The sequence below is a fragment of the Sediminibacterium roseum genome, assembly GCF_009939005.1.
In the GTDB taxonomy this organism is placed as follows: domain Bacteria; phylum Bacteroidota; class Bacteroidia; order Chitinophagales; family Chitinophagaceae; genus Sediminibacterium; species Sediminibacterium roseum.
In genome coordinates, this window is the sequence record NZ_JAACJS010000002.1 from 30646 (window position 1) to 88316 (window position 57671).

The window sequence follows — 57671 nt, forward strand, 5'->3', positions numbered from 1 at the left end:
CAATGTTGGTTGTGGCAACATCTCCTGTTGCGGTTAAGTTGCCTCCAATGTTGGCGCCGGTTGTTACAGACAATGATCCGTTCGCAACAAGATTATTGGCAGTAATGTTTCCTGTTGCCGTAAGATTCGTTCCAATGTTTGCATAGGTAACAGAAAGCCCGCCCGTAGCTGCAATGTTAGCGGCTGCAACATCACCGGTAGTGGTTAAGTTCGTAAGTACATTAGCAAAGCCAACTGAGAGACCTCTTGTTATGGCGATGTTTGTTGTAGCAATATCACCTGTTGCTGTTAAGTTGCCTCCGATGTTTGCACCATTGGTTACAGACAAAGATCCCATTGCCGCAATGTTGCGCGCGGTGATATCCCCGGTTGCAGTAAGGTTTGTTCCAATGTTTGCATAGGTAACAGATAAGCCACCTGTGCCCGCAATATTAGTTGCAGAAATGTTTCCCGTAACCGTTAAGTTCGTTCCGATATTGGCGTAGGTAACTGACAAACCACCTGTTGCCGCAATATTACTTGCCGCAATGTTTCCTGTTGTGGTAAGGTTGGTTCCAATGTTCGCATAAGTTACGGACAAACCTCCTGTGGCTGCAATGTTTGCGGCCGCTACATCACCAGTGGTAGTTAAGTTCGTAAGTACATTGGCAAAGCCAACAGAGAGTCCTCTTGTTATGGCAACATTCGTTGTAGCAATATCACCCGTTGCTGTTAAATTACCTCCGATATTTGCACCATTTGTTACAGACAAAGATCCCATTGCCGCAATGTTGCGCGCTGTGATATCCCCGGTTGCTGTAAGGTTCGTTCCAATGTTTGCATAAGTAACAGAAAGCCCACCCGTAGCTGCAATATTATTTGCCGAAATGTTCCCTGTAGCGGTTAGGTTCGTTCCGATATTCGCATAGGTAACAGACAAACCACCCGTTGCCGCAATATTTGTTGCCGCAACATTTCCCGTAGCCGTGAGGTTTCCACCGATGTTTGCGCCATTGGTTACAGACAACGATCCGGCTGCGGCAATATTGTTCGCCATCAGGTTGCCCGTAGCGGTTATGTTTCCACCTGCAGTTATATTGTTGGCTACATCAAGCGCAGACGATTGAATATGGCCCGTAACCGTTAAGTTGCTTCCCACGGTTGCATTGTTGGTCACCGCCAGGTCGGTGGTGGTTGTATTGCCGCTCACCGTAAGCATCTGCACTTTGCCCAGTAAGGTAATGCTGTTCATCGCCGTAAGGCTCAATGTTCCGCTGAACAATCCGCCCGTTAATGTTGCAGGAACATACAGGTTGGTGATCACTCCATTGGATGCGCTCAAAGCCGCCGATGTAATGTTGCCGGTTACCGTGATGTTGCTTCCAAAAGCCGCACCCCTTACAACAGACAATGTATTGGTGGTAATGTTTCCCGTTAATGAAATATTGCTGAGGTTCCCAAGATTGGTGATCGTGTTCATCGCCGTCTGGCTCAACGTTCCGCTGAAGGTTCCACCGGTAATCGTTCCTGGAACATACAGGTCATCGATCTTTCCACTCACTATACTGATGGTGGCGGCTGTAATATTTCCGGTGAGGGTTATGTTGCTTAAATTACCAAGATTGGTGATCGTGTTCATCGCCGTCTGGCTCAATGTTCCGCTGAAGGTTCCGCCCCTGATGGTTCCTGGAACATACAGGTTGCCGATCACCCCGCTTACCGCGCTGATCGTTCCCGTTGTTGTATTTCCTGTTACCGTTATACCCGTCAGGTTCCCGAGGTTGGTGATGGAGTTCATTGCCGTCTGGCTCAATATCCCGCTAAAAATCCCACCCCTGATCATACCCGTTACCGATATGTCTGTGATATTGGCCAGCACGGCACTCAGGCTCCCTGCGGTAACAGACCCCGCCACGGTTAACGAAGCAAGCGTTCCTACTGCTGTAATATTGGGTTGAACCGCCACCGTAACCGGGTTTCCGCTTCGCTGGTAACCGGAGAGCATTGCAAGTGTATCGTTTTTACGGAGAAGGTTGGAGAAGAGAAGCGTTGTATCTGTTATACTGCCATTGCCAAGATTGATCAGGCTGCGCACCGTGGCCTCGCTCAGCAATTCGTTCCACCGCCCATCCTGGCGGATGAAAACACGGCGCGGCGTTTTCAGGAAAACGAGCATGCCATCCGGCGGATTGAACCTGTTGATGAGCACAGTATCCTGTAGGCGTGGTAACAGAATGCCCAAACTATCACTCTCCAGTTCGAGAATGGAAGACCTGTTAATGGTGGTTGGATTGTTGCCTATCTTAACCTGCGCAGTTACAGGCAAGGCTAAACACAGCCAAAAAACGGCTGTCAGGATTCTCTTTAGCATGGTTCTCCTTAGGAAATTTATAAACCTAATTTTCGAAAATAGTTTTGGGCTGCAAAATTTGCTCTTATATCTCATAATCAATCGCCGCCTATACTCTGAATTTTGCCACAGACAGAAATAAAGCACAAACCATATTCGGATCGATAAGCGCACCAGTTGCTTCAATACAGCCAACAGTTTCACCTAAGCTCCTGGAATATGAATTCGGCCAGCAGACAATACGTTCATTACTACGCCATTGCGGCGCGTAATAACGGAAAAATAATAGTTTTTATTTTCCGGTAAAAAGATTCTACGTACTATTTCTGTTATCTATTACAGATAGCCTTTCTTTTTCGTTTTAGTGTAGTTTTCCTCAAAATGAGGATGTAAATATTTTCCTACAAAAACAGTCCGGTCAACGGCAACTTTTACACTTGAGGTTTATTTAAAATCCGTCCGTCCGCCGGGAGAAGAGCGTCCGGCAACTTATTTCGCAGCTTGTAATTTCTTTTCTTTTTGTGTAGGATGATCATTTGTAATCGCCAACATTTTCGACAATCGTTCCGTAGTCGATCAGCAATTCTTCGCCCGCTTTGATCTCGCATGTTGTTTCAAAAAACAATCCGTCGCTGATAGAAACAAGGTTGGGTGTATTTGAATGATTGAGGTAACTGGCCATATCCATCACCTTGCACCCGTGTGAGGGAATAAAATAATGATCGTTGTCGTACAGGTAATAGGTTTCAATAAAATTTCTCGAATGCGCCGGGAGTTGTTCTACCTCCTCCATCGTCAGCAAGATCCAGTTACCCGTATCTTCCGAAAAAATGCTGCGGCACCCTTTTGGGATATCTCGTATCGCAAACACGCCGATACCATGCAGCGGCGATGGCTGCAATGCAACATAGGTTTCGTGTTGCAGCTGGTGAAGAAGTTCGGTCCTGGTCATGAAATTCATTTAAACGTTACTGCGCCGGCAATTCATTCCGCTGCAAAGGGTCACGCGCCTCGCGCCTGATGAGCCTGGCTGTTTTGTGCTCGCCCGTATGGCTCCAGCCCGGTGGCATAAAAACATAAAGCAGTTTGTTCCTGATGCCCGGCGCATTTTTCACATCGCGCGCGAGGAAAACGATCTCGCCAAAATATACATCCCAGAAATTTTTAGGGTTGATCTTCCGCGTGATGCCATATTCCACCGGCACTGTGCGGTCTTCGGTCTGAAGCGTTCCGAAAACCTTATCCCATATGTTGAGCAGGTTACAAAAATTCGTATCCATATACAACGGGTTCTTTGCATGGTGCACGCGGTGGTGCGATGGCGTTAAAATATACCTGTTGAGCACGCCCATCCGCGCATCCTTCATAATATTATCGCCGATGTGTATGAATGTGCCCCAGGTACCATCAATAAACATGATAAAAAACAACAGCGGCGGATCGAGCCCCGCGAGCACACAGATCGTTGTCCTGATCACATTCGCATACGGCCCCTCCAGGAAAAAATGGGCGTATGAAACACTCAGGTTCATGTTTTGCGGCGCATGGTGGCTCGAGTGCAGGCACCAGAACAACCGCACTTTGTGCGCCAGGTAATGATAGATGAAATGCGCAAACTCCCAAACAATATACCCATAGATCAGCCAATACCAGGTAAACCTGGTTTTGATAACAGCATATTCCGAAAAGAAACCTATGCAAAACGAAACCGCCGCAATGGAAATATAAGCGCCTAGCACACGGTTGAAAACAAAAATAAAAAACGGGACCTTGTAGTCTTCGATCCTGAACCGCTTGTAAAAAACCGCGCGCAGGATCTCAAAGAGCAATAAAAAAGGGATGATGGGTTTTACAAAAGACAAAACACCGTCCAGCGTGCGCAGCTTATCGTAATTACCTGAAGCAATGATATCGTACGCTTCGCCCAGTTGCCAGAAAGAGGTAAACTCATGCCAGGCGGCAGTGAAAAAATCTTGGATCATGTGCCGGGGTTGATCCTTAAATATAAGCATGATTTATAGGATTTGAGAACGTTGTTGTGCGGTTTTAAGTTGCCACAGATTTCACAGAAGAACACAGATTGGTTTCGCGTGATCCCGACACCCCGACGATTAATCTGTGTTCTTCTGTGAAATCTGTGGCAAAAAAGCTTCTCGAAATACGTAAATTGCTTCCAACACTTTCCGCCATGAAAAAAAGATCTGTCGCCGTTCTGCTCGTTTTTTGTTTTTCGTACATGCCTGTGAAAAAGAAACCCGTGGTGGTTTGGCAGCCGTCGCACCAGACGGATACGGGTGTCAACTTCAGTGAGGCCGAGGTAAGCAATGCCATTGCGGAAGCCGCTATGGCCGCCGATCCTTCGTTCGAAGAATACAAGGTGTGGAGCCATGGCCGAACCGATGTTCACGATGCCAACAACGGAAGCAACACCGTTGTTGCGCATACCACCGCTGTTATCGACGGAAAGATCTCGGGTTATGCCTGGGAGCTGCAGCAATCCAACAAACACAAACCCGATGTGTTCATCGCACTGCACAACAATGGCGGATCAAAACGGCACGCCATATGGGGTTATATACATTACGGCGATACATACGAAGCCGAGAACAGGAGCCTCGCCGCCGCACTCGTGAGCGCCGTTGCCTCGGTAACCAACCTGGAGAACCGCGGCGTGCTGCTCGACAGCACCACCGGCCGCAACGATTACAAATGTGCATCAACCGGTAAACTTACTTTTTACAGCCTCGATGAAAACGTGAACAGCGCACCGTACCGTGTGCTGCTCGAGATCGGCGACAACAAAGAGAGTTATGATTTCCTGCGCGACAAAGACAACCAGGTAAAAATGGGCCGCGCCATCAAAAAGGCGCTTGGCGAATGGCTGGCCCGCAAAGAGAAATGATATCTGCATTAACCCACTCAACCGGATCAAATGTTCTTCAAAAAAAACCTGCTCTGCTTAGTACTGTTTGTTGTCGCTTCGGCCGGCTTTTCGCAATCCACGTTTACCAATCCCCTGCTCCCCGCCGGCGCAGATCCCTTCAGTTTTTACAAAGACGGCTTTTACTACTACACGCACACAACCGGGAAAAACATTACGCTCTGGAAAACAGACAATCTTGCCGGCTTAAAAACGGCGGAGAAAAAAATTGTATTCACACCCCCGCCAAAAGGACCGTACTCCAAACAGTTGTGGGCGCCGGAAATACATTTCCTGCAGAACAAATGGTACATCTATTTTGCGGCCGACAGCGGTAACAACAACGATCACCGTTTGTGGGTTCTTGAGAACAGCTCGCGCGATCCCTTGAAAGGCGATTGGGTGATGAAAGGAAAACTGCAAACGCCCGATGACAAATGGGCAATAGACGGATCGGTATTTGAAAACAAAGGGCAGCTCTATTGCATCTGGTCAGGTTGGGAGGGCGATCACAACGGCCAACAAAACATCTACATCGCCAAAATGAAAAACCCGTGGACCATCGAAGGCCAACGCGCACTCATCTCTGCGCCCGAACTCGATTGGGAAATGCACGGCGATCTCAACAGCAAAAACGATCCGCCGCATGTAAATGTGAACGAAGGACCGGAAGTGCTGGAACACGACGGAAAACTCTTTCTCATTTATTCGGCCAGCGGATGCTGGACAGAATACTACGCACTGGGCATGTTGCACACTTCTGCCAACAGCGACCTGATGGATGCAAAGGCCTGGACAAAACTGCCACAACCTGTTTTCAAGGCATCACCCGAAAACAAGGTGTATGCGCCGGGGCACAACTCGTTCTTCAGATCGCCCGATGGGAAAGAAGACTGGATCCTTTACCACGCCAACAGTTCACCGGGCCAGGGCTGCGGAGGTTTCCGTTCGCCGCGCGCACAGAAATTCAGCTGGGATAAAAATGGGTTTCCTGTTTTTGGAACACCGGTGAGCGAGCAAATGTTGCTCAACGTTCCTTCAAAATAAAACGCGTGGCTTATTGATCGGTTGATCATTGAATGGATAAAAAATAGAACTGCCAACAACGCGCAAACAAAACAAACTGATAAACAACCCTAAACCCATACACATGAGAATTGCTTCGTTCTGTATTGCACTCTTTTTTTGCCTCGGCGCAATGGCGCAGGTGAAGAAAGCGCCGGCCTACCCGTTGATCACGCACGATCCGTATTTCAGCATCTGGTCGTTCACAGACGAACTGAATGCCTCGCCAACCAAACACTGGTCGGGCGCCAACCAACCTTTATTGGGCATGATCAGGGTAGATGGCAAGCTCTACCGTTTTATCGGGAACGAAGAAAAAATATACCGAACGGTATTATCTGCTGCAGATGAAAGTTCATACGAAGTAAAATACACCGAGACCGAGCCGGCGGAAGGCTGGATGAATAAAAACTTCAACGATGCCCAATGGAAAACCGGCACCGCTCCTTTTGGCTCGAGCAGGAGCCGCTCAAAAACTTTCTGGAACGGTAAGCATTTATGGGTAAGAAGGCAGTTTGTGTTGAATGATCTCAACATCAACCAGCTTAACCTGAAACTGCACCACGACGACAACGTACAGGTTTTCCTCAATGGTGAACTGGTTTACACCTGTAACTGCTGGAACGACAAGGCGCAACTTTTTCCTTTGACCGATGCCATCAAAAGCAACCTTGTAAAAGGCGAGAACATCATTGCCGTTCACGTTGAAAACACGGCCGGCGGCGCCTGGCTTGATCTGGGTTTGTCTGATGAGGTTAAACTTGCCCCCAGCAATGTAACCGCTGCCATTCAGAAAAGCGTAAACGTAAAAGCCACGCAAACGGTTTACGAATTTACCTGCGGTGCGGTTGATGTTCAGCTCACCTTTACATCGCCTTTGCTGATGGGCGATCTGCGGATGATATCGCGGCCGGTATCTTATGTTTCTTTTCTCACAAGATCAAACGACAACAAACCGCACGATGCACAGTTGTATTTCGGGGCATCTACTGTTTTATCTGCCAACAATGTTTACCAGCAAACCGAAACCGCCTCGGGCACCTATAAAAACACGTTGAAATACCTGCAGGCCGGCACCAGGGAACAACCCGTGCTCGCAAAAAAAGGAGACGATCTTCGGATCGACTGGGGCCATGTGTATGTTGTTGCTGCCGCATCGCCAAGGATCGCGCAGAGTGTAACTGCGCCTGGCAGATATCCCGATGCTTTTTCATCAACCCAACCAACAGCGCCCGGATCAGAAAAACAATTTATGCTCAACACCGTTTTCGACCTTGGCAAACAAGGGCCCGCGGCGCAGGAAAATATTTTGATGCTGGGATATGATGATGGGTACGCCATCCAGTATTTCGGAAAAAACTTGAAAGCCTGGTGGAAAAAAGAGGTTCCTGAAAATGTTGGCGAAATAAAGGAAATGATGCTTGATGAGTTTATACAGGCACAAAAGGGTTATGCAAAAATCATACGTCAATGCGACTCTGCCAACAAACGCGTGTACAGCGATGCATTGAGCGCCGGTGGCAATGCCTATGCAGAGTTGTGTGTGCTCGCTTACCGGCAATCCATCGCCGCGCATAAACCGGTTCAGAGTCCGCAGGGAGATCTTTTGTTTTTGTCGAAAGAAAATTTCAGCAACGGTTCTATCAATACGGTTGACATTACCTATCCCTCGGCGCCCATGTTTCTCGCCTACAACCCCGAGTTGTTGAAAGGAATGATGAACGGAATTTTTTACTACAGCGAGAGTGGCAAATGGGCCAAGCCTTTTGCGGCGCACGACCTGGGCACCTATCCACAGGCCAATGGACAAACCTATGGAGAAGACATGCCTGTGGAAGAATCGGGCAACATGCTTATCCTCGCCGCAGCCATCGCCAAAGCAGAAAAAAATGCAAAGTATGCGGAGAAGCACTGGCAAACACTTACCACATGGGCCGAGTACCTGAGCAAAGAAGGGTTTGACCCCGCAAACCAGTTGTGTACCGATGACTTTGCAGGCCATCTTGCGCGCAATGCCAACCTATCGGTAAAAGCGATCGTAGCGCTTGGCGGTTATGCGATGCTCGCCGCGCAGCTTGGCAAGAACGACATCGCCGTTAAATACAACACGATGGCCAAAGACATGGCCACACGCTGGACGCAGATGGCAGACGCAGGAGATCACTACGCACTTACGTTTGACAACAAAAACAGCTGGAGCCAGAAGTACAATCTTGTTTGGGACAAACTGCTGAACCTTCACCTGTTTCCTGAAACGGTATACAGCAAGGAGATCGCTTACTACCTCACAAAGCAGAACGAGTTTGGGCTGCCGCTCGACAGCAGGAAAACCTATACCAAATCAGACTGGATCACCTGGACCGCAACGCTCACCAAAAATCAAAACGATTTCCAGGCGTTTATCAAACCGCTGCACAAGTTTGCGCAGGAAACGCCATCGCGTGTACCGCTGAACGATTGGCACGAGACAACAAACGGCAAGCAGGTTGGTTTCCAGGCGCGGAGTGTTGTGGCAGGATATTTTATCAAGGTGTTGGCAGACAAATGGGGCGCGAGATAATTTGGATCCAAATAACTGAAAATAAAAAACCCGCCATTGGAGCGGGTTTTTTATTTGATTTTGTTCGCCGCATCAATGCGCCTCGAGCCAGTTTTCGCCGGCGCCCACTTCTGCTTCAACCGGCACATCATTGGGCAGTACCATCGCGGTTGTCATGTTTTTGATGATCAGTTTTTTGAGATCGTCTACTTCTTCTTTCACGGCATCAAACACAAGCTCATCGTGTACCTGTAATATCATTTTCGATTTCCAGGTTCCTTTTTTCATTTCGTTGTGGATCTTGATCATGGCGAGTTTGATCATATCGGCAGCGGTTCCCTGTATCGGCGAGTTGATGGCGTTTCGCTCGGCGTAACCGCGTACGGTAAAGTTGGAGGAGTTGATGTCTTTCAACCACCGCTTTCTTCCCATCAATGTTTCAACATAACCATTTGCCTGCGCAAATTTTATGGTATCGTCCATGTAAGAGGTAATGCCTACAAATTCTTTTTTGTAATTGTCGATGATCTCTTTCGCTTCCGATCTCGGGATGCCCAGGTTGTCTGCAAGCCCGAATGCGCCCTGCCCGTAAATGATCCCGAAGTTCACGCTCTTTGCCTTGTAGCGCATTTCTTTGGTTACATCGGCTTCCGCAACATTGTACACTTTAGCCGCAGTGGCTGTGTGAATGTCTTTGCCCTGTTTGAAAGCATCGCACATATTCGGATCGCCGCTGATGGCCGCAACAATACGCAATTCTATCTGCGAGTAATCGGCGCTGATGAGCACATGGTTCTCATCGCGGGGAACAAATGCTTTCCTGATCTCCCTTCCCCTGTCGCTCCTGATCGGTATATTCTGGAGATTCGGGTTGTTGCTGCTGAGCCTGCCTGTTACCGCAACGGCCTGCGCATAAGAAGTGTGCACGCGGCCGGTTTTGCTGTTGATGATCTGCGGCAGCGCATCCACATAGGTACTCTTCAGTTTTGTAAGCTCCCTGAAACCGAGGATGTCTGCAACGATCGGATTGTTGGCGGCCAGCTTCTGCAGCACATCTTCTCCTGTTGCATACTGGCCCGTTTTTGTTTTTTTTGCTTTGGGATCGATCTTCAGGATCTCAAACAACACTTCTCCCAATTGTTTTGGCGATGCAAGGTTAAAGCGAACACCTGCCTGCGCATAAACATTCTCTTCGCATTTTTTGGCTTCGGTCTCGAGGAGTTTGCTGTAATCGTTCAGGAAGTTCACGTCTATTTTCACACCCTCAAATTCCATATCGGTAAGCACGCGCACCAACGGGTTCTCCACTTCGTTAAAAACCCTTTCTACTTCTCTTGCTGCAAGCAAGGGCTCGAATGCGTGTTTTAACTGGAGCGTGATGTCGGCATCTTCTGCTGCGTATTCTTTCACTTTCTCTATCTCCACATCGCGCATCGTTCCCTGTGTTTTTCCTTTTTTGCCGATGAGCTCTTCTATGTGCACGGGTTCGTACCGTAAATATTGTGCGCTCAACAGGTCCATACTGCGTCTGCCCTCTGGCTCGATGAGGTAATGCGCAAGCATGGTGTCGAAGATTTTCCCTTTGATGGATACGCCATACCATTTAAGCACGAGCATATCGTATTTCAGGTTCTGCCCCACCCAGTTGATCGTCTCCGAGTCAAATACCGGCGCAAACAAGGCAAGTATGGCGCGGGTCTCGTTTTGATCGGCCGGACAGGGAACGTAATATCCCTCTGCTTTTTTGAATGAGAAGCTGAGCCCCACAAGTTCCGCTTCATTGGCGTCTATGTGCGTGGTTTCTGTATCGAAACAGATCTCCGGCTGTTGCAAGAGCGCTTGAACAAATTGCTCGATCGCTTCTTTACCCTGCACCAGTTCGTATTTGTGCGGGGTGTTGTGGATGTTGTGTTCGGTAAGCAAACCAACGCTTTCTTCGCCCGTGATCACCGGCGCCGCTTCTTTTTTTGCGATCGGTGTTTTGGTGGCCACCGAATTTCCAAACAGGTCTGTCTGCACACTTTGCGGCGCAGCGTTGAATGCATTGAACTCATCGCCCAGGATCCTTTTGCCGAGTGTTTTGAATTCGAGCTCGGTAAACACTTCCACGAGTGCGTCTTTGTTCCATTCTTTGAGGCGGTAATCCTCTTCGTGAAACTCAACAGGAACATTGGTAATGATGGTTGCGAGTTTTTTACTCATGATGGCCGCTTCCTTCCCGTTGCGGATCTTTTCTCCCAATGCTCCTTTTATGTTATCTGCATTGGCAAGGATGTTTTCGAGCGTATCGTATTCTTTCAACAGCTTTGCCGCCGTTTTTTCTCCAACGCCCGCAATGCCGGGTATGTTGTCTACCGCATCGCCCATCAATCCCAACATATCAATTACCTGGTCCACGCGCTTGATGTCCCATTTGGTGCAGATCTTTTCCGCGGTCAGGATTTCAGAATCGTTGCCGAAAGACCCGGGTTTGTAAATGTAGATGCAGGGTTGGGTAAGCAGCTGGCCATAGTCTTTATCAGGCGTTACCATATACACATCGTATCCCTTTGCGCAGGCCTGCCACGCAACGGTACCGATCACATCATCGGCTTCGTAGCCATCGAGTTCAACAACGGGGATATTGAATCCTTCGATGATCTTTTTGATATCGGGAATAGAATCCAGCAGATCCTCGGGCGCTTCCTGCCGGTTGGCCTTGTAATCTGCAAAATCGGTATGGCGCTCCGTGGGCGCGTGCGTATCAAAACAAACCGCGAGGTGCGTTGGTTTTTCTTTGTTGATGAGATCGAACAGGGTATTGGTAAATCCAAACTGTGCATTGGTGTTTCTTCCTTTGGAAGTAATGCGCGGACTGCGGATCAATGCATAATACGCCCGGTAGATGAGCGCCATGGCATCGAGAAGGAAAAGTTTTTTCTGCATTCAGCTAAGGTAGGATTTTAGCGCCGAGCTATGAGCGGTGAGCCCGGGGCTTTTTTGTTGCCGGTGCAGAACCGGGCCGGAAAATATTGAACATGCCGTTTTCGCATTGCCCAGGCATCGGGCGGGTAGAATGTTGAAGCTGCAGGCATTCGGTGTATGCCTGCAGCTGAAATCCTGTTGTTTATTTCTTTTTCAGGGACAGATAATCCAGGAAATAGATGATCCTTACCGATAAACTGTTCAATGCCGGTGCATCAAAGGTATTGTCGGCGTTTTTGAAGTAGCCCTGGCTGATCAGTTTGTCTGAGGTGCCTATCGAATTCTTCCACACAATATTCACGAAACTGCCGAGTGCAAACTGCCAGGTGTAAACCATGTCTATGTTAAAGAAGTTTACATTGTTGTTTGCCGAAAGGAATTTTGCCTGTGTTGGTACAGGTGTCAGGTAGCCATCCTGTTTCAGCACAAAGAACTCGCGGTTGTCTACGCTGCCCCAATAATGCCGGGCGCGGAAGCTGAGCCCCATCTTGTTGTTGAAATTGTATTTTGCAGTAAAAATATTCTCTACGGTATTTCTTTTGCGCAACGCAAATATGACACTGTCTGCGCCCGTTTTTGTTGCGTAGCCGGTGTTGTTGGTAAAGATCGAAATATTGGTGTTGGTGCTCAGCGTGAGTCTTTTATTGAACCGGTACTGGTGGCGGAAATAGATCTCGTTGCTTCTCGAGGTATACTTGCCGGAGCGGCTGAAATCAAATTCCACCGATACGGAATATTTTTTTGCGTTGTTCGATTCGAACCAGAAACCATATACCCAGTTTGAAGGACGTTTAAAAACACGACCACCGGTGCGTGGCTCGTAAAAATCATTTTGCTCCGGCAGTATGTTCTGAAACACGCCCACATACCAAAGGCTTTTCAACTGGCCGTTCACATTGGTGTTCACACGCGCCATCTGGTAGTCCCACGGTTTGTAGCGCATCGACAAATAGCCATTGAAATTCATATACAGGTTGTTGAACAGCCCTTTGGGTTTTACCTGTTTGTAACCCATCCACAAATAATGGTCGGCATAGTTGTAATTGGTAGAATAACCCAGGTCGTCTGCATTGTATTTATGATCCGTCAGCTCCTGCGAAAAATTCATGTTGAAACGCCCGCCTGTTTTCCCGATGCCGAGGGTATGCGAATAACCTACCGTATTTTTACCCGGCGCCTCGTAACCGATCAGCTGGCTCGCGCCCACTTTTCCGTAAAGGTTCCAGTCGTTCTTTTTGTCGTAGAGATCCCAGAGAAAAGCGCTCACATTGGCATCGTAATCGGCGCCCGCCCTTGTAACATTGGTGTTGATGAATGAAATGCTCGAGTTGCGTTTTAAAGACTGGTCAAAAACAATGATGTTGTAATTGGTAAGCGGGCTCGTTTCTATTTTACGCACTTCTTTGCCGCCCGATTCAATGGTGGCATACTGGGGATTGGTGATCGCATTCAGAAAGCCGATACCCAGTCCCGAAGAGGTTCTTCCGCTTACTTTGGTTGCGTTGATCAACCTTGTTTCCGTGGGGTTCTTTGCAATGCTCTCGCCGGCTTTCAGTTGTGCAGACACATCATACAAATGGATCGGTTCCCCGCCGATGCGGCGGCTGTAGAATAAATTTCCTTTGCCAAACAGCTCGGTACCTTCTGTAAAGAAGCTGCGGTTCTCATTGTATTTTACTTCGAAGGGCGTGGTGTTGAGCACCTGGTTATCACTCTGCACCTGTCCAAAATCGGGAATGAGCGTCATGTCTAAAGTGAATGCCTGGTTGATGCCGTATTTCACATCCATCCCGCCGTTGATGGAGGTGGCGGTGTTCTTTATGCTGGGATCGTTGTAGGGATAATGCGTTACGTAAGTTGACAAATAAGGCGAGAACGATAACCGCACAGGCGGTTTGATGTCTTCGATCCCGGTCCACAAACCAAACTGCGCAAAAAAGTTTCCACCGATGGTGGGGTCGGTAGGGTTCCACATGTATTGCTTCCCGCTTTTTGAATTTCTGCGGGTGATGTTGATGCCCCAGTCCTGTTTCTTCACGTTACTGAATCGGATGGCTGAGTAGGGGATGCGCATTTCAAACACCCATCCACCCGGAACGATCTTCGCCTGCGACTCGTATACGCTGCTCCAGGAGCCGTCTTCCCCGTTCGAAGAATACTTGGCATCGAACTGCTCGCCCAATGGCGTTACATAATAGCCGAACCCGTTGATCTTGTCGTTATAGGTATCAAAGATCACACCTACAAAATCATTCACACCAACCACATCACGTCCAACCAGTTCGGTGGAGATGCTGTCGTTGCTGCGTTCGTGGCAAAACCCACTGATGTAAATGGCGGTGTTATCGTATAAGATATGGATGTCTGTGCGGTTGTCGTGGTCCTCGATTTTACCATAAGTGGGTCTCCACTCAACCATATCTGTTATCAGGGGTGCGGATTTCCAGGCCTCATCGGAAAGGTCTGCGTCGATCACAATTTTGGCGGCTGTTCTTACGGCTGGAACTTTTTTGATCACGCGGTCCTTCATCGGGTCTTTTGATGCGGGGGCCTGGACCTGTGCGCACAGACTTAATGCAGTAAACGTAATAAATACAGAAAACAGTAGTTTTTTCATAACAGCTTTTTACAGTCGGTGCGGGTCAACCGCCGATTTACGAAGGTTAACGTAGTAAAAATAAAAAGGTTACAATTCCGCCACAGATAAATGATGGATGGCGGAAAAAAAGGAGGACAAGCGGTAGTGTCCGGTTATAAAGGGGTTGGCGATCTACGAACATTTCGTAGTTTTTGCGCTTTCCGGGAGTGGGTTCGGGTACTATTCGGTGCGATGTGGTATAACAAAAAGGCTGGTGAATCATCACCAGCCTTTAAGCCTGTTTCTATTTCTAAGCAGGAACGCTTTCGGTTATGCGCCGTATGGGCTATTTGATCCCGTACTTATGCTTATATCTTTCATACAATTGTTTCTGCTTGTTATCCAGGCTCACATGGCGGCCCTGGATAAAGGCTTCGGAAACATTGCTGCTTTTCATGTCGAGGATATCGCCGTCGGAGATCACGATATTGGCATCCTTGCCCACTTCGAGTGATCCCGTTTTATCGGCGATGCCGAGAATTTTCGCCGCATTCAGCGTGATCGCCTGCAGCGCCTCTTCTTTCGTCAAACCATACGTAGCCGCTGTTCCCGCATTGAATGAAAGGTTGCGGTAGCGGGTTTCTTCGTTGTTATCGTTCAGCGCGTAAAGAACGCCGGCTTTTTGCAGCGCCGCTGGTGTTTTGTATGGCTGGTCCACATCATCGTCTTCCATTGCCGGCAATGCATGTTCAGGGCCGAGGATCACGGCGATGTTGTTTTGTTTGAGCAGGTCAGCGATCTGGTAGCTCTCGCTTCCGCCAACGATCACCACATCAAAACCAAATTCTTTTACAAAGTCGATGGCAAACAACATTTGTTTTGCCTGGTCGCCATGTACAAACAGTTTTTGTGTTTTGTTGAAGAGGCCCTTAACTGCTTCGAGTTTCAGGTTTCTTTCTGTATGTGTTGTTTCTTCGTTGTACGATTTTGCCTGGCGGAAGAACGATTTGATCTCTTCCAGCCGGTCGAACGCTGCTTTGGTCGGGTCTGCCGCGCCGCCGCCAAATCCGCCCGGGAAACCTCCCGGGAATCCACCACCGCCACCGCGGCGTCCGCCTCTTGCGAGGAAGCTTGGCATGTTTACGTGTATGCCCTGGTCCATTTTATAGGCTGCGTCTTCCCAGTTCCATCCATCCAGCTGCACCACAGAAGATGAGCCGCTGATGATGCCACCCTCTGGTGTAACGCCTGCGAGCAGGATGCCGTTTGATTTCAGTACGTTGATGAACTTGGAGTCGGTATTGTAGGCTACGATCGAACGTACGTTGGGGTTGTAGTCTCCGATCTCCTGGAAATCGTTAGAGCCCCTTACGCCAGCGCCGATCTCTTTCAGACCAAGATCGGAAGAGGGAAGGATGAGGCCCGGGTACACGTGTTTTCCTTTTGCATCATAAGTAGCATCGGCTTTAACGGTTGCGCCGCCGGTGCCTACTTTGGTTATTTTTCCGTTTACAACTTCTACCGTACCGTTTTCAATCACCTGGCCGTTGCCGATGTGAACGGTTCCGCCGGTGATCACGAACGATCCGCGGTTCTGTGCAGCCGGGTATACTGTTTCCTGCGCCTGTGCAACGCCGGCCATCAGTAACAGGGCTGATATATTGCTGAATATTTTTTTCATCGTTAATTAGTTTTGATCGTTATAGTTTGAGAGCAATTCTTCCAGTTCAAAAGTGATGAGCCCTTCGCGGTGTGCATGGTCGCCGCAGCTCATCAGCACCTGGTAAGAAGGTTCTGCTGCGCGTGTTGGTGCGCCGCCTCTTTTTTCTCCCTGTAATTTGTTTACCAGGCGGAAGCGTTCTGCCGCAATCTTCCTGCGTTGCTCCGCATCTTTTTCCCTGTCGAAATAAACGATACCATCAACGATTGTTTTTTCTGACATTGCATAAATGCTGAGCGGGTGGTTGCTCCAGATCACGAGATCCGCGTCTTTGCCCGCTTTGATGCTTCCTACTTTATCGTCTACATGCAATGCTTTTGCCGGGTTGAGGGTTACCATCTTCAATGCATCTTCTTCCGGAACGCCGCCGTATTTCACGGTTTTGCCGGCTTCCTGGTTCAAACGGCGCGCCATCTCTGCATCGTCTGAATTGATACAAACATTAAGGCCCATTTTGTACATCACCGCTGCATTGTATGCCATCGCATCCTGTACCTCCATTTTGTAACCCCACCAGTCTGAGAAGGTTGATGCGCTTGATCCGTGCGTTTTCATTTTATCCGCCACCTTGTATCCTTCGAGAATATGCGTGAAGGTGTTGAAGCGTACGCCGTATTTATCACCTACACGCATGGCTGCGGTGATCTCGCTTTGTACGTAAGAGTGGCAGGTAATGAAACGTTTTTTGTTCATGATCTCTACCAATGCATCAAGCTCCAGGTCGCGGCGTGTTTTCGGATCTGCTTTCATGGCATTCTGGTAATCGGTGGCGCGGGCAAATGCATCGTTCAACACTTCTTCAACACCCATCCTTGTATCAGGGAAACGGTTGTTGTTGGTTGAGGTGGTCCGTTTTACGTTCTCACCCAATGCAAATTTGATGAAGCCATCCGACCCTTTGAATTTAAGATCGTTGTCGTTTGCACCCCAGCGCAGTTTGATCAGCTGTGTTTGACCGCCGATCGTATTTGCCGATCCGTGAAGGATGTGTGATGTGGTAACACCACCGCTCAGCTGGCGGTAAATATTGATATCTTCGGGGTTCAGGTTATCTGCAATGCGAACCTCTGATGTAACCGACTGCCCGCCTTCGTTGATGGAAGCCGCCGCAATGTGCGAGTGTTCGTCAATGATGCCCGCGGTTACGTGTTTGCCGGTTGCGTCGATCACCTTTGCACCGTCTGCGCTCAGGTTCTTGCCTACTTTTGCAATTTTACCGTTCTGAACAAGTACATCCGCGTTTTCGATCTTGCCTTCTTTTTCGTTGGTCCAAACCGTTGCGTTTTTGATCAGCATGGTTTCCTGTTTGGGCGCTTCCTCCCATCCATATCCATCGAATGGATACACTACTTTCCCGAGACGTTGCGGAGGGGTTGGCCTTCTTCTCAGGGCTGTATCTGTAGTAATTCCTTTTGAAGTGAGGCTGGCAGACCAGGTGAGTTTGTTTCCTGCAGTGTCTTCGCCAACACCGGTCCAGAGGTCGCCGTTAGAAACACCGCTCAAACGGAAACGAGGTCCGGCCGGGGCTGCGCCACCACCGCCGGCGCCACGGCCGCCGAAGCCGCCGCCGCCAAATCCACCACCGCCACCAGGGCCGCCACGGCGGGCCGGTGTTGTAGAGAAGCTGAGTTTTACGAGTTTGCCATCGTGAGAGAAGGTTCCGGTGAGGGTATCTTTCCCGATCACATTGGCTGTGTTTGCGCTTTTTACATCAAGTGTATAGTTGCTGGTTCCTGCAGCAGAAGAGATGGTAAGGTTATAGGTTCCTTTTACATCGTTCCATGATTCTTCTTTAACGTTGAATTTATCGCCCTGCACCCAGTTTTGTAAAACCACGGCGCGGTCGGAGAAGATGTTGTCTGAAGCGATCACAAAATTTGCCATTTTACCAGCTTCAATGCTTCCCACTTTATCGTATACACCCAGGAGGGTTGCAGGTGTTTTTGTAAGGGCGTCGAAAGCTTTGCTTTCGGAGAGGCCATACTCTATTGCTTTGCGGAGGTTGGCCATAAATTGTTTTACATCGCGCAGGTCTGCCGTTGTTAAACAGAAAGGAATGTTTGCTTTTTCAAATGCCGCGGGGTTTGTTGGGGCGAGCTCCCAGTGTTTCATATCAGACAATGCCACGAAACGTGCATCGTTCGGGTCGTCAACATCCATTGCGGTAGGATAGTTGAGTGATAATATATAAGTAGACTTTGTATCAGCGATCTCTTTGATGCGCTGGTACTCGTTGCCACCGCCTTTGATGATGTATTTCACGCCAAATTCGTCGGCAATGCGCGCCGCGCGAACATCGTTCCATTTGTCGTTCGCGTCAAAGATCTGCGGGAGGTTCTGGTTCTCGTTCCATGCCTGGAGCGAAAGGTTCACACCTTCTTTGGCGGGTTTTGTTTTGTACCATTGCGCGTCGAGGTACGACTGGCGCAGCAAAGCGATCACACCCATCATACTGCTTGGATAAGATTGCGTTGATGTTCCGCGGTTGAAAGAATAATGCGCAGAGGCCCTTTCTTTAAGTATAGCCAGGTTGTCTTTGTCTTTTGAAAGCGTAACCACCGTACCCGTTCCGCGTGCGATGCCATCTTTTACGTGTGAGAGGACCGTACCAAAACCAATATCCCTGAGGTTTTTTGCAGCGGTTTCGTCTACGTTGAACATTTTGTATGCATCCACTTCAGACCGGATCGCCTGGTTCCATCCGGCCGGTCCCTTTGCCGCCGAAGTGATCTGTGCCGGCTGGCCGAAGCCAAAACCGCCGCCGCCGCGACCGGCCTGGCCGCCTTGCTGGCCAGAGGCCGCAGGTGCAACGCCGTAGTCGGTATAAATATCAATGAAGGAAGGATAGATGAATTTATCCTTGCAATCGATCACCACCGCGTCTTTCGGGATGGCCGCGCCCACGCCAACCGAAACGATTTTTCCATCGCGGATAACGAGTGTGGCTTTCTGTAAAGTGCTTTGTGAGTTCTGAACGATCGTGGCATTCGTAAAGGCATAACAACCCTCACGTTTGTCGGCCACGCCGTTTACCGGGAATGTTTCCTGGGCCTGCAGCAACGATGCAAACAGCAGCCCGGAAAGCAGGAGCTTGAATTTTCTCATGTTTGGTTTGGTTTTGGAAGAGCTTAAAACTACTGAAAACGCGCCACTGTAAAAATCATTCGCACGATTGATTCAGCGGTTTTCGGTAAAGTGCGTTTGAGATCGGGTGAACCCTATTTTTTAAACGTACCGGCATCCACATCCTTGATGAAAGAAATAAGGCCCGGGAAATAATTGGGTTGATCGTCCCACATAGAACAATGGCTACCATTCGGACAGGTCAGGCTGCGCCCGTTCTGTACCTGGCCGGCCATCCATTTCATGTGTTCGGGGTCCATCGTATCGTGTTTGCCACCGATGGTGAGCGTTGGGGGTTTTATTTTGGGAAGGTCTTTGCTGCGGTCCCATTTTGCCAGGCTTCCGCCCACACCAAACTCGGATGGGCCCTGCATCATAACATATATAGACTGGTTAAGGTGCGGCATTGCGCGGTTGAACATTTCGGGCCAGGGGTTTACGCGGCAGAAATGCTGCGCATAAAAATTAGGCATCAGAAGTTCCATGTATTTGGGATTGTTGAAATCGCCCCTGGCTTCGAGGGTGCGGATGGTGTCCAGCACTTTCGGATCCATCTGCTTCGCAAGCACTTCTTCGGCGTATTTACCGTAAAGTGGTGCGCTGCTCATCATGTTGCTGATGATGAGTCCCTTCAGGTTGTCCTGGTATTTCAGCGCATATTCCATGGCAAGAATACCACCCCAACTGTGGCCGAGCAGGTAAAAATTGTCTTTGTTGAGGCCGAGGGCTTTTCTTACCTGTTCCACTTCTTCAACAAACCGGGCGGTTACCCAAAGGCTGGTGTCTTTGGGTTGATCACTGAAATAGGAGCCGAGCTGGTCGTATTCATAAAACTCAATTCCTTCCTGCGGCAGGAAGCTTTCGAAGCTTTCAAAAAACTCATGGGTTCCTCCCGGGCCGCCGTGCAGCAGCAACACTTTTATTTTTGGATTGTTGCCAAAACGCTTGGTCCATACATTGAATGTACCGGCCGGCGTTTTAATAGGGATCATTCTAACACCACCGGTCTGTACGCCGCTGTCTGTTAGGGCATGGTAGTCTTTTAGTGATGTTGTGTTTTGATCCCCGCGGCAGGAAAATAAAAAAAGGATGGATGCAAAAAGAATGATCCGTTTCATGATTGCAGTAGTTTGAGGGAAGTTACTCAAACTAATCGAACACAAATCAAAGATTTAAGCGCTCATCGCCCCATGTATACCATCAATATCTGCACATCGCTGGGGTTTACACCGCTGATTCGGCTGGCTTGTCCCAATGTACCGGGTTTGATCTTTTTGAATTTCTGCAATGCCTCGTTGGATAAGGCGGGAACCTTATCATAATCGAAACTGGAGGGTATGGCCATATTTTCCAATTGGCTCATCTTCTCAACGATCTCCTGTTCTTTTTCTATGTAGCGTTCGTATTTGATCTGGATCTCCGATTGCTCAAGTGCGTCAACAGACACGTCCGCGAAAGATTCCTTCAGGCCGGGAACAACCTTGATCAGCGAAGGCAGGTCAACATTGGGGCGGAGAATGATCTTCGCAAGTTTTTGCTTTTCGGAAATGGGTGCGGATCCGATTTCGTTGAAATAAGGGTTCACATCATCCGGCTCAACACTGGTTTCGGCAAGGTGTTTTTTAATTTTAGAAACCTCGTTCCTTTTCTCAACCACTTTATCCATCCGCTCCTGCGAGGCAAGTCCAAGACGGTAGCTTATTTCTGTGAGGCGCAGGTCGGCATTGTCCTGGCGGAGCAGGGTTCTGAATTCCGCGCGACTGGTAAACATCCTATAAGGCTCTTCGGTTCCTTTGCTGATGAGGTCATCGATCAACACGCCAATATAGGACTCGCTCCTTTTCAGGATCACCGGGTCAAGCGCACGCGCTTTCTGGTGTGCGTTGATACCCGCCATCAATCCCTGGCAAGCTGCTTCTTCGTAGCCAGTTGTTCCGTTGATCTGGCCGGCAAAAAATAAATTGGAAATGAGTTTGGTTTCCAACGAATACTGCAGCTGCGTTGGCGGAAAATAATCGTATTCAATTGCGTAACCCGGTCTGAATATTCTCACATTTTCAAACCCCGGAACAATACGAAGGGCTTCGTATTGAACTTCTTCGGGTAATGATGTGGAGAACCCGTTTACGTATATTTCTACGGTGTTCCATCCTTCGGGCTCAACAAAAAGCTGGTGCCTGTCCCGGTCAGCAAAACGGTTGATCTTGTCTTCGATACTGGGGCAATAACGCGGGCCAATTCCTTCAATTCTTCCCTGGAACATCGGGCTCCTGTCGAACCCGGTTTTCAAAATATCGTGTACGTTATCATTGGTATAAGTGATCCAGCAACTGCGCTGGGTCTTAGGATCGATTTTTTTTGTGTTGGTATAAGAAAAGCCAACGATCTCTTCGTCTCCATTCTGTTCTTCCATCTTGCTGTAATCCAGGCTCCTGCCGTCTACCCGGGGTGGTGTTCCGGTTTTCAGGCGGTCGCTTTCAAAACCAAATTCTACCAATTGCTCGGTAATGCCGGTTGCCGCTTTTTCAGCCACGCGCCCGCCGCCGAATTGTTTTTCGCCTATGTGAATGATCCCGTTTAGAAAAGTTCCGCTTGTAACCACAACCGACTTCGAACGCACCTCATGGCCCAGGCCAGTGATCACACCGCAGGCTTTGTTGTTCTTGATGATGATGGATCGAACCATGTCCTGGTAGAAATCCACGTTTGGCGTGTTTTCCAACATCTCGCGCCAGGTGGCAGCAAACAGCATCCGGTCGTTTTGTGTACGAGGGCTCCACATGGCCGGTCCCTTGCTGCGGTTTAACATCCGGAACTGGATGGTACTGATGTCGCTCACAATGCCGCTGTAACCGCCCATTGCATCAATCTCACGCACGATCTGTCCTTTGGCAATGCCACCCATTGCCGGGTTACAACTCATCTGGGCAATGGTCTGCATATTCATGGTAATCAGCAATACTTTGCTGCCCATGTTAGCAGCGGCGGCCGCTGCTTCACAACCGGCGTGCCCGGCTCCAACAACAATCACATCATATTCAGGGAACATTAAACTACTTTTTGAAATGCAAAAATACCTTTTAATTAGCGAAGCAGAGCAGGATAACGAAAGTTCAGGTTCCACGTGAAACATTGCCGCCTATTTGCGTGAATACCAGCACTTTGAAAACCCGTCCATGTTCCACGTGAAACATACCTTACTGTTTACACGCAAAATCCTGTACGATAAAGTATTGATTCTCCTCTTTCCCATATTGTGCGGAGCCAACGCCCATTTCATGTAAAACGGGGTTTAAAAGTGTCTTGCGGTGACCCAAATCCGCCACCCCTATATCGAGGTAAAGCAAAACCATAGACAAAAGCACACTTTGACTGCACAATGAAATGTTCTCGTTTGCGCAGTACTTGATGCCGGCCGCCGTCATTCTTGATCCAAAATTTGCGCCGTTGGTTGAATTGTGGCCCAGCGGCGCTTTCTTTTTGCCTATATCGTCTGCGTGCGATTGTGCTGTTGCCACTAATACCTTGTTCAACACAAACATCGGGAGCGGTCCAACCATCATCAAAGCTGCCTTCAGCGTTACGGCCTCGTTCCTGTTAAGCGTCGGGAAAGCTTCAAGTATTGGCTGAATGGCGTTGTTCCAGAATTCAACGGGATTGCGCCTTGCATAGTTGGTCCAGTAGAGCATCTCCCTACCCTCTTTGGAGAGTCGGCCGTAACCGGGTTGCGCCCGGTTCCAATTCTCAACAGCCGTATCCTTTACATTGGGCTCGGGAACAGTCTTTGATTCAAGTTCTATGAAAGCAACCTGGGCGGACCCAAAGACTGGTAACAAAAGAAGACACAATAAAAACGACCTGAACATCTATTTGCTTTTTTCAAATAAACGCAAATAATGCTCTTCTCTCTCCCGCATCAACGTTATTTCACTTTTCCTTTTGTCTTTGTACCCGCACAAATGGAGTGCGCCATGAAAGATCACGCGGAGCATCTCGGCTTTGAACGTTGTTTCGAGGTTTGAAGCATTGTCCTTAACACGGTCAACGCTGATGTAGACCTCAGCTTCTACCGGCTCTCCTTTTTCAGAAAGGCCAAACGTGATCACATCCGTATAGTAGTCGTGCTTTAGAAAATCACGGTTCATGCGCAACAAAAAATCGTCGGAACAGAAAATGTAGGTGATGTTCGCTAGTGCCTGTTTCTCCTTTTTAAAGATAGAAGCGACAAACGCCTTTAACTTCGAACGCTCCTGCAATCGCAACGTTCTGTCTGCCGAGCGAAATTCTACTGCTGCCATATCTATATAACGTAGTACCGATAAACGCTATTGCATGTTATTACCATAATCGTAAGAAGAACCCGCACAGGCTGGCTACCTTCGAAGTCCCGAACACCATACAGCGGCCGCCAGGTATTCCGAACATAAAAGAAACCGGTGCGTTGTATTTTGTTCATTCCAATCACCCCACGCACCAGGAAGAAATGATACGATTGTCAGAATTAAGTGTAGGTCAAAAAGCAGTTATCCATTCATTTGAAAAAGACGAGATCTTTATCAAACTAATGGAAATGGGTTGCGTGCCCGGCGAAAAGGTACAAATAGAACAGATCGCTCCGCTCGGCGACCCGATCTCTATCTCGGTGGCAGGTTACCACTTAAGTTTACGTCTGAATGAAGCAAATAGTATCTTCGTAGAGACAGAAACCATCTTAAACAATTGATAATCAATCATTTAAGTGAAAATTGGCTTGTACTTTGGCTCGTTTAACCCTATTCACATAGGCCATCTCATTATTGCGAGCCATGTTGTTGACCATACCGATATGCAGCAGGTCTGGTTTGTGGTATCGCCCCAAAACCCGATGAAGCCTTCTTCTGTTTTACTAAACGAATACCACCGGCTTCACCTTGTTCATCTCGCCATAGAAGACGATCTCCGTTTGAAGGCTTCCGAAGTCGAGTTCAAATTACCGCGGCCGTCTTATACCATAGACACGCTTACTTATCTCCAGGAAAAATATCCGCAGCACGATTTCTCTGTGATCATGGGCAGCGACAGTTTTCAAAACCTGCCGCGCTGGAAAAACTTTGAGCTGCTCATAAAAAACTACGCTTTCATTATTTACAACCGCCCGGGCTTTGAAGTGAAAGATCCGCTCAACGCCCGCCTCACCATTCTCGACGCACCCATGCTCGAGCTGTCGGCAACCGAAATACGTGAGACCATCCGCGAAGGCAAGTCGATCCGCTACCTCGTTCCGGATAAAGTACGGGAGGAAATTGAGAAATACGGGTACTACAAATAACCATCTTTCGCCCCGGATTACCCGGTTGGCGATTCACACGCCCGCTCACCGAATTCTTTTTTTGCCGTTTTCAAATTGCCTAGATTTATAGATCAAACAACCAAAACCGAACTGCCCAAGATGAAAATTAAATTTCTCGCGCTGCTGCTTTTGACAGCATCTGTTTGTCACGCACAATTAACTGTTGAAAAAATCATGAAGGATCCGAAATGGATCGGCACTTCCCCAACCAATGTGTTCTGGTCGCAAGACAGCAAATCAGTTTTCTTCAGCTGGAACCCAAATGGAAACGTTTCAGACTCTACCTATATATATAACATCAGCGGCGGTGAGCCGCAGAAAGCGGGGTATTTCGAAACGCAAAAAATGCAGGCGTTGAATGGCGCGGTTTACAACAGCACCAATACCATGATGGTGTATGCTTACCGCGGAGATCTTTATCTTACAGATCTCAAAACAAACAAAACAACACGCATTACCCAAACCGAAGAATTTGAATCGCAGCCACGGTTCATTCAAAAAGACGAATCGATCGCGTACAACAAAAACCAAAACCTGTTTGCCTGGAACCTGAAAACAGGTGTTACCACCCAACTCACCAACATCACGCGCGGTGCTGAAACCGTGGCGGCCCCGCAGGTAGCCGGCAACTTTGGTGGTGGCGGACAAGGACGCGGTGGTGGCGGCGGCAACTTCGGAGGACAAGGCGGCGGCGGTGCTCAACGTGGCTTTGGCGGTGGCGCCGGTGCAACCGTTTCGGTCGGAACACAGGAACAGTGGCTGCAACACGAGGCCCTCGAAAACTCAACCGTACTTACAGAGCGCAAACAAAAACGCGATCTCCGCAGTGCCTTTCTTAAGGGCATGAAAGATACCGATACGCTCAAAACCATCGGCATCGGCGATAAATCTTTGCAGGGCTTGCAAATCAGTCCGGATGGAAGATTTGTTACCTACCGCCTATACACCGCACCCACTTCAGGAAAAAACACGATCGTTCCGGATTATGTAACCGAGAGCGGTTTCACAACCGATATACCCGGCCGCACAAAAGTGGGCGCCCCTTTGGGTAAATATGATTTTTATGTTTTCGATAAACTGCGCGATTCTTTGATACTGGTTTCAACCGACCAGATCCCCGGCATACAGGATGTACCGGATTACTATAAAGACTACCCGCAAAAATTCGGCGCGCGCCGTGCACAAAACCGCCCGGTAACTTTTGGCGGTGTGTATTGGAACGATGCCGGAACGGTTGCGATCATCGACATCCGCTCACAGGACAACAAAGACAGGTGGCTGATGAAACTCGATGGGGCCACAGGAAAACTTTCACCGGTAGACCGCCAGCGCGATGAAGCCTGGATCGGCGGACCCGTTCGCGCAACAGGATGGATCAACGACAACACTTTCTATTTCCAGAGCGAAGCCACCGGGTACGCACATCTGTATACCTACGATGTGAACACAGGAACCAAAAAAGCCATCACCGAAGGAAAATACGAAGTACAGAATGTAGAACTTAGCCAGAACAAACAAATCTTCTATCTCTTAACAAACGAAGAACACCCGGGCAAACAAAACTGGTACCGCATTAAAACCGATGGCACCAAAAAAGAAAAGATCACCAGCATGGAAGGCGGCTACGAAGTGAGCATGTCGCCCGACGAAAAATGGATCGCATACCGTTACTCTTATACAACCAAACCTTGGGAACTCTATATCCAGGAAAATGCGCCAGGTAAAAAACCTGTGCAGGTAACCAACAAGGGTATGAGCGATGAGTTCAAGGCCTATGCATGGAGAGACACAAAAGTAATCACCATACCGGCGCGCGATGGCCAGCAGATCTACGGCCGTGTTTTTGAACCGAAAGGAAAGAAAAACGGTGCAGCTGTCATCTTCGTTCATGGCGCAGGATACCTGCAGAACGTTCACTACTGGTGGAGCTCCTATTTCAGGGAAACCATGTTCAACAATTTACTGGCAGACCAGGGATACACGGTTATCGACATCGACTACCGCGCAAGCAGTGGTTATGGCCGCGACTGGAGAACCGGCATCTATCGTTTTATGGGAGGAAAGGACCTGACAGATCATGTTGATGCCGCGAAGTTCCTGGTAGATAAATACGGCGTAGATGCAACACGCATCGGAATCTATGGCGGAAGCTATGGTGGCTTTATCACGCTCATGGGACTCTTTACCACACCCGATGTATTCAAAGCCGGCGCAGCGTTGAGGCCCGTTACAGATTGGGCACATTACAACCACGGTTATACTGCAAACATTCTGAACGAACCTTTTAACGACAGTCTCGCTTACGCAAAATCGTCGCCCATCAATTTTGCAAGCGGCCTGAAAAATCATTTATTGATCTGCCATGGAATGGTGGATGTGAACGTAAACTTCCAGGATGCAGTGCGTTTGTCTCAAAAACTCATTGAACTGGGCAAAGACAACTGGAGCATCGCCCCATACCCAGTAGAGGATCATGGCTTTGTAGAACCAAGCAGCTGGACAGACGAGTACAAAAGGATCTTAAAGCTGTTTAACACCACGTTGTTGAAGTGACCCTCGTGACTCTCTACCCTGAACCGTGAATAATTAACAAAACATATTCACGGTTCAGGGCAGACGACTCACGATCTTTATACCCTGATGAAAAAACTGTACCTGTTCATATTATTTATTGCCTTTTCCCTTGTTTCCTTCTCACAGAAAAAACTGGGCATAACAGAATACACAACCAACACCACCATCGGCATACGCGCCAATGGAACTCAAACAATCAACGGAACAGGACTGTTTTTTACTTTTCAGACAACAAAAGGAGCGGTACCTTCTGTAATCACGAGCAGACGTTTGCTGGAAGATGCGCAGTCGATCACATTCTTTTTCCTCGAATCCAATTTTGCCGGAATACCGCAGTATGGAAGAATGCAGGAGATAACGCTGAACAAAACCGACCTGGTTGTATTCAATCACCCGGACAAAGACGTGGATCTCTCGCTGATACCGCTCACCGGCGTGCTTACACATTTCATCAACAAAAAGATCACGATCAGCTTTCATCCCATTACAGAAAATGTGATCGCGCGCGACTCTCTTTCAAAAACATTGAATCCTGTTGAAACCGTTTACCTGGTCGGGTATCCTTCTGGAAGCAGGAAAGAATTGGGTGGAACCCCCTTTGTGAAAAAAGGCATCACCGCTACCCCCCTTTTTGCAGATTACAACCAACGCAAAGAATTTCTGTTCGATATTCCATTTTATGACGGCCAGCTCGGCGCACCGGTTTACATATACCAAAATGGAAACGTGGACCGCAACGACCAGCGAATGGACGGACAAAGAATTTTGCTCGCTGGTATCTCCACTTCTTCTTTTACAGAAGCCGGTGCGAGTGTTGCCGTAAAAGCATCCCGCATCCTGGAGTTTAAAAAATTGCTGGAAGAAACCAGGCAACAATAGCCCGCGCAGTTACTTAATACCAAATATTTTCAGGCGGATGTTCCTGATCCTGAGATCCGTTACAATAGGGCCGTTGTATAAACCAAGATCAAACCAAAGATCCTTTACCTTCTTGTAATCATCCATCGTAAAAAGATCTGTGGCCGTTACCTCGTTCCATTGCCTGGGAACAAAATCCCCTTTGGTCAATGTTTCCATGTTGCGTTTGGTCCAGTTGAGAAAATTCATCCCGCGGTTCTTTGTATCGATCATTGAAAAGCGAAGCGAAGGATAGTTCTCTGGATTGGGATCGGCAATATTCACACCCGCTGTAAATTCAACAAACAGGTACCGGTAACCTTTGGGCAGTTTATACATCGGCATCAGCATGGTATCTGTGCGATGGGTAAACAGGTAATGCGTGCTTGTATCGTTGTAATCAAACACCAACTCCTTTTTTCCCGGCAGCAACTCTTTTTCCGCGGGATAGATCCTGTTGTTCTCACACACATACCCATTGATCTTTTTAAAGTTCTCGCGCAGCGCGATGATGTGTTTCTTAAGTGTATCGTTCCGGTATTTTACCTGGGTAAGATCGGGGTTGATCCTGTACAACTGGTTGTCTGATAAAAAATATTCCTTGTAAATATAGTCGCCTATTTCCCTGTCCCACCACATAAACGGCATCGACTGTTTATTCCGAAACGCAGTGGCTGTATCTATTACACCGCTTAACCAATGCACTTCTTTCGGGTAATTGTTGAGTTTAAAATTATCGTTCAGCAACGCGAGGATGGTTGGTGTAATGTTGTTGTGCGTGTTTACAGACAAGAACTTCTGCGACCGCTTCAGCATTGGAGAATAGATCATGAACGGTACATGATAATCATCCATTTCGTTAATGGTGGGAAAAGAACCGATGTGATGATCTCCGGTTATTAAAAATATCGTGTTGGAATAGTCGGCGCGCTTCCTGTAATCGCTGAAAAATTTACGCAGGCAATCATCCGAAAACATAAAAGTAACGAGTACCTCTTTTGTTTGCCTTAGTGTTTTTTTGATGGATGAGGATACGTTCATCGTCTTCAATTTCTCGTCAAACTTTTTCTCGTACTGTGGTTTCTGTTCAAAGAGATAAGGCATGTGTGTGGTGCCCGTGTGAAAGATGTTGAAGTAGGGCGTCTTTGGCAGCGAATCCATCACTTCAAATGCGCGGCTGTAAAGTGCATCATCTGGATAGCCCATGCTCCATCCTTCTTTGCCGATTCCCATTTCCTTGTATTTCGAAGGATACTGCGTTAACGTAAAATCAGTTCCCTGCAGGCGGATGAATCCACCCATGTTATCAAAATCGGTATTAAAGCCTACAAGGAATTTTGTATGATAGCCATTTGCCTTCAGGATCTTTGTGAGCGACAAATGTTCCGGCATCACATTCATCACAGAAAAACCACGTTTGCCGTAGGGAAGTGATCCTTCAATGGCAGGGTGTGCCGCAAATGTACCCGGGGCGGTGCTAAGGAAATTATCCCAGGTAAGGCTGTTGTGCGAAAGCGAATCGAGGAACGGCGTAAAGCTTCCGGCGAAAGCATGGTCGCCACTGAAATCGCGCGACAATCCCTCCACCACCAACAGCACGATGTTAGGCGGTGTTTGTTGGAAATTGAAAAACCCGCCGAGCACATCTTTTTCATCGTTGCTGTGCAGTAAGGGATAGCTGGTGCTTGTAAAATGAAAGGGTTGGTTGGCCTGGTAAAAAGCCACTTCCTTTTTCAGCGCCTCATCCGTCAATACTTTTTCCGAGGCATTTTTGTTCCTGAAATAATCGTAACTATCTTCAACCCAGTACGTGAACTTATTGGCAGTAAGATAGTAAGCGCCGTTCTGTGAAAACCAATCTGGTGAAGGGTTTGCGTACCTGATCAAAACAACCGAAAGAACGGATAGGCCTGCCAAAACGGATAAATATTTTCTGCCGGCACTGATCTTTTTTGTGACCCGCGCAGAGACAACAAAGTAAAGCGGGATGTAAACAAAAAAAGAAAGATAAGGCTTGATACCGGCGCCTGCCATTTGTTTGATCGTTTCAATGGTATCACCCGCGTTTCGCGTAAACAGCTCATGATCGAAGGGATTGTTCCGCTGCGAAAAAGTGATCAGCAGCGCCAGGCAGGATACAATGAACATCACGTTCAACACATGAAACAAAACAATACCGGCCCGTGTTTTTATTTTTGAAACAAGCCAGCAAACCACAAAAGCCACACCCGAATAAATGAACCAGAGCCATATATCATAAAACAAACCGGCCACCTCGAATTGCCAGGCATGGGGGGTGAAAGATTTGGATGCCACAACTATGTATTCAAACACCCGCATCAGGCAAACTGTGATGAGCAGTGCAAAAGCAATACGTACAAAGGGCAGTACAAAAGAGTTTTTCTGATCCGGCATAAGCATTGTTGGGCGGCAAAGTTATTTTATTTACCGGCTTTCTCCTTCAGCTGCCCAACTACTTTAACAATGTTCCGCTCAATGGATTCAGGGCTTTTGAGAAAACGCATGTACCTCAGGATCTCTTTCTGCCGCGAAGGGGTAAGGCCTTTAAAAGTGGCCGTCAGTTTTTCTTTCGCCAAGGCTTTTTTGAAAGCGGGCAACATGGCAGGCGTTCTTTCTTCCGGGTGATGGTTCTGTTCAAGAGCAAAACGGGCCCTGTCGCCATTTTCCAGGTTCGCACCTTTCAACATCGGGCCGTTCACATAAAGGCGATACGGTTCGTTTTTTACCGGCATCAGGGTTTGAACAAAGGGGAAGCCATTGATCGTTCCCTTTACATAAATAAAGCCTTTTTCAACTTTCAATTGATCTGTTATCCTCCTGGGAACGGGCACACAGGGATTGATGCCAACTTTATAGATCGTTTCTGTAAAAACAAAAGGCATACGACTGGCTTAGGGTAAATTTGGGCCTATAAAACCCGGATAGCTTTGCTCGGCAGGAAAAGCGAACAGGCAGATATTCATTGTTTCTTCTGCTGGAAAAGCTTTGTTGCGCGGCTTTCTGAGCGCTGCGCCTTTCAGTTTCTTCAGTACCTGCGCAGATATTTGTGCGTTTACGAATGGTAGCAAGGGCTTTACACTGGTGATCACTCTTTCTTTGTTTACTTTTAGCTGGTACACCGCAAATTGCTTTTCCTTTACATCTACATTTTTGATGCTGCGCAAGTGTTCATAAAAACTAAAAACGCCTGCATCGGTGTTCGTCAATGTTATTTTTTTATCGCGTAGCCCGGTAAGTATTTTTAACACGAACTTTCTTTCCTCCGCGATTTTTTTAGTAATGCCGGGATACCTGGCTTCGTCGTAAACCCTTCCTTCGTATTGCTCGGGCGCGGAACAGTAACCAAACACAAGCTCTCCTTTATTGTTTTCCGTCGCAAATACGAGCCACACCGTATTTTTCTGGATGCCTATATCGCAGGATGTATTTTTTCCACTCGCCCTGATCTCTTTTACAGGTTTTCCTTTGAAAAGATCAACAATGGTTATGTCAAGAACATCGACGTCGCTGTTTTGAGGGTCGGCATGTACGTTGTTTACTTTAACCAGTCCTACAAACGCTGCGCGCGCAAAATTGTCGTTGAACGTAGGGAAAGCGCAGCTGCAGGCAAATAGCTTTGCTGATAGAAATAAAATAGCGAGTGATGTAATTAATTTTTTCATCCGGGCCATCTATTAAACGAATTTCGATCGCTCATTCCTGTTGAGCCTGGTTGTTTCGTTCTGTTGAATTTACGGATTTGCCGGCGATTCCCTGTTAAAACTACCCGATCAATCCCGCCGCCCTGCTGATCTCCATCATCCTGTCCATCGGTTTTTTTGCGGCCAGGCGTAAGTTTTCGTCCATCGTAATCTCCGGAACCTCGTACTCCATGCACAAATAGAGTTTCTCTAGCGTATTCAGCTTCATGTGCGGGCAATCGTTGCATGCACAACTGTTGGTAGGCGGCGCGGGAATGAACGTCTTGTGGGGGCTGTTCTGCTGCATCTGGTGCAGTATGCCGGTTTCTGTGGCAACAATAAATTCTGTTGCATCGCTCACTTCGGTATATTTCAGGAGTTGGGTTGTGCTGCCTATGTAATCCGAAACACGCAGGATCGGTTCTTCGCACTCAGGGTGTGAGATCAGTTTTGCCTTCGGGTGCCTGATCTTCAATTTCGTGATCTTTTCGAGGCTGAAGATTTCGTGCACCATACATGCGCCATTCCACAGCAGCATGTTCCTTCCCGATTTTTTATTGAGATAAGCGCCAAGGTTTTTGTCGGGTGCAAAAATGATCGGCTGGTCCTTTGGCACACTCTCTATGATCTTTTCTGCGTTGCTGCTTGTACAGATGATATCGCTCAATGCTTTGATATCGGCGGTACAGTTGATGTAGGAGATAACGATGTGGTCCGGGTGCTTGTCTTTAAAAGCTTTGAAGAGAGGCGCCGGCGCACTGTCTGCCAGTGAACAGCCCGCTTTCAGATCGGGCAGCAGTACTTTTTTGCCTGGGTTTAAGATCTTGGCTGTTTCGGCCATGAAGTGTACACCGGCAAAAACGATGATGTCTGCATCCGTTTTGCTGGCCTGCTGTGCAAGGCCGAGGCTATCGCCGATATAATCTGCCACATCCTGGATATCCGGTTCCTGGTAATAATGCGCAAGGAGTATTGCATTCTTCTCTTTCTTTAGACGGGCAATCTCCGCAAATAAATCGAGATGCGGATCGATTTCCGTATCAAAAAAACCTTTCTCCAGGATATCGTTCGGTTGAATGTTCATAACGCTTGTAATAATACTATTAAAATCTTTTTATAAAACTTACCTATTACTATTAGGGCTGTGGATATCGGGATAACTTACTTGTTCACAGAGTGCGAAGTTAATTACCATTTGGTTATCCACTCTAATCCACAATTTCATCCACAGCCGTTTTTGCAACTGCCATTGGTTTTCTGCGGTTTTTTAACAATCGTGGATTAACCAATTCACATCCTTCTTTTTCCTCTATCCACTTTTAGCCAACTGTGGATTAACAGGGATAATCTCAAAGTGAACTTTCCACTTTCTGCTTTCAGTATATGCCGGAAGGTTATTTGTTCGATCTCTTTCCACTTTTCTCCATTTCAAAAACCCGTTTTCCCCACAGGATTTTGCCCTTATGCACAACCCGGTGTGAATAGATTTTTTGAAGCGTTGAACCAGGTTTTTACGGATCAGGCGTTTTTCCGCAAAGTCGGATCCCAGTTTCTATATATAATATAACAACAAAGCCCCGATACTGTTCCCCCGGGCCGTTTCACCAATCCTGCGTTTATTTATCCGCTTGGGAGGCCTGCCGACTCCCATCAGCCCGTATTCCGCCCCGCCAAAGCCCGCGTGTTTATTAGAAAAAACAGGTTTTTCCACAATTTGTTCTAATGCTTTAATACCCTATTTTTGCGTCCCGCCTAAACGGGACCAAAACAATTTAATATAACTAAACTATTATGTCTGTAATTCAACGTATTCGTGACAAGGGAGCCTGGATCATCTTTGGTATCATCGCACTGGCCCTGATTGCCTTTATTCTCCAGGATGGGGTTGGCCGTGGAAAAGGGGCGGTGTCTAACTCAACAACCATAGGTAAAGTGAACGGTGTAACGATTACGAAAGCCGAATTTGAAGAAACACTGGCCATGCAGGAGCAGATGTATGCACAGCAGGGTGCAACCCGTGAACAACTGATCGCCCCAAGCTGGCAGCAGAAAGTAGAGGAAGTATTGCTCAACCAGGAATTTGAGAAACTGGGGCTGCAGGTTTCCCCGAAAGAACTCAGCGATATCCTTTTCGGCGAAAATTCTCCTTTGCGCCAGCAGTTCACCGATCCTAAAACAGGGGTGTTCATGGTAGACAAGGCCAAGGAAGCGATCGCGAACGTAAAGAAGAGCAAGAATGCAGAAGAAGTTAAGATGCTCAGGAAACAATTGCTCGACCCAACCATCCAGCAGGCCCTGCGTACCAAATACCAGGCGCTGATGATCCAGTCGGCCTATGTTCCCAAATGGCTGCTCGATAAACAGGCGGCTGAAGCGGCTTCCATCTCGAACATCTCTTATGTATATGTGCCGTATATGTCTGTGAGCGACAGCGCCGTTAAAGTAAGCGATGACGATATCAACGCCTATGTTTCAAAACACAAGAAACAATTCACCAAAACAGAAGAGACAAGGAACATTGCCTTTGTAGGTTTCAGCACCGCGCCAACAGCGGCGGATTCTGCCAATGCGCGTGCGCAGGTAGAGAACCTGAAAGCGGATTTTGCCGCGGCAACCGATATGCCGGCCTTCTTTACAAAGAACAGCAGCGATCTTGGTTATTACGATAGCTACATCAGCAAAAGCCAGATGCAGCAAACCAACAAAGACACGCTCGCAAACATTCCTGCCGGAACGGTGTATGGTCCTTACCAGGACGGACGTTACTTTATGCTCGCAAAAAAACTGGGCAACAAACAATGGCCAGACAGTGCAAAAGTGCGTCACATACTTATTATGACGATGAACCCGCAATCGGGACAATTCGTTCGCGAAGACAGTACAGCTAAAAAGCTGATCGACAGTATTGAAACCGCGGTAAAAGGCGGAGCAAACTTTGATGCACTGGTTGCGCAATACTCCGACGACGGCGGAAGCAAAGACAAGGGCGGCGTTTACGATTTCTTCCAGACAGGCAGGATGGTTCCGGAGTTCAACGATTTTGCGTTTGATAAACCGGTGGGAAGCAAGGGCGTAGTTAAAGTGCCTTACGGTTACCACTATGTAGAAGTACTGGGCCAGAAAAATGTGGGCCCTGCGTATAAAATCGCGTATCTCGCAAGGCCTATCATGGCGAGCAGCGAAACGGTATCAACGGCGCAGAACACCGCGGCGCAGTTTGGCGTATCGGCGAAAGACAACAAATCGTTCAATGCAAATGCAGCCAAAGCGAACCTACCTGTTTTGGGTGCGGCTGATATCAAGGAAAATGATTTCACCATCAATGGCCTTGCAGGTATGAACCGCCAGCTCGTTCGCTGGATCTACGAACACGGCAACGGCGATGTTTCAGAACCCTTTGAAGCAGGCGACCAGTACATCGTGGCCATCATTACCGGTGTTAACAAGGCGGGACTGATGTCGGCGGCAGAAGCGCGTCCGATGGTAGAACCGATCGTAAGGAACGAGAAGAAAGCAAAACAGATCATCGAAACAAAATTCAAAGGCAATACGCTTGAGTCTTATGCCAGCAGCACCGGTGCGCCGGTATTGCGTGCAGACAGTGTGAGCTTTGCAGCGCCGTTTGTTCCGAATGTGGGCAACGAACCCAAAGTAGTGGGCGCGGCTTTCAACAAGGCCCTGGCCGGGAAAGCAAGTGAACCATTTGGCGGAAACACCGGCGTATTTGCCGTAAAGGTTGAACAAACCGGGACCAAGCCAATGACACAGGATCTGGAAACGCTCAAATCAGCCCTTCTCCAGGCCTCCAAAATGGCATCGTACAGGAGCCTCGAGGCACTGAAGAAAGAAGCCACGATCAAAGATTACCGATCTAAATTCTATTAATAGAGAAACCCGGCACCAGTTGCCGGGTTTTTTTTGCGATCAAAAATAAGCCGGGAGCCCAGGCCCGGGGCATTGCTCCGAACAATACCCGTCCAAAATTGTAATTTTACAAAAAGGAACCTATGAGCGAAGCATTGGTGAACAAGGTGGCAGAGAGCGGGTTGATCAGTTTTGACCTGGAAGAATATTATCCCAAAGGCGAGATCAGGACGTTTGACCTGAAGGATTACCTGTTTATGGGATTGATACTGAAGGAAAAAGATTTCCGCGCTGCATTGCTGGCCATAGATTGGGAGACTTACAGAGATGCCAATGTTGCCCTCACCTGCTCGGCCGATGCCATCATACCGATGTGGGCCTACATGCTGGTTGCCAGCTACCTGCAGCCGGTTGCCAAAACAGTTGTGTTTGGCGATGAACAGAAACTCATCAGCACCCTTCTACTCAAAAATCTTGATGCCGTTAACGGGGAAGAATATACAGACAAGCGCGTAGTTGTAAAAGGCTGCGGCGACCTTTCTATTCCCGAAACGGCGTATGTAGAGATCACCAACAAACTGCGGCCATTTGCAAAGAGCATCATGTATGGAGAGCCGTGCAGTACGGTGCCCATTTTCAAGAAGAAGGGTTAAGCCAAAACATGTGATACCCGATCACATCATCCCCCACCGCTCACAGCGCGCAGCCGCCCTTTGTCCGTTTTAAGCTCCAGAAAGCCCATCAGCAGGATTTTGGTATTAGTTTTGTTATGAAAAGCAAAAAAGGAGGACCTATGTTCCGGATTTTTACAACCATGCTGGCTGTTTGCGTAACAATTACCTCATTTGCGCAAAACACGAACACACTGGCGCCAGATCAGAATCCCAATTATATGGTGAGCCAGTTAAAATACACCAACACAAAAGACTCGCTGCTCAGTTATTCGAATACGACTGCGCAGGAAACGTACAAGGCCTACGACTGGCTCGAGGCGCGGGAAGAGCGCCGCAGCGAACGCAGAGCCTACAGGCGGGAGGCCGCGCTGCTCAACGGCTATTATTCGCCCACGGTTAATTATGGATGGAGCAACTACGGCTACCGTTCTTACAACAATTATTACAACCCATATTACAGCAGGAGCCGCTGGGGCTTCGGCCGCCCGTTCATCGGGTTCAGGACAGGTAACTGGTGGTTTGGATTTTAACCAGGCATACCACAACAGGAAACATCAACATCAACCAAAACAAAATATTTATGAAACGCACACTTTTACTCCTTACACTCGTTACAGCTACTTTATTTTTCTCTTCCTGCTCGAGAAGATCCGTTACAAGAATTGACCCTTCTGCAGCCATAGACCTGAGTGGTGGATGGAACGCAACCGACAGCCGGCTTACCGCAACAGAGATCACCAACCAGATCCTCACAGAAAAATGGTTGACGAACCACCTTACGGCAAAAGGAAAAAAGCCGGTGGTGATCGTTGGCCTCATCACCAACAAAAGCCACGAGCATATTGAGGCGGAAACATTTATGAAAGACCTGGAAACGTCTTTTATACAAACCGATAAGGTAGGGCTTGTACAAAGCGGCAAAAAACGCGAAGAGATGCGCGCCGAGAAAGCAGACCAGCAAAGCAATGCATCACAAAGCACCATGAAAAAATTCGGCCTCGAAAAAGGCGCTGATTATATCCTCCAGGGGTCCATCAATTCTATCGTAGACGCATACCGCAGGGAAAAAACAGTTACCTACCAGGTAAACCTCGAACTCACCAATATCGAGACCAATGAAGTGGTTTGGATCGGTGAAAAGAAGATCGCGAAACTTGTAAAGAACTAGAGGGAGAATTGATGAGTGGCCCGTATGTTCCTGTTTGGAAACATACTGCCTGTTTACACCCTCATAACCGGGCCACTCGCCACACACATCCCCGAACACCAAAACATCCCTCATGAAAACAATCATGAAACAGGCATGGGTTGTATGTCTGATGCCTGTTTTATTTTCCTGTGCCACGTATAATTCTAAATTGTCGCGTTACTACAGCAGCGTGCAGCAGGCGGATTATGCGAAGGCAGACGAGCAATTATCGGCCAACAGATTTCTGCAGGCCGACCGTAACCGTTTGCTCTTGTATATGGAGAAGGGAAAGCTCTACCACCTGCGCGGATCGTACGACAGCAGCAATTTGTATTTCAACCTCGCAGATAATTTCATCGAGAACAAAAGAAAAACCACCGGCGATAGAATTGTTGGCAACCTGCTCAACCCGATGATGGAAACATACCTCGGCGAAGATTACGAGCGTTTTCTCATTCATTATTACAAAGCGCTCAACTATTTATACAAAGGTGCGGTTGATGATGCCGTTGTTGAAGCAAGAAGGATCACGCTCAGCACCAACGCGCAACAGCAGAAATTCAGTCCCACCTCAACCCGCTACACAGAAGACGCATTTGCGCTGATGGTGCAGGGTTTGTTGTACGAAACTTCGGGCGATGTCAACAATGCCTTTATTTCTTACCGCAACGCTGCAAATCTGTTCCTGGATGCACGGGGACCTTATTACGGCGTTGCCTGTCCTGAGCAATTGAAGAACGACCTGCTACGCACCGCCGATCAACTGGGGTTTGCAGACCAGCTTGATGTTTACCAGAAAAAATGGAACAAGGCCTACACCAAAACCGAAGCCAGCGAAGGCGGCGAGCTCGTTGTGTTTTTTGAAAGGGGGATGGCGCCGGCAAAAACAGAGCAGAATTTTGTGCTCACCAACTCGGGCAACGGGAGCGATTTCTTTTTTACCAGCCAGTATGGAACATTTAATGTTCCCTTCGATTATAATTATGCAAACCGCTCGCGCAATGATTTTTCATTGAACCGGTTCAGAACCATACGAGTGGCGGTTCCGTCGTATGTGCAGCAGCCATACGAGGTGGCGCGCGCATCGGTAACCGTAAATGGAAAAAGACAGGGCGGGGAGCTGATCGAGGATCTCAATACACTCGCGCCGGCTGTTTTGAAAGAAAGGATCGTTCAGGAAGTGTCGAAGGCCCTTGTAAGACAGGTTGTAAAAAAACTAACCGAAGCGGGAGCGTCGGCAACGGCAAAAGAAGTTTCGAAAAACAATTCGAAAGAAAAAGACGAATCCAAAAAGAAGGCGAACGCGGAAATGGCGGCATTGACCACCGGGCTGCTGGTAAACATTTTCAATACCGCAACGGAAAAAGCCGATACGCGCAACTGGCAATCGCTGCCGGCATACATTCAATACGTGCGTGTGCCTTTGCAGAAAGGAGAGAACAATGTGCAGTTGCAGATCGGAAGGCAAACAAAAACGGTAATCGTAAACGGTAATGGAAACCTGCAGTTACTGAACTGGATCGTTATGCGTTAACGGTTGCTACGCTGATGCCGGCGTTTTCTTCCTCTTCTTCGGTTTCGTTAAGGATGGCCTTGCGTGATTTTACTTCTTCGAAACGCGTATCGTAATCGGCGCGGAGCGTTCCGAGCATCCTGTCCCAGAACAAAAAATACAAACCGTAATTGCCTTTGAAATATTGGTGATGCTGGTTGTGGTTAACCGAAGTGTTGATCCATTTACCTACCGCGCTTTTACTAAAACCCTTTGGATACAATTCATACCCGAGGTGACCGTAAATATTGTACACGATCATAAACAAAAAGAAGATCATCAGGTGTGTGCCGTGAATGGGAACGGTAAAAAGGAAAACAACCACGATACCGGTTTCCACAAAAGCCTCCAGCGGATGAAATGCATAGGCCGCCCATGGTGAGGGGTTGGTAGATTGGTGATGCACCAGGTGAAACCACCTGAACAAACGCCTGTGGTGCATCAACCGGTGTGTGAAATAGAAATAGGTATCGTGCATAATGAACAGCACCGGGTACAACGCGAAGTAATACGCCCATCCATGCTCTGCGATCTTAAAATACCGTGTTGTATGCGGCGCCACAGCGGGGTGTGTGAAGAGCACCAGTGAAACAAAAGAGAAAATAAAGATCGTGATCACAGAATAAAAAACCTCGCGCAGGTAATCCGTGTTTTTAGGAAAGCGCGACTGGATCTTCTTATAAAAAAACTTTTTCCTGAACAGGATATAATAGATCCCGAAAGCAATGGCCGCAAACATAAAGTAGCGCCCGCCAATGAGCCATACGGTCCTGAAAAAGAAATCGAGTGTCATAGTTTGAAGGTAAGAAATTTTAGCGCTGCAGGTGGGTTGTTTTATGCCATTCACCGTGCCAACAATACAGGCGCCGTATCATTAACTGTTCATGAATTTATGCAGGGTTGCCTTGGCCTGGTTCTGCACCCGTTTGTGAAAGAACCCGGTCCACCCAAGCAAAAGTCCGGTAATGCCGAACGCCTGCCTGCTCCATTTGTAAATAGGAAAAGCATCGCTGTGTTCAATGATCATCCCATCGCGAAAACGCATATGCGCCCTTACCTTGTTAACGATGCGGCGGTTGGTTTTTGAAAAAACGTAGGAGGCCGTCCAGTCGGTGGTTGTGTACTCCTCATCCAGCAACTGGATATTGCCATACACCAATGAAAAATCCTTTGCGCGTTTACAGAGCATCTCCCACATGGCGCGGGTTTCGTTTGCATCGAGCAATCCAAAAGCGGGATCGCTGAACACCGCATCTTCGCCGTAGCACGATTGCATGGTTTCATAATCCAGGTTTTGAAAGGCGGTATAGAATTTATGGATGGTTTCGGTGTTGGTCATGGCGATGGGTTTCATCAAAAATACAAATTACCGGTGCGCCAGCATCAACCCGATTGCCAGTCCCACAATTACCGCTACCACCAGCCAGCCAATGCTGATGCCTTTCTGCTTCTCCGCTGCAATACGTTGCGCCTGCTGGATGAGGCGGTCTTTCTGAAGCTGTTGCTCCTGCAGCGACTGTAGCTGTTGTTTCAGCGTTCCGATCTCCATGGCATGGAGGTTGTTTTTTTCGAGGCTGGTGCGCGCCGACAGTTCCTCAAACCCCTTGAGTTTGTTTTGAAGCAATTGCTGCTGCGCCTCGAAGCTGCGTCTTGTTTCTGCGAGCGTTTTCTCGTACAACTCGCTGTTCGATTTGAGCTGGTCGGTCAGATTTTGCACCTGCTTGCCGTAATTGGCGGTGAGCTGGGTAGAGATGTCGTGAACCAGTTTGGCTTTCGACTGTTCAAATTCCTCGAGGGTGTTGTTGTAGATTTCTTTGAGATAGTTGCCGAACTGGGTGGGTGTGATGAATTTTTTATCGGCCAGTTTCTCGAACAGGCTCACATCCTGCGCATGGCCGATGGCCGAGGCGATGATGGTCTGCGTTTCTATGATGGCTTCGCAGATGGCCAGGTTCTCAAAGATTTCCAGGTTCTCACCGCCACCGCGGGCAATACACAGGAGGTCGGCCCCCTGCGTGTCGAGCGCCTGGATGGTCCTGGTGATCTCCGTGGGTGATGCAAGGGAGATGCGGTAAAATTCGATGTCGTAGAGTGTAACCGCTTCTTCCATCGCCCTTTTGATATCCGCGTCGATGATGCCCGAGCGCCCCATGATCACTTTTACCGAAATGCGTTTGTTGTGAAAGATGGCATTCTTGATGTGGGCGTCGAGATCCTTGAAGCCGCGTTCTACTTTTTTGTTGAGCAGTTCGATCTTTTTCGTTTCCTCCTCCGAAAATTTGTTAACGCGCTGCGCCAGCAATTCTATGAGGTTGATGTAGATGCTGATCTTCCCGTCTTTTTCCACCTTGCGCGAAATAAAACCATTGAACTCGATGGTTTTGTTGTCTTCGAGCTGGTTGTGCATCAACGCCGAAGTGAGGAGCGTGATGGAATTGTCGCTGGCCTCGTCTTTCAGTTTATCGTAATAATAACCGCCGTAATTGGCGGTGCCCACTTTCCTGAACACGCCGCGCACCTGTATGATCTTTTTCTCCTCCTTGGTAACCGTAGCCGCATTAAAAATGGCCACGATAGAAGAAGGCGAAAAGAATACGCCGGATTCGTCGCTGGGTGTTCTTTCTTCCTGGGTAACCGTATTCGTGTAGGCCATCGTTCCTCTCTTTTCCGGCCCTAAAATTACGGAAAGCATAGAGAGGGGTCTAATATTTTAGCTGGCAATCGGTCAGGTTATGCGTTGCCTCTTAAAACGGCACTGTATTAAAAAGAACAAACCCCATACGGGGTTCGTTCTTCTACTTTCAGTAAATGGTTTTTGCGGAGAGGATCTGCTTTGTTAGAAATAATGCGCTCTTATGATCGGCATTTTGCTGTCGAGGAAGCTGGACACGAGATATACGAGGATCCCTGCAAACACCAGCAATACCAACGCGCAAAACGCATACACAAAGATCTTCTCCTTTAAGGGTTTGCCTGCTTCGGGCCGGATGTTCTCTATTTCAAGCAGATAAACGATCGGCCTTGTAACAAGCGCAACCAGTATAAAAAATACGGTCACAAAAACCAGTGGCGAAGTTGCTCTGCGAAACACGAGGAACAGCAGCACGGCTGCTACTGTTGTGATTGCCGAAGCATTTTGTAGTTTTTTCATAGAACGTTGTTTTAATTAATCCCAGGCTTCCCATGCAACACAGAGTCCGAAGGTAAGCAACGCGCCTGCGGCCGAAGCGCCGATGGTAGAACGGATCGCAGATTTGCAAACATTGATGATGCCATCCATTCCCAGGTTATAGCCCCTGATCACACCGATCAGCGATTTGATGGTTGACCAGTTTCCTACGATCACACCGATGATCACATCTTTCAGGCAGTCGGTAACCTCGTCCATCTGCAATTTATCGGAACGGATGCCGGCGGCATTGCCCGACAATGCATTGGTAGCCACCATTGCAGATTTTTCCTTGCCTACTCTTTTGGCAAGGTTGCCAAAGCTGATCACCCCCGGGTTGCTGGGATGCTCCGAGCGGTAAGAGGGAGAAGCCACCCTGTTGATCGCAACATCGAGCACGCCCTGTTGGTCTTCTACCGGCAGTTCGTACAGTGCCGGGTTTTCGTTGTAGAACATTACCAAAGCGGCCAGCGCATTTGCGGCGCGGTCAACCTGGTAATCGTCCATACCCGGCGGATTGTAGGAAGGAGGAGGAGGAGGATAATAAGGGTCGGGTGGTGGAATGTAACCCGGATCTTCGGGATCGTCCTCCGGCGCGAGTATATCGGTTTTAACCTGGCGGAGGTTCACATCGAGTCCGCCGTTGCCGATCTTCTCGATCAAGGTTCCAAAGGATTTGCTTGCCAGAATGGTTTCTACCAGTTCGGCTTTTTTGTCTACGGGCGCGTTTGCAATGTCTTTTTTGCAACCCACGGCAACTACCAGCAGGAGGCAGCTGGCATAGAGGAGTTTCCTCATGGCATATTGGTTTTAAGGGTTAAGAATGGCAGCCCGAGCCCAGCCCGCGATGCAGCTGGCGGAATAAAAAAATTCATTGGCTGTTTCCGTGCGATCCGCGAAGCCTGCTCGACTGGGCCTCGTCTTTTTTCATTTTTTCTTAGGGTTGATCAAAAGAAAACCATCCCGCATATTCTTGCGCAAGGAATAACAAATTTGCTGTGGGGGGTGCAAAGTTTGTCTGATCAGCTGTGTTGCAGAGGATTTGATCATGCTTTGAAGCACGGTTAAATCCTTGTTGTAAAATAAAAAAGGAAGTAAATGTGATGGGTTTAAAATTTTATTAAAAAGGTGTCGGATTTTTTCTACAAGGGGGGTGGGAAATGATTACGGGTTTTGCTGGGGAGCAAAAAGCGTGTGCTGATGTTAAGCATAAATACTTAAATGATTTTGCTAGAACCAAATACTTCCATTTGTATCTTGGTACAGCTCAAACTTTTCATTTTGTATCCCTTAATCTATTTCTTGCGATAGGAACTTTTCATGCAAAATTTCACATGGCAAAGTTCGTACAGGGTAAACTGTTATCCAGAAGTTTGGTTATTTTTATTAAAAACGAACTAATGCCCGCAATGGATTTCATATCTGAGGCAGTTATTTAATAGATTGTTCGATTTATAATAATTTTCTTTTATATTTGATATAATATCCTTCTCCCCACTTCCCGATCAAAGAATAACAATGGTATAACTCCAACATACCGACGTCTCTATTTTGTTAACTCTAAAAATGATATATGGACTGGAACAAACTGCTTTCTAACAAAAGAATCAAGAAGTCTAAACCCCTTGATATAAGGAACGAATTTGAGAGCGATTACGGTCGGATTATTTATAGTCCAGCATTACGTCGCATGCATGATAAAACGCAAGTATTCCCTTTAACGACTGATGATAATATACATTCTCGATTAACTCATTCAAATGAGGTAATGTCATTAGGGTATACATTTGGTTTAATGCTTTGTAAATCAAAAAAAATTCAAAAGAAAACAGGAAAAGATGAGCTCGGATTAATGCGTATTCTTCCAATTTTACTACAAAATGTATGTCTCATTCACGATATTGGTAACGCACCATTTGGACATTTTGGAGAAACGATCGTTTCTGATTATTTTAAGAACTTGCAAAAAACCAAACACCCAAAATTTACAGAATTGACCCCCTGGCAAAAAAGGGATTTTTTCAATTACGATGGAAATGCGCAAGGTCTTAGAGTTATAACAAAACTGCAATACCTGGATAACCCATATGGTCTAAATCTCACATTTGCCACGTTAGCCTCTTATTTGAAATATCCTAATCATGATGAAATAAATGATAATGTCGAAATCCAGTTAAAGGCAAAAGGGAAGACTATAAAAAAGAAGTTTATCGAGAAATCAAAGCATGGCGTATTTTTCTCCGAGCGAGCTTTTTTTGACATGATCATAAAGGAAACTGGTTTAAAAAACGGCGATACCATACTCCGTCATCCACTTTGTTATTTGATGGAAGCGGCTGACTCAATTGCTTACTTATGCATGGATATGGAAGATGGATTTAACAAGGGGGTTTTTGATATTTCTTATATAAAAGATTGCTTCATTAAAAACACATCTAAAGTTGCAAAAAGAGTAATAGAGATTTGCAATGATGAGCTCATGAATCCAACGACCAAAATGGTTAATGTACGGATCAAGCTGATCCGTTATTTTGTCGATTTGGCTTTTGCTAATTTTGAAAAAAATCTCGATCTAATTGAAAGTGGAAAATACGGAATTGAACTTATCAAAGATGATCCAGACAAAATATACAAGATATTACAGGGTTGTTCCAAAAAGATTTTTGCATCGCGGGATATAAATTATTTGGAATCCACTGGTTATGCGGTATTTAAGGGGTTATTGGATTTTTATGTTGGATTTCTTTTTCACGAAAATCCCAAGTACGTAAAACGTGCAAAAAGCCTAATATCAAAATCTGTAATAGACGCTGCCTTAGATGAAAATCTTATTGAGATTAGTGAGCGAAAGCTTGCGAAAATTTTGGGGGCTAACAAGGCTGATGCTGGCATTTTCAAACATAATAAAGGCAAACTTAAAGATATAAAAGAAGAACGCGAAAAATTGAAAAAAGATTCTGACGCTTTTATTGATCTAAAAAAGACCTATTCTGTTCTTTTAGACAAACAAATTAGAGAGGAGCTTTCAGATGAAGATTTGAAGCAAATGAGGTCTCTAAAAAAGAGTATAGAGGATATAATAAACCCGGAATTTGAAGATTTAGATGACTACTTTAAATTTAGAGTAATTTTGGATTTTATATCTGGTATGACCGACCAATTTGCTTTAAATCATTATCAAAAATTAAGTGGACAAAAGATTATCTGAAATAAAGGAAACAATAAGTAATTCTAAGCTTGCATTTTATGACTACTTAATGCAGACAGAGAAGCCGGAGGTAATGGATTCCATTGTCCGCGTAAGCAAAAAAACCAGGGTTTTTATTTTTAGTGGGGTTATCAGAAATTTTTTTCTTGGAGAGAGGAATAACCGAGACATCGACATTATTCTTGAAAATGAAATTGATCTATTAGAAATATTTGCTGATGCCGAGATTCACAAAAATAGCTTCGGAGGTTATAAGATATTTTACCACAAGACAACCATTGACCTGTGGTACCTAAAACAAACCTGGGCTTTTCAAAATGACCATTTTCCAACGTTCAGTTTCAATTTGGAAGCAAAAATTCCTGACACGGCTTTCTTTAATTTTTCGTCAGCAGTTTATTCATTCAACGATAAAACATTTTACTACACAGACGATTTTGTTAGATTCCTACGAGATAGGGAAATTGATTTTGTTTATAAGAAGAATCCGAACCCAAAGCTTTGCGTAGTTAACACGTTATATTATTCAGACAAGTACAAATTGAACATAAAAGACAGATTGAAAAAATTCATCTTTGAATTATACAATGAAAACGACAAAGATTACCAAAGTGTACAATTAAGGCATTTTGGCATTGTGATCTATCCAAATGATGTCATTGAACATAGGTTAGAGACTATTTTTGATTATAAAAAAAGGGGGAAAGGGAAAACCATCAATCGTAAGTAACCCTAATAGTACATTGATACAAGCCAATAAACGAGCTTCGTTGCCAGCCCGCTGCTGGATATCTGTAGATTTTCTAGTATTAGCTATCTGTTATCTTGCTTAAAGAGGATCGATTTATAAGCAAGTCTCTTCAGAGAACATGTAAGCTACTCCCGGAACTTTCGAAAAATTCATTGCGGCGACCAAGGCTTCAACCAAATGAAACAGCAATATTTTACATGTCCCACTATGATCTCTATTGAAAATGAGAACATTATGTAAGGACGCGGGTTCTAGAGGAGAAAATAAAAAACCCCAACATTTCTGTCAGGGTTCTCTAAGTTCAGTCCACCTTCGCTGAAGCTTCGGTGGACAAGTGGTGTGGGCCGGGATCGAACCGGCGACACAAGGATTTTCAGTCCTTTGCTCTACCGACTGAGCTACCGCACCGTTGATAGGGCTGCAAATATAGGATTGTAGGGTTAAATTCAGAAATTATCCACAAAAAAACTTGCGGAACGTTTCAACAAACAAAAAAACAGGCGCCGGATCTTCCCGGCGCCTGTTTTCTTATTGCATTTGCTAGAATTCGCAGTTGTTCGGGGTTCTTGCAAAAGCGATCACGTCGCGGATATTCGTCATGCCGGTTACAAAGAGTACCATGCGCTCAAATCCAAGACCGAAACCCGCATGCGGAACCGTTCCGAAACGGCGGGTATCGAGGTACCAGCTCAGTTCTTCGGCGGGGATATGCATTTCTTTCATGCGCTGCTCCAGCTTGTCGAGCCGCTCCTCACGCTGCGATCCGCCCACGATCTCGCCGATGCCGGGTGCGAGGATGTCCATCGCTGCAACGGTCTTTCCGTCGTCGTTCTGGCGCATGTAGAAGGCTTTGATCTCTTTCGGATAGTTCGTGAGGATCACCGGTTTTTTGAAATGTTTTTCTACCAGGTAACGCTCATGCTCGCTCTGCAGGTCAACGCCCCATCCTTCCACCGGGTATTGAAATTTCTTTTTCTTGTTGTGGTTGCTCTCTTTCAGGATCTCGATCGCTTCTGTATAAGTAAGACGCTCAAAATCGTTGTTGAGCACAAATTCCAGTTTTTCGATCAGGCCCAGTTCACTGCGTTTGTCCTGCGGCAGTTGTTTTTCTTCCTCCGCCAGGCGTTGCGCGAGAAAGCTGAGGTCCTCGCGGTTGTGGTCCATCACGTACTGGATCAGGTATTTGATGAATTCTTCGGCGAGGTTCATGTTGTCTTCAAGGTCGTTGAAGGCTACTTCCGGCTCGATCATCCAGAATTCGGCGAGGTGCCTGGTGGTGTTCGAATTCTCTGCGCGGAAAGTGGGGCCGAAGGTGTAGATATCGCTGAAGGCCATTGCACCCAGTTCGCCTTCGAGCTGGCCGCTTACCGTGAGGTTGGCGCTTTTTCCAAAAAAATCTTCTTTGAAATCGATCGCACCATCTTCTGTTTTTGGAAGGTTCTCCAGTGGCAGTGTGGTTACGCGGAACATTTCACCCGCACCTTCTGCATCGCTTGCGGTGATCACCGGTGTGTGCAGGTAAACAAACCCCTTCCTGTTAAAAAACTCATGAACGGCGAAAGCAAGCGAATGCCTTACGCGGAACACCGATCCAAATGTATTGGTACGGAAACGCAGGTGCGCTTTTTCCCTTAAGAATTCAAGGCTGTGCTTTTTGGGTTGCAGGGGATATTTTTCCGCGTCGCTATCACCCAGTATTTCTATCGTGTTTGCTTTTACTTCGAGGGTTTGACCCTTGCCCACAGATGCAACAATTTCACCTGTTACTTTTACGGAAGCGCCGGTGGTGAGGCGTTTCAGCAAGGCATCATCAAAAGAACCGAGTGTGGCCACAACCTGGAGGTTATTGTTCGTGCTGCCATCATTGAGGGCTATGAACTGGTTGTTGCGGAAAGTACGCACCCAACCCATTACGGTAACTGTTTGCCCGGCCTCGCCCGTTGCGAGCAGTTGTTTGATCTTTGTTCTTTTGTTGAACATGCTTGTTGTTTATTTTATGGTTTGTTTCTTATTGATCTATAGGTTTGCCTGGGGTTACTGGTACGATTTTTTTGTTTTTTGACTGCACAGGCAGGCAGGGATCAACAAAAATACCCGGCAAACTTTTCAGGGCAGCAAAGATAACCAATCCGCCAGCCACAACCCGTTTTAACACCCATTCTTCACTAAATCCGCATAAAAAATCTTGTTTTACGGAAAAACTGGCTTAACATTGCAATGGAAACCAAACCGAAGGGTCTTCACTAGCTCCTGGCAGAACCGGTTTACTCTCTTTCCGATCAAAACATACAAAGCCCATTCTATCTGAGTTCCGATTTCTTTAGACTGGATTTTAATTATTGACAAATTGAATTCCCTCATTAACAATTTCCCCCATTAACAGATTCCATTTTTTATGTACGACATTTTGCAATTGAATGACATGCTGCTGCCCGAGTTGCTTGATATTGCTGAGCAATTGAGCATTACAGGTGCCAAGAAACTTGACAAACAGGGACTGATCTACAAGATCCTCGATAGCCAGGCGGTACAGGCCAGCGAAACCAAGGACGACCCCAAGAAAAAAACTTCGCGCCCGCGCAAACCGGTCACGGTTAAGACCACCAACGGCACCGAAGAGGCCGAAGTAATGCAGGAAGCGCCGGTTTCAGAAAAAGCGGCTCCTAAAAAGGGCCCGGTTCGCAAACAAAGAACAGAGAACCCGCGCAACGCGCAGCCGCAGGGCAATGCAGACGGCGCCCAGCCAACCGCACCGCAGGATGCATCAGAAACCCCTTCGGGCTCTGAAGAACCACAACAGCCGGGCGAGGCCACGGCACAGGAAACACCGCAACAGCAACACCCCCGCCAGCAACAACGCAAAGAACCCGCATTCAACATCGAATTTGAAGGAGTGATACTCGGCGAAGGCGTTCTCGAAATGATGCCCGACGGATACGGTTTCTTACGCTCTTCCGATTACAACTACCTGTCATCACCAGATGATGTATACGTATCTCCCTCACAGATCAAACTCTTTGGTTTGAAAACCGGCGATACCGTGCACGGCGCGGTTCGTCCACCCAAAGAAGGAGAAAAATATTTTGCCTTACTGAAAGTAGACAGCATCAACGGCAAACGCCCGGATGAGGTGCGCGACCGCGTTCCGTTCGATTACCTCACACCGTTGTTCCCTTTTGAAAAACTGAATCTTTTTACAACATCCAATAATTACAGCACACGCATCATGGACATCTTTACCCCGATCGGTAAAGGACAGCGTGGCCTCATCGTTGCACAACCCAAAGTTGGTAAAACGATGTTGCTGAAAGAAGTGGCCAACGCCATTGCGGCAAACCACCCGGAATGTTACCTCATGGTTGTATTGATCGATGAGCGCCCGGAAGAGGTTACCGATATGGAACGCAGCGTTCGCGCAGAAGTGATCGCCTCTACATTTGATGAGCCCGCAGAAAAACACGTAAAAGTATCAACCATCGCATTGCAGAAAGCAAAACGCCTGGTTGAGTGCGGACACGATGTGATCATCCTCCTCGATTCCATCACACGTCTTGCACGTGCACACAATACCGTTGCACCCGCTTCCGGTAAAGTATTATCCGGCGGTGTGGAAGCAAATGCGATGCAGAAGCCAAAACAATTCTTTGGTGCGGCACGTAAGATAGAACACGGTGGATCACTCACCATCCTCGCTACCGCCCTGATAGAAACAGGAAGTAAAATGGATGAGGTGATCTTCGAAGAGTTCAAAGGTACCGGTAACATGGAGCTGCTGCTCGACCGCCGCCTTGCAAACAAACGCATCTTCCCTGCCATCGACCTTACCGGTTCTTCAACGCGCCGCGACGACCTGTTGCTCGATAAAGAAGTATTGGGCCGCATGAACATCCTGCGTCTCTTCATCAACGATATGAACACCGAAGAAGCGATGAGCGAGTTGCTGAAACGGATGAGAGGAACGAAAGACAATGAAGAATTCCTGGCGTCTATGAACAGGTAACCAGGCCAAACATAACAAAGGAACCGCGAATGATTTCGCGGTTTTTTTTGCATAAAAGGAAAAAGCAAATGATGTATCTTTTCAATCAAACAAAAGATCATGCAGGCCAAAAAAATATTTTCTTTCGTTGTATCGTTCACGATACTAGCCGTTGCTTCTGCACAGAAAAAACCATTGTTCAGGGTCGTCGCATTCTTCACGGCCAAAAATGATCTTGCGCACATTTCGTACGTACACGAGGCGAACAGGTGGTTCACCGAAACGGCGGCAAAAAATAATTTCACATACGACTCAACCGATAACTGGGGCAACCTCAACAAACCATTCCTGTCGCAGTACAACGTGGTTTTGTTTTTAGACACACGCCCCGAAGCGCCCGAACAGCGCGCGGCATTCAGGAAATACATGGAGCATGGCGGCGCATGGATGGGATTTCATTTTGCGGCGTTCGCCTTAACGCCATCAACGTATAACCAGGACTGGGATTGGTACCACAACGAATTCATCGGCGCAGGCCAATACGCAAGCAATACCTGGCGGCCAACACCGGCCATCCTGCGGGTAGAAAATAAAAAACACCCGGCAACAAGAAACCTTGGCGAAACATTCAGGTCGTCGCCAAACGAATGGTACCGCTGGGAAAAGGACCTGCGTAAAAATCCGGCTATCGAGATCCTGCTATCGATCGATTCAACAAGTTTTCCCCTGGGAACGGGCCCTAAGCAGCACGAGATCTGGCACAGCGGCTATTATCCCGTTGCATGGACCAACAAAAAATACAGGATGGTTTACGTAAACATGGGCCACAACGATATGGACTATGGAAAAACCAACGGCACACTCTCCTACACTTTCGCCAACGACACACAAAACCGGTTTATACTGGACGCCTTGTTCTGGTTGGGAAAAAAATGACGAACCGGTTATTTAAAATTAATATAGGCATACCCCTTCAACTGGTAGGTTGTTAAAACCGTGAGCGAAGCGGTTGCGATCTTTACTTCGGGAACAATATCGGTGTCGGCAATCTTCGCCTTGATCATGGTTTGCCCGCATGCGAAAAATTTCACGCCTGCGTTGCTCAGTTCGGTGATAAGAGGAAGATTCGGGTTGTTTGTTTTGAACGATTTCTGAAAACGTTCATTTGTAAAACCCGCATAGGTTCCCATTTTGCGGAGCACCACCACCATATCTATGTTTTTGGGAGGAACACCACCCACTACGTGCAGGTTGTAAAGCGTGGCCACGGCCTCGAGGTAAACATTGAGCGAATCGGGTTTCTCGGCAGCGTCTGTGATCTCTACCAGGATCTTGTATTTCATTTTCGGATCGGGTTTTTCAGTTGCATTGGCAACATCATATACCGACCCGAAATTCTTGATCGCGGGATTTACTTTTTGTTGTGCGGAAACAGAGGCTACAAAAAAGCAAAGGACAAAGGCAGACAATATTTTGTTCATAGACATAAGTTTATCAGAACAAAATAGCCAAAATCAAAAACACAAAATGAAACATTGGATAAACGGCGGCCCGCTATTCAACGATAAACGGCGGCCGGGCGGAAACGTATTCCGGTTTGGAAAGTTGTTTGCGGAGGTTTTTGAAAGTTTCTACCAAACCTTTCGATGCAAACGGGTTGATGAGCCAGGCCGGGAGATCGCCGCCCGGGTCAACCTGCAGTATGTATTCGATCTTAACCTGGTTCGGCCCCTGCGGAGTGATCACCCAGGTGCCCGAAGATTTTTCAATGCGCACAAGGTTGGGTTTTGCGGGAACGAGCCCGGACACATTTTTCGCGTCTACGCGCGCAATTTTGGTGCGCGGGTCCTGTGAGATCACCACATGCGAAACAAAATCGCGGTTGGCCGTGGGCCACGGAAAAGCCACTTCCGAATAATAATACAGCTCAGCCGGCGAAACTTTTTTGATGAGACGGGTCGATTTGCTGTTGTAGATCCAGTCATCGTACGAATCGACGTCCATCAAAACAGAAACGAACTGCGAAACGGAGCACGGAAACACCGATTCGATCTTGACCGCATTGATCTTGGAATCGGCCAGTTTTTTTGAATAGGTTTTGATGTTGTCCTTATCCGATTTCAGCTTCCAGTCATCCTGGCCATGCACAAACGGGCATATAACAATGAGCAGAGCGGAAAAAAGGAAATGTTTATACATAATTAAAGTATGGCATTAACGAACGTGCAATTTGGGTGCCAGATCGCCGGGTTGAATTGTGGCAACCGGCCCGTTGTTCAACGATTTGCGCTTTAACAGGTTACATTTCAAACAAAAAAGGTGTAAAAACGGTTCAAATCAGGTACAAATACGCTTGTCCTGGCTTCCCGGCCATATTACTTTTACACCATGATCAACAATAATGTTAAACTAAAGACGTTAGGAAAAAAATACTAAAAATATTAGTGTTGATAACAAAAAACCATTACTTTTACGTCTCCATTAAATTTGATCCTTAAATTCTAACAAAATGAGTAATGCAGAAAAACTGAAGGCGCTAAAGCTTACGATTGATAAGATCGACAAAGACTACGGAAAGGGAAGTGTGATGATGATGAACGAAAAGAGTGCAGAACCAATGGAAGTGATTTCCACGGGTTCCATCGGTTTGGATGCGGCGCTCGGAGTAGGTGGATTACCGAAGGGAAGGATCATTGAAATATACGGGCCGGAGTCGTCTGGTAAAACCACGATTGCGACGCATGTAATTGCCGAGGCGCAGAAAAAAGGCGGTATGTGTGCGATCATCGATGCGGAGCATGCATTTGACAGTGCCTATGCGCAGAAACTGGGCGTGGATGTAGACAACCTGCTGATCTCGCAACCGGATTATGGCGAGCAGGCTTTGGAGATCGCAGACAGGCTGATCCTGTCTGGTGCACTGGATGTTGTTGTGATCGATTCCGTAGCAGCGCTCGTTCCAAAAAGCGAACTGGAAGGTGAGATGGGCGACAGCAAAATGGGTCTTCATGCAAGGTTGATGAGCCAGGCATTGCGCAAGCTTACCGCTACGATCAATAAAACAGGCACGATCTGTATTTTCATCAACCAGCTTCGCGAGAAGATCGGTGTGATGTTTGGCAACCCAGAAACAACAACCGGTGGTAATGCATTGAAGTTTTATGCATCGGTACGTTTGGATATCCGTCGCATGACACAGATCAAAGACGGCGATGCCGCTATCGGAAACCATGTAAAGGTTAAAGTGGTAAAAAACAAGGTAGCGCCACCGTTCCGCGCAGCAGAATTTGATATCATCTTCGGAGAAGGCGTAAGCAAGCTCGGCGAGATCATCGATATGGGTGTAGAGCTGGGCATTGTTCAGAAAAGTGGTTCCTGGTTCAGCTACGACAGCAACAAACTCGGCCAGGGCCGCGATTCAGTAAAATCATTGCTCCGCGACAATCCGGAAATGGCCAATGAGATCGAGGCGAAGATCAGGGCCAAGATAAATGAAGTAAAAGTTGCCGCAGAAGCATAAAGGATGAAGGATGGCCAGAGCGGGCTGATTGCTGGTGATTTTCGGGGATGGGGATCGGGGATGGAGGCCCAGAGATCAGAGATCGGAAACGGAATTCAACCCGCAACGGGTCCGGAATTCGAGCCGGAAATTCATCCCTGATTGAAACCGGGATTTAACCCGGAACCCGGTCCATTATTCGAACGGGAATTCAAAAGGAGTTCAATCCGTAATTGAAATCGGAGTTAATCTGGAATTCAATCCGAGATCCGAACCGGATTTAAAGCGGAGTTCAATCTGTGATTAATCCACGATCCAATCCGGCTTTCATCGGTCCAATCCGCAACTGCATCGACATAAATTTTTGAGGATGGGTTAGTTAGTTAAAACAGAAGAGTCACGCGGGAGCGTGACTCTTCGCATTTTTGACCTCCTCCAAAAAGCAACCAAACACCCGCCGATTTAGCTATTTTCTATTGACAAATAGAAATGTTCGTCTATAAGCGCTCAATAATTAACGGAAACCGGTATTCTGTGATAACTCTTCGCATGATGATTTATATTCAACCAAACAAAACTGCGGTTGATTTATCGATTGATCAAACTAATGGTAAAGCTCGCCCTGCAAATCTTCTGCAGGAAAATGTCCGTGACCGGCAGTCGGTTCCTGGAGACCCAGGGCCCGCTATTGATCACCGCCAATCACCCCAACTCCTTTTTTGACGCAATCTTGATCGGCGCCCTTTTCAAACGGCCCGTTCATTTCCTGGCGCGTGGCGATGCATTCACAAAACCCTGGCACAGTAAAATGCTGCGGATGCTGCACATGATCCCCATTTACCGCTTGAGTGAAGGCAAAGAAAACCTAGGGCTGAATGAAAAAGCGTTCCGGAGAAGCAAAGAGATTTTATCAACCGGGGGAATCGTTTTGATTTTCATCGAAGGAATATGCGTGAACAAACACGAGTTGCAGCCTTTTAAAAAGGGCGCCGCCAGGATCGCAAGCGAAAACAAGGCACTACCCGGGTTTAGCATACTACCTGTGTCGCTCGCCTATGATTCTTTCTGCAGTTTTGGAAAGATCATCAACATCATCCTCGCACCACCCATCGACGCGAAAACCCTTTTTATCTACGAAGAAGAACCCAAAAACAGTAAACACTTTAACACGCTGCTTTTTGATGTCATCGGCCAAAACATAGCGATCCCGCATCACAAAGCCGCCATCGCTCCTTTACAAAAGGGTTTACTTTTTATACCCGCCGCAATCGGCATGGCCATACATTTCCTCCCCTACCTGTTGATCAAAAAAATGGTAAGGGTAAAAACCCGGTCAACCGTTTTTTACGATTCAGTTCTGTTTGGTGTGCTGCTGGTGGTTTACCCGTTTTTTGTTTTGTTGATTTGCGCAGTTTTGTACCTGTCTGGAATACCGGTATCCTCAGCAGTTCTTTTATCCCTTTCCCTGCCGATCTTTGCGCGGTGTGCGGTAGTATATAAAAAGTCTTGAGCGGTTTTTGGAACGAAGCAAAAACCTTCGTGGTGCAGGCCGCCCAACCATCGGGCATACTTTTTTCATAACCATTTTTCTAAAACCCTGACATATGCTCTGGCAAGGAAGACGCGAAAGCAGCAACGTAGAGGACCGCCGGGGAATGAGCGGCGGACTGATCGCGGGCGGCGGCATCGGTACCATTATTATCGGATTGCTTTATTTTTTACTGGGCGGCAATCCTTCGGATGTGAACAGCAACCTGGGCCCGCAGCAGTATACGCAGTCGGGACCAAGAAGTGCGAAAGAAGAAGAACAGGCATCGTTCTCCAAAGTAGTGCTTGCCGACACCGAAGATGTATGGGCAGAGATCTTTCGCGAGAACGGAAGCACGTATTCAGAGCCCACGCTGGTGTTGTTTTCCAACCAAACCCAATCCGGATGCGGTTTTTCGAGCGCGGCCACCGGTCCGTTCTATTGCCCGGCAGACCAGAAAGTCTACATCGACCTCTCGTTTTTTGATGAACTGGAAACCCGGTTCAATGCGTCGGGCGATTTTGCAAAGGCCTATGTGATTGCGCATGAAGTAGGGCACCACATCCAAAAACTAACCGGTGTTTCAGACAAAGTGGACAACCAACGGCAGAACCTGAGCGAGCGCGCATTCAACAAACTTTCTGTTCAGATGGAACTGCAGGCAGATTTCTATGCAGGCGTTTGGGCCAACCGTGATCAGAAAATGAAGAAAATACTCGAAGCCGGCGACATAGAATCTGCGCTCAATGCGGCCAACGCCATCGGCGACGACCGCCTGCAGAAACAAAGCAGCGGCCGCGTGGTTCCTGATGCGTTCACACACGGAACTTCAGAACAGCGAATGTATTGGTTCAAAAGAGGCTTTGAAACGGGCGACATTACCAAGGGAAATACGTTTGCAGAAGTGCAGTAAACAAATGGTTCGTATCTTGACATTGGTCTATGATCCCTGTCAATTTATGAACCACCCATGAAAAAAATAACCGCCCTTTTTGCAATGCTCATCAGCATTGCTTCTTTTTCGCAAGACACCATTTCCAAAAGCGATGTTGCCGCTGCCTCGCGCCTGCTCGATCTCCAGTTTTCGCAGAAAGAAATCGATACCATGTACGATGGCGTAAAAGAAAACCTCTTCGGCTACCGTATGATGCACAAACAAACCCTGGCCAACAGCGTTCCAATGACGCTGTGGCACAGCCCGGTATTGCCGGGAATGAAGTTTGATGAAAAACAAGAGCCGGTAAACTGGAACATCCCGCCGAATGTGTCGTTACCGGCAAATAAAAATGATCTTGCCTTTTATTCTGTTCTTCAACTTGCATCACTCATCAAAAACAAAAAGATCAGCTCGGTGGCGCTCACGCAGTTTTTTATTGACCGGATAAAAAAATTCGGCGATACGCTTCAATGTGTGATCTCGGTAACGCAAGACATTGCGATGGAACAGGCAAAGCAGGCCGATGCAGAAATTGCCAAAGGAAAATACCGCGGGCCGCTGCATGGTATCCCATATGGATTGAAAGATCTTTTCGCTGTAAAAGGAACCAAAACAACATGGGGCGCGGCTCCGTATAAAAACCAGGCTATCGAACAAGATGCATTTGTTTATACGCAACTTAAAAATGCCGGTGCGGTACTTGTTGCAAAATTCACACTCGGCGCACTGGCGATGGGCGATAACTGGTATGGCGGTAAAACAAAAAATCCATGGAACCTCAAAACAGGATCGTCGGGCTCCTCTGCCGGCTCCGCATCAGCAACGGTTGCGGGTTTGGTTCCCTTCGCGATTGGAACGGAAACCTGGGGCTCGATCGTTTCTCCCGCTACCACCTGCGGCGCCACAGGCTTACGCCCCACGTTCGGAAGCGTTAGCCGCAGCGGGGCGATGACGTTGAGCTGGAGCCTCGATAAGGCTGGCCCGATCTGCAGAACGGCAGAAGATGCCGCTGTTGTTTTTAACTATCTCCACGGCACCGATGGCCTGGATATGAGCGCGGTGAACAAACCCTTCAACTACAAACAGAAAGCCGATATCAAAAAAATGCGGGTTGCTTATGCGAAAAATTATTTCGATAAGATAACAGATACAAGCCGCAACGAGTGGAAGGTGCTGGATGCCTATAAAAAAATGGGCGTTGAACTGATCCCGTTGAACTTTCCGGATAGCGGTGTTTACAATTTCAACATCATGGACATCGTGATCAGCGCCGAGGCCGCCGCTGCGTTCGATGAATTCACAAGAAACAACATCGATGATGAAATGACCAATCAATCCAAAAACGATTGGCCCAATACGTTCAGGATCTCAAGGCTCATGTCGGCAACCGAATACATCAACGCCAACCGCCACCGGTACCTGTTGATGCAGAAAGTGAACGATGCATTGAAAGACATTGATGTATTGATCTGCCCCACAAGAGGAAGCGGTAACCAGGGCGCCATTACCAACCTTACCGGCCACCCGGTGGTAAGCGTGCCCTGCGGGTTTGATAAACGGAACAACCTGCCCACCAGCTTCA

General features: G+C 47.4%; 43 protein-coding genes and 1 tRNA gene (1 of these 44 running past the window's edge). 20 read left to right on the top strand and 24 right to left on the bottom strand.

The features are described 5' to 3' along the window. The 3 genes from GWC95_RS00060 to GWC95_RS00070 form a co-directional block, all read right to left on the bottom strand. Positions 1-2350, bottom strand: a 2350-nt coding sequence (locus GWC95_RS00060; RefSeq protein ID WP_161816630.1) for a beta strand repeat-containing protein, incomplete at its 3' end; no start/stop codon positions are given. A gap of 511 nt (positions 2351-2861) precedes the next feature. Continuing rightward, the gene (locus tag GWC95_RS00065) at positions 2862-3281 is read right to left on the bottom strand and encodes an SET domain-containing protein (protein ID WP_161816631.1); all 420 of its coding nucleotides are present in this window, start codon (positions 3279-3281) and stop codon (positions 2862-2864) included. 16 nt (positions 3282-3297) lie between these two features. Next, positions 3298-4311, bottom strand: a complete 1014-nt coding sequence (locus GWC95_RS00070; protein ID WP_161816632.1) for a sterol desaturase family protein — start codon at positions 4309-4311, stop codon at positions 3298-3300. A gap of 206 nt (positions 4312-4517) precedes the next feature. Between GWC95_RS00070 and GWC95_RS00075 the strand changes: the two genes are divergently transcribed. From GWC95_RS00075 to GWC95_RS00085, 3 genes are all read left to right on the top strand, one after another. Then, on the top strand, positions 4518-5231 hold the full coding sequence (locus GWC95_RS00075; RefSeq protein WP_161816633.1) for an N-acetylmuramoyl-L-alanine amidase: 714 nt from the start codon (positions 4518-4520) through the stop codon (positions 5229-5231). 30 nt (positions 5232-5261) lie between these two features. After that, the gene (locus tag GWC95_RS00080; RefSeq protein ID WP_161816634.1) at positions 5262-6296 is read left to right on the top strand and encodes a glycoside hydrolase family 43 protein; all 1035 of its coding nucleotides are present in this window, start codon (positions 5262-5264) and stop codon (positions 6294-6296) included. A gap of 103 nt (positions 6297-6399) precedes the next feature. Further along, on the top strand, positions 6400-8874 hold the full coding sequence (locus GWC95_RS00085) for a glutaminase family protein (protein WP_161816635.1): 2475 nt from the start codon (positions 6400-6402) through the stop codon (positions 8872-8874). 72 nt (positions 8875-8946) lie between these two features. Here GWC95_RS00085 and polA read toward each other — a convergent pair whose 3' ends face one another. From polA to ybeY, 8 genes are all read right to left on the bottom strand, one after another. After that, positions 8947-11778, bottom strand: coding sequence for a DNA polymerase I (gene polA / locus GWC95_RS00090; protein WP_161816636.1), 2832 nt, complete (start codon positions 11776-11778; stop codon positions 8947-8949). A 181-nt stretch (positions 11779-11959) separates the two neighbouring features. Then, entirely contained in the window at positions 11960-14434 is a 2475-nt protein-coding gene (locus GWC95_RS00095) for a DUF5916 domain-containing protein (RefSeq protein ID WP_161816637.1), read from the bottom strand. A gap of 307 nt (positions 14435-14741) precedes the next feature. After that, on the bottom strand, positions 14742-16076 hold the full coding sequence (locus GWC95_RS00100; RefSeq protein ID WP_161816638.1) for an amidohydrolase family protein: 1335 nt from the start codon (positions 16074-16076) through the stop codon (positions 14742-14744). A gap of 6 nt (positions 16077-16082) precedes the next feature. Next, the gene (locus GWC95_RS00105) at positions 16083-19220 is read right to left on the bottom strand and encodes an amidohydrolase family protein (protein WP_161816639.1); all 3138 of its coding nucleotides are present in this window, start codon (positions 19218-19220) and stop codon (positions 16083-16085) included. Between the two features lie 113 nt (positions 19221-19333). Next, a complete protein-coding gene (locus GWC95_RS00110) occupies positions 19334-20356 on the bottom strand; it encodes a proline iminopeptidase-family hydrolase (protein ID WP_161816640.1) in 1023 nt (340 codons plus the stop codon). A gap of 62 nt (positions 20357-20418) precedes the next feature. Beyond that, complete coding sequence (mnmG, locus tag GWC95_RS00115; protein WP_161816641.1) at positions 20419-22287, bottom strand: tRNA uridine-5-carboxymethylaminomethyl(34) synthesis enzyme MnmG; 1869 nt, start codon at positions 22285-22287, stop codon at positions 20419-20421. Positions 22288-22435: 148 nt separating this feature from the next. Then, on the bottom strand, positions 22436-22927 hold the full coding sequence (locus GWC95_RS00120; RefSeq protein ID WP_161816642.1) for a CAP domain-containing protein: 492 nt from the start codon (positions 22925-22927) through the stop codon (positions 22436-22438). 177 nt (positions 22928-23104) lie between these two features. After that, positions 23105-23536: an rRNA maturation RNase YbeY gene (gene ybeY, locus GWC95_RS00125; protein ID WP_161816643.1), complete on the bottom strand. Its 432-nt coding sequence runs from the start codon at positions 23534-23536 to the stop codon at positions 23105-23107. Positions 23537-23721: 185 nt separating this feature from the next. Between ybeY and GWC95_RS00130 the strand changes: the two genes are divergently transcribed. From GWC95_RS00130 to GWC95_RS00145, 4 genes are all read left to right on the top strand, one after another. Further along, on the top strand, positions 23722-23961 hold the full coding sequence (locus GWC95_RS00130; protein WP_161816644.1) for a FeoA family protein: 240 nt from the start codon (positions 23722-23724) through the stop codon (positions 23959-23961). Positions 23962-23976: 15 nt separating this feature from the next. Then, entirely contained in the window at positions 23977-24546 is a 570-nt protein-coding gene (nadD, locus tag GWC95_RS00135) for a nicotinate (nicotinamide) nucleotide adenylyltransferase (protein ID WP_161816645.1), read from the top strand. Positions 24547-24666: 120 nt separating this feature from the next. After that, positions 24667-27120 (top strand): S9 family peptidase, encoded by a 2454-nt coding sequence (locus tag GWC95_RS00140; protein ID WP_202630176.1) that lies wholly within the window; start codon positions 24667-24669, stop codon positions 27118-27120. 87 nt (positions 27121-27207) lie between these two features. After that, positions 27208-28020: a serine protease family protein gene (locus tag GWC95_RS00145; RefSeq protein ID WP_161816646.1), complete on the top strand. Its 813-nt coding sequence runs from the start codon at positions 27208-27210 to the stop codon at positions 28018-28020. Between the two features lie 9 nt (positions 28021-28029). On the opposite strand, the gene GWC95_RS00150 is transcribed toward GWC95_RS00145, so the two are convergent. From GWC95_RS00150 to nadA, 4 genes are all read right to left on the bottom strand, one after another. Further along, a complete protein-coding gene (locus GWC95_RS00150) occupies positions 28030-30453 on the bottom strand; it encodes an LTA synthase family protein (RefSeq protein ID WP_161816647.1) in 2424 nt (807 codons plus the stop codon). Between the two features lie 26 nt (positions 30454-30479). Next, positions 30480-30941 (bottom strand): DUF1905 domain-containing protein, encoded by a 462-nt coding sequence (locus GWC95_RS00155; RefSeq protein ID WP_161816648.1) that lies wholly within the window; start codon positions 30939-30941, stop codon positions 30480-30482. A 9-nt stretch (positions 30942-30950) separates the two neighbouring features. Continuing rightward, positions 30951-31721 (bottom strand): hypothetical protein, encoded by a 771-nt coding sequence (locus GWC95_RS00160; protein WP_161816649.1) that lies wholly within the window; start codon positions 31719-31721, stop codon positions 30951-30953. Positions 31722-31821: 100 nt separating this feature from the next. Next, entirely contained in the window at positions 31822-32823 is a 1002-nt protein-coding gene (gene nadA / locus GWC95_RS00165) for a quinolinate synthase NadA (RefSeq protein WP_161816650.1), read from the bottom strand. Positions 32824-33530: 707 nt separating this feature from the next. On the opposite strand from nadA, the gene GWC95_RS00170 reads away from it, so the two are divergent. The 5 genes from GWC95_RS00170 to GWC95_RS00190 all read left to right on the top strand — a co-directional run bounded on the left by GWC95_RS00170 (position 33531) and on the right by GWC95_RS00190 (position 39000). Then, the gene (locus GWC95_RS00170; RefSeq protein ID WP_161816651.1) at positions 33531-35624 is read left to right on the top strand and encodes a peptidylprolyl isomerase; all 2094 of its coding nucleotides are present in this window, start codon (positions 33531-33533) and stop codon (positions 35622-35624) included. A 122-nt stretch (positions 35625-35746) separates the two neighbouring features. Then, positions 35747-36256: a DUF2480 family protein gene (locus GWC95_RS00175; RefSeq protein WP_161816652.1), complete on the top strand. Its 510-nt coding sequence runs from the start codon at positions 35747-35749 to the stop codon at positions 36254-36256. A gap of 140 nt (positions 36257-36396) precedes the next feature. Further along, entirely contained in the window at positions 36397-36807 is a 411-nt protein-coding gene (locus tag GWC95_RS00180; protein ID WP_161816653.1) for a hypothetical protein, read from the top strand. Positions 36808-36857: 50 nt separating this feature from the next. Beyond that, positions 36858-37445 (top strand): penicillin-binding protein activator LpoB, encoded by a 588-nt coding sequence (locus GWC95_RS00185; RefSeq protein WP_161816654.1) that lies wholly within the window; start codon positions 36858-36860, stop codon positions 37443-37445. Between the two features lie 112 nt (positions 37446-37557). Next, entirely contained in the window at positions 37558-39000 is a 1443-nt protein-coding gene (locus GWC95_RS00190) for a COG3014 family protein (protein WP_237722011.1), read from the top strand. Here the strand turns inward: GWC95_RS00190 and GWC95_RS00195 are convergent. The 5 genes from GWC95_RS00195 to GWC95_RS00215 all read right to left on the bottom strand — a co-directional run bounded on the left by GWC95_RS00195 (position 38990) and on the right by GWC95_RS00215 (position 42985). Further along, positions 38990-39811 carry a sterol desaturase family protein gene (locus GWC95_RS00195; RefSeq protein WP_161816655.1) on the bottom strand — a complete coding sequence of 274 codons (822 nt, stop codon included), beginning with the start codon at positions 39809-39811 and terminating at the stop codon, positions 38990-38992. The genes GWC95_RS00190 and GWC95_RS00195 overlap by 11 nt on opposite strands. An 81-nt stretch (positions 39812-39892) precedes the next feature. After that, entirely contained in the window at positions 39893-40357 is a 465-nt protein-coding gene (locus GWC95_RS00200; protein WP_161816656.1) for a nuclear transport factor 2 family protein, read from the bottom strand. A 27-nt stretch (positions 40358-40384) separates the two neighbouring features. Then, complete coding sequence (locus GWC95_RS00205; RefSeq protein ID WP_161816657.1) at positions 40385-41710, bottom strand: exodeoxyribonuclease VII large subunit; 1326 nt, start codon at positions 41708-41710, stop codon at positions 40385-40387. Between the two features lie 144 nt (positions 41711-41854). Then, on the bottom strand, positions 41855-42169 hold the full coding sequence (locus GWC95_RS00210; protein ID WP_161816658.1) for a hypothetical protein: 315 nt from the start codon (positions 42167-42169) through the stop codon (positions 41855-41857). Positions 42170-42184: 15 nt separating this feature from the next. Next, positions 42185-42985 carry a hypothetical protein gene (locus tag GWC95_RS00215; RefSeq protein WP_161816659.1) on the bottom strand — a complete coding sequence of 267 codons (801 nt, stop codon included), beginning with the start codon at positions 42983-42985 and terminating at the stop codon, positions 42185-42187. A 775-nt stretch (positions 42986-43760) separates the two neighbouring features. On the opposite strand from GWC95_RS00215, the gene dgt reads away from it, so the two are divergent. Together dgt and GWC95_RS00225 are read left to right on the top strand one after the other, a co-directional pair. Beyond that, complete coding sequence (dgt, locus tag GWC95_RS00220) at positions 43761-45395, top strand: dGTP triphosphohydrolase (protein WP_161816660.1); 1635 nt, start codon at positions 43761-43763, stop codon at positions 45393-45395. Further along, positions 45376-46125 (top strand): hypothetical protein, encoded by a 750-nt coding sequence (locus tag GWC95_RS00225; protein ID WP_161816661.1) that lies wholly within the window; start codon positions 45376-45378, stop codon positions 46123-46125. Before dgt ends, GWC95_RS00225 begins: the two co-directional genes overlap by 20 nt. Before the next feature lie 356 nt (positions 46126-46481). On the opposite strand, the gene GWC95_RS00230 is transcribed toward GWC95_RS00225, so the two are convergent. Then, positions 46482-46554, bottom strand: a tRNA-Phe gene (locus GWC95_RS00230). A 132-nt stretch (positions 46555-46686) separates the two neighbouring features. Next, a complete protein-coding gene (gene asnS, locus GWC95_RS00235; protein WP_161816662.1) occupies positions 46687-48126 on the bottom strand; it encodes an asparagine--tRNA ligase in 1440 nt (479 codons plus the stop codon). Between the two features lie 415 nt (positions 48127-48541). On the opposite strand from asnS, the gene rho reads away from it, so the two are divergent. Both rho and GWC95_RS00245 read left to right on the top strand, forming a co-directional pair. After that, on the top strand, positions 48542-50146 hold the full coding sequence (gene rho, locus GWC95_RS00240; RefSeq protein ID WP_161816663.1) for a transcription termination factor Rho: 1605 nt from the start codon (positions 48542-48544) through the stop codon (positions 50144-50146). A gap of 99 nt (positions 50147-50245) precedes the next feature. Beyond that, positions 50246-51061 carry a ThuA domain-containing protein gene (locus GWC95_RS00245; RefSeq protein WP_161816664.1) on the top strand — a complete coding sequence of 272 codons (816 nt, stop codon included), beginning with the start codon at positions 50246-50248 and terminating at the stop codon, positions 51059-51061. An 8-nt stretch (positions 51062-51069) separates the two neighbouring features. Here the strand turns inward: GWC95_RS00245 and GWC95_RS00250 are convergent, their stop codons facing one another. Together GWC95_RS00250 and GWC95_RS00255 are read right to left on the bottom strand one after the other, a co-directional pair. Next, on the bottom strand, positions 51070-51606 hold the full coding sequence (locus GWC95_RS00250; RefSeq protein ID WP_161816665.1) for a DsrE family protein: 537 nt from the start codon (positions 51604-51606) through the stop codon (positions 51070-51072). A 73-nt stretch (positions 51607-51679) separates the two neighbouring features. Next, complete coding sequence (locus GWC95_RS00255; protein ID WP_161816666.1) at positions 51680-52324, bottom strand: START domain-containing protein; 645 nt, start codon at positions 52322-52324, stop codon at positions 51680-51682. A 310-nt stretch (positions 52325-52634) separates the two neighbouring features. Between GWC95_RS00255 and recA the strand changes: the two genes are divergently transcribed. From recA to GWC95_RS00275, 4 genes are all read left to right on the top strand, one after another. After that, positions 52635-53645 (top strand): recombinase RecA, encoded by a 1011-nt coding sequence (gene recA, locus GWC95_RS00260; RefSeq protein ID WP_161816667.1) that lies wholly within the window; start codon positions 52635-52637, stop codon positions 53643-53645. 622 nt (positions 53646-54267) lie between these two features. Beyond that, positions 54268-55134, top strand: coding sequence for a 1-acyl-sn-glycerol-3-phosphate acyltransferase (locus GWC95_RS00265; protein WP_161816668.1), 867 nt, complete (start codon positions 54268-54270; stop codon positions 55132-55134). 94 nt (positions 55135-55228) lie between these two features. Next, positions 55229-56065, top strand: coding sequence for a KPN_02809 family neutral zinc metallopeptidase (gene ypfJ / locus GWC95_RS00270; protein ID WP_161816669.1), 837 nt, complete (start codon positions 55229-55231; stop codon positions 56063-56065). A 57-nt stretch (positions 56066-56122) separates the two neighbouring features. Next, on the top strand, positions 56123-57671 hold the 5' portion of the coding sequence (locus GWC95_RS00275) for an amidase (RefSeq protein WP_161816670.1). The gene runs 110 nt beyond the window's last position; 1549 of the gene's 1659 nt are visible here — the first part of the coding sequence; the start codon lies at positions 56123-56125; its stop codon lies off the right edge, out of view.

Bases quoted from the DNA above. Each gene is read 5' to 3' on its own strand.
- GWC95_RS00065 (WP_161816631.1), bottom strand. From the start codon at position 3,281: ATGACCAGGACCGAACTTCTTCACCAGCTGCAACACGAAACCTATGTT.
- GWC95_RS00070 (WP_161816632.1), bottom strand. From the start codon at position 4,311: ATGATCCAAGATTTTTTCACTGCCGCCTGGCATGAGTTTACCTCTTTC.
- GWC95_RS00075 (WP_161816633.1), top strand. From the start codon at position 4,518: ATGAAAAAAAGATCTGTCGCCGTTCTGCTCGTTTTTTGTTTTTCGTAC.
- GWC95_RS00080 (WP_161816634.1), top strand. From the start codon at position 5,262: ATGTTCTTCAAAAAAAACCTGCTCTGCTTAGTACTGTTTGTTGTCGCT.
- GWC95_RS00085 (WP_161816635.1), top strand. From the start codon at position 6,400: ATGAGAATTGCTTCGTTCTGTATTGCACTCTTTTTTTGCCTCGGCGCA.
- polA (WP_161816636.1), bottom strand. From the start codon at position 11,778: ATGCAGAAAAAACTTTTCCTTCTCGATGCCATGGCGCTCATCTACCGG.
- GWC95_RS00095 (WP_161816637.1), bottom strand. From the start codon at position 14,434: ATGAAAAAACTACTGTTTTCTGTATTTATTACGTTTACTGCATTAAGT.
- GWC95_RS00100 (WP_161816638.1), bottom strand. From the start codon at position 16,076: ATGAAAAAAATATTCAGCAATATATCAGCCCTGTTACTGATGGCCGGC.
- GWC95_RS00105 (WP_161816639.1), bottom strand. From the start codon at position 19,220: ATGAGAAAATTCAAGCTCCTGCTTTCCGGGCTGCTGTTTGCATCGTTG.
- GWC95_RS00110 (WP_161816640.1), bottom strand. From the start codon at position 20,356: ATGAAACGGATCATTCTTTTTGCATCCATCCTTTTTTTATTTTCCTGC.
- mnmG (WP_161816641.1), bottom strand. From the start codon at position 22,287: ATGTTCCCTGAATATGATGTGATTGTTGTTGGAGCCGGGCACGCCGGT.
- GWC95_RS00120 (WP_161816642.1), bottom strand. From the start codon at position 22,927: ATGCTCTACTGGACCAACTATGCAAGGCGCAATCCCGTTGAATTCTGG.
- ybeY (WP_161816643.1), bottom strand. From the start codon at position 23,536: ATGGCAGCAGTAGAATTTCGCTCGGCAGACAGAACGTTGCGATTGCAG.
- GWC95_RS00130 (WP_161816644.1), top strand. From the start codon at position 23,722: ATGATACGATTGTCAGAATTAAGTGTAGGTCAAAAAGCAGTTATCCAT.
- GWC95_RS00140 (WP_202630176.1), top strand. From the start codon at position 24,667: ATGAAAATTAAATTTCTCGCGCTGCTGCTTTTGACAGCATCTGTTTGT.
- GWC95_RS00145 (WP_161816646.1), top strand. From the start codon at position 27,208: ATGAAAAAACTGTACCTGTTCATATTATTTATTGCCTTTTCCCTTGTT.
- GWC95_RS00150 (WP_161816647.1), bottom strand. From the start codon at position 30,453: ATGCCGGATCAGAAAAACTCTTTTGTACTGCCCTTTGTACGTATTGCT.
- GWC95_RS00155 (WP_161816648.1), bottom strand. From the start codon at position 30,941: ATGCCTTTTGTTTTTACAGAAACGATCTATAAAGTTGGCATCAATCCC.
- GWC95_RS00160 (WP_161816649.1), bottom strand. From the start codon at position 31,721: ATGAAAAAATTAATTACATCACTCGCTATTTTATTTCTATCAGCAAAG.
- nadA (WP_161816650.1), bottom strand. From the start codon at position 32,823: ATGAACATTCAACCGAACGATATCCTGGAGAAAGGTTTTTTTGATACG.
- GWC95_RS00170 (WP_161816651.1), top strand. From the start codon at position 33,531: ATGTCTGTAATTCAACGTATTCGTGACAAGGGAGCCTGGATCATCTTT.
- GWC95_RS00175 (WP_161816652.1), top strand. From the start codon at position 35,747: ATGAGCGAAGCATTGGTGAACAAGGTGGCAGAGAGCGGGTTGATCAGT.
- GWC95_RS00180 (WP_161816653.1), top strand. From the start codon at position 36,397: ATGTTCCGGATTTTTACAACCATGCTGGCTGTTTGCGTAACAATTACC.
- GWC95_RS00185 (WP_161816654.1), top strand. From the start codon at position 36,858: ATGAAACGCACACTTTTACTCCTTACACTCGTTACAGCTACTTTATTT.
- GWC95_RS00190 (WP_237722011.1), top strand. From the start codon at position 37,558: ATGAAAACAATCATGAAACAGGCATGGGTTGTATGTCTGATGCCTGTT.
- GWC95_RS00195 (WP_161816655.1), bottom strand. From the start codon at position 39,811: ATGACACTCGATTTCTTTTTCAGGACCGTATGGCTCATTGGCGGGCGC.
- GWC95_RS00200 (WP_161816656.1), bottom strand. From the start codon at position 40,357: ATGACCAACACCGAAACCATCCATAAATTCTATACCGCCTTTCAAAAC.
- GWC95_RS00205 (WP_161816657.1), bottom strand. From the start codon at position 41,710: ATGCTTTCCGTAATTTTAGGGCCGGAAAAGAGAGGAACGATGGCCTAC.
- GWC95_RS00210 (WP_161816658.1), bottom strand. From the start codon at position 42,169: ATGAAAAAACTACAAAATGCTTCGGCAATCACAACAGTAGCAGCCGTG.
- GWC95_RS00215 (WP_161816659.1), bottom strand. From the start codon at position 42,985: ATGAGGAAACTCCTCTATGCCAGCTGCCTCCTGCTGGTAGTTGCCGTG.
- dgt (WP_161816660.1), top strand. From the start codon at position 43,761: ATGGACTGGAACAAACTGCTTTCTAACAAAAGAATCAAGAAGTCTAAA.
- asnS (WP_161816662.1), bottom strand. From the start codon at position 48,126: ATGTTCAACAAAAGAACAAAGATCAAACAACTGCTCGCAACGGGCGAG.
- rho (WP_161816663.1), top strand. From the start codon at position 48,542: ATGTACGACATTTTGCAATTGAATGACATGCTGCTGCCCGAGTTGCTT.
- GWC95_RS00245 (WP_161816664.1), top strand. From the start codon at position 50,246: ATGCAGGCCAAAAAAATATTTTCTTTCGTTGTATCGTTCACGATACTA.
- GWC95_RS00250 (WP_161816665.1), bottom strand. From the start codon at position 51,606: ATGAACAAAATATTGTCTGCCTTTGTCCTTTGCTTTTTTGTAGCCTCT.
- GWC95_RS00255 (WP_161816666.1), bottom strand. From the start codon at position 52,324: ATGTATAAACATTTCCTTTTTTCCGCTCTGCTCATTGTTATATGCCCG.
- recA (WP_161816667.1), top strand. From the start codon at position 52,635: ATGAGTAATGCAGAAAAACTGAAGGCGCTAAAGCTTACGATTGATAAG.
- GWC95_RS00265 (WP_161816668.1), top strand. From the start codon at position 54,268: ATGTCCGTGACCGGCAGTCGGTTCCTGGAGACCCAGGGCCCGCTATTG.
- ypfJ (WP_161816669.1), top strand. From the start codon at position 55,229: ATGCTCTGGCAAGGAAGACGCGAAAGCAGCAACGTAGAGGACCGCCGG.